This is a genomic window from Coleofasciculus sp. E1-EBD-02 (genome assembly GCF_040218245.1).
Lineage (GTDB): Bacteria > Cyanobacteriota > Cyanobacteriia > Cyanobacteriales > Coleofasciculaceae > Coleofasciculus.
This window is the reverse complement of sequence record NZ_JAVJQN010000235.1, coordinates 1-56,261: the sequence shown is the minus strand read 5'-3', so window position 1 is coordinate 56,261 and position 56,261 is coordinate 1. Positions and strand designations below refer to the sequence as shown.

The window sequence follows — 56,261 nt, the reverse complement described above, 5'->3', positions numbered from 1 at the left end:
ACTCTTCTTTTTCAGTTACAGCACTATACCCAACTGTTTGATAACCCGAATCAATGCCTAAAGTTACAGGTTGAGTATAACCTCGACATCCATAAAGAAGTTGAATTGTAAAAGGTCTACGAGCATAAATTTTGGCTCTGCCACTTTCTAACAACTTTCTCGCTTTACGAGGTGTTGTCGGCATCAAAGGTCTACCATGTTTGTTGACTACGAGTACTTTTTGCATTGGTTTGAACTAGATCAAGTTCGTCTCTTGCGAGTGGTTCACTTCGCCAAAGTTATCTCAGGTTTTGTACGTTCTACACACTTCTGTTACCCATCACAGATGTTTAATGTAAAACCGCAGTGTCACAGAACTGGTGAAGCATTCTGAAGTGCCTATATATTCTGAGATAACGTAGCTATTTCTAGCTGAGGCTAATCAACAAGGGCGCTTTTCACACGCCCCGCTTCTATCCGTTAAGGATGAAGCGTGGGTTGTTGACCGTCTTATTCAAGGCATCAGAAGCCCACGCTTCGGCTTCGCTCAGCGTTGGGTACGTCACAACGACGCGCCATGGCGCGTCTATAGACTCTTGTAGGTTACTGTTTTCTTGAGCTAAGCTGCGACAAAAGGGCAAGTGAAGAGGTTACAGTCAATGGCAAATGAAGAACATGCGGCTTTGCTCAAACAAGGCGTAGAAACCTGGAATCAGTGGCGGGAAGAGAATCCACAACTCGTACCCGATTTGAGTCAGTCACAGCTAAGTAGAGCGAATCTCAATGAAGCAAACTTGAGTGGGGTGAACCTTCAGAATGCTGACTTGAGGATGGCAAATCTCAGTGATGCAAATCTCCAGGGTGCAGATCTCAGGAGCGCCGATCTCCGGGGGGCTAACCTGAGAGGGGTTAACCTAAATCTAGCTAACCTGACGGGCACGGATTTAAACGGAGCTTATTTAACCTTAGTCAACTTTATTGATGCTAATCTTACGGCGGTTAACCTGAGTGAAGCGAATCTGAGAATTGCTAACCTCAGTGGGGCAAATTTAAGTGAAGCGAATCTGCGGATGGCTAACCTCAGTGGTGCTAATTTGAGTGAAGCGAATCTGCAAGTGGCAAATTTAAGTGAAGCGAATCTGCGGATGGCAAATCTCAGTGAAGCCAATTTAGAAAAAACCCAAGTCTTATCGGCAAACTTTAACAAAGCTATCTTAACGGGAACCTGTTTGCAGGACTGGCAAATCAACAGCGCCACCAACTTGGACGAAGTAATTTGTGATTATATTTACTTGCAAACGGGTCAACGACAACGCCATCCCAATCAGGGAAGTTTTGCTCCGGGAGAGTTTACTCAGTTATGGCGTCAGCATCTTAACACTGTTCAAGCCAAAGTTAGTCCAGAGGTTGCTCCAGTTCAAGCTTCTCCAATCCTAAACCCGAATGTATCCGCTAGTACACCCGAGGTAAAAGTTGAAATCCAACAGCCCCACCAACCGCCTGTCAATTACACCGCAACGACTGGCGCACCGCCGATTAAAGTAGACATTCAACCGCCCGTTTATGATACCGTAACGCCTAGCGTTTCCCAGGGAACAGATCCAAGTCCCCCGTCTCCTTCCCAAAGTGACAGCCCGACTATCCCACCGAATCTACAACAGGCGGTATCCGAAGTTCACCGAATTCTAGAACAACTGGATCAGAATCTTTCCCAACCTAAATGGTCAGAAGTCGCCGCAGAAATTCAGCAACTTTTGCAGGAATTGAGCCAAACTTGTCCGACAAGTACACCATTAGAAAAAGTAATTGCTGTCGCCGCCGCGATTAAACAGATTGAGAGTAATCGTTCTCTAAAATCCAGGATGATAGAAGCGGTACAAAGCGCCGGAATTACCAGACTGCAAGAGTACATTGAGCATCCTCTGAGCAAGATTTTACTGCCTGCGATTGAAGACTGGAATTGAAGAACTAAAACTAAGCTAAGTAGGTGGGGACAATTAAAGTTAACGGCGGAGATCGTCATTCGTCATTCGTCATTCGTCATTCGTAAGGGTTTGAGTAACATTCACATAAATTAACATAGTTTGGTTTATTTCCACCGACCTACTTAACTAAGCCATTCCCGCCGCCTCCTTTGCTGATTCCTTCGCCATCTCCATGAAAATCTTTTGAGCGCATTGCTCTTTCGCATCCTCCGGTTGACGTTGGATATAACGTCCATCCGGTTGTAATTCCCAAGCTTGGCGATTATCTGCCATCATAATGGCTAGGATTTCTTGCAAATCTTTGATAATCTCTGGATCTTCTATCGGTGTAATCGCCTCAACTCGTCGATCTAAGTTGCGACGCATCCAATCAGCGCTGCCAATATAAACTTCTTCATCACCCTGATTATAGAAGTAATAAATCCGCGAATGTTCTAAAAAGCGACCGACAATACTAACTACGCGAATATTATCGCTAACGCCTACGACACCAGGACGCAAACAGCAAATTCCCCTGACAATTAAATCAATTTGTACGCCAGCTTGGGAGGCTTCATAGAGGGTAGCGATAATCTTAGGATCGACTAAAGAATTCATTTTGGCAACAATGCGCCCTGTGTTTCCCTGGCGACAATGCTCGATTTCCCGCTGAATCATCGTCGTCATGCGATCGCGTAAATTCACGGGAGCGACTAATAACTTGCGATAGGAGCGCTGGCGAGAGTATCCCGTCAGGAAGTTAAATAAATCGGTTAAATCTGCCCCTAAATCCTCACGACAGCTTAGGAGTCCTAAATCCGTGTAAATTCGGGCTGTTTTCGGGTTATAGTTTCCCGTGCCAATATGAACATAGCGGCGAATCCTCTTCTCGTCTTGACGCACCACCAGTACGATTTTGGTATGGGTTTTTAACTTAATAATCCCATACACCACATGAACCCCAGCTTGTTCTAGCTTACGCGCCCAGAGGATATTATTCTCTTCATCAAAACGGGCTTTTAATTCCACCAAAACTGCCACCTGCTTGCCATTTTCAGCCGCTTTAATCAAAGCATTGACAATTGGGGAATCGCCAGAGGTGCGATAGAGTGTCATTTTAATCGCCAGTACGTTTGGGTCATCCGCCGCCTGGGTAATAAATCGCTGTACTGTACCGCTAAAGGAATGGTAGGGATGGTGGACAAATAAATCCCGTTGGCGAATAATACTAAAGAAGTCCTCTCCATCGTCTTCCCCAGAGAGCGATCGCAACTCGACGGGCATGACGGGTGTCCAGTGTGTGTCTTTGAGTTCCGGTAGGGGTAATCCCATAAACGACATCAGATCCCCTAGTCCCAATAAGCCGTCTATTTCGTAGACATCACTGTCCTGGAGTCCCATCTCCCGCATCAGCGTTTCCCGTAAGGTTTCGGGTACAGTCGCATGAATTTCCATGCGGACGGCGGAACCCCCTAGGCGTCGCTTCCGCAATCCCTCTTCAATGGCTAAAAGTAGGTCATCTGCTTCATCTTCCTCGACGGCTAAGTCGGCATTGCGAGTAATCCGAAACGGATGATATTCTTGGATATTCATCCCTGGAAACAGAAACTCTAAATTATGGGCAATTACCTGTTCTAGGGGAACGCCCATCCAGAGGGCAGGTTTTCCCTTTTGCCGTTCTCGCAACGGTTCGGGAAGGGCGACAAATCGAGGCAAGACTTTAGGAACTTTCACCCGGGCAAAAAATTCCTCGCCCTGATCAGGATCTTTGACCACCACCGCTAGATTCAGACTCAGGTTGGAAATATAGGGGAACGGGTGGCTAGGATCAACCGCTAGCGGCGTCAGAACCGGAAAAATTTGCTCCTCAAAGTAGTTTTGCAAATAAGTCCGCTGTTCGGAGTTCAAATCCATGTACTCCAGCAGGTAAATCCCCTGTTTTGCCAATAATGGTCGCAGGATTTGTTCAAAATGTTCATGTTGTTCCTTGACCATGGGGAGTAACCGCTGGTTAATCCCATCCAATTGAGCGCTAGGTGTGCGACCATCGGCAGTTAGGGATGTCACCCCCGCCTCCACCTGCTGCTTCAAACCCGCCACCCGAACCATAAAAAATTCATCCAGGTTTGAACTAAAGATTGCCAGAAACTTCAAGCGTTCCAGCAGTGGGGTTCGGGAATCGAGGGCTTCATGCAAGACGCGATCGTTAAATTCCAACCAACTGAGTTCCCGGTTGAAGTAGTATTTAGGGTCTCTCAGACTAACCTCGGTCGTTGTCTTCGATTTCTTAGCCATGATTATTAGGGAAACGGCGCACCATCCGTTCGCCTTTTCTGGCGCGGGTAGGATGTCAGTATAAATACTATCAGCTTATCGGCTCTAAGCCTCACGGACGTTCGGCGAACTCAGACTTCGGCGAGCCGTCGAGCCGTCGAACCGTCGAATCTCTGATTGACCGACCAGATGAATCGCCAGGACGTAGTGTGAGCATCTTGCTCGCTACATTGAGCATCTTGCTCGCTACTAATACCCAATTTAAAGGCATGACAGCTTATCAATCTCACAAATTACCATAATATTCGATGAATAGTTGTCAGTTCTGTAGTGGATAAGTTGGAGTCCAGCCTGTTCTATTTCTCGCACCAGTTCAGGGATTTCAAACTTATGCTGTCTCCAAATCCTAATCTCTTCACCTTCAGTAATTTCAATACATTTATCCTCTCCCATTAACCTAAAATTTATCCGATAGTTCTGACGAAATTTAATCGCCGCCACAATACTATCAGTTTTAGGGTTATACTTTCGCACCAGTTCACAATCTTCAGCTTGAATCCCCAGCGCATTTTTCACCCAAGCATAAACTTGATCCACATGATACTTTAATCCCCCTCTCACCGTTCCATCCCATTGGCAGTTAGAACCAATTTCGTTAGTGAAGACGAGGATATCATGTTTGCCCATGCTATCTCTAAAATTTTGCAGGACGGCGGTTCTATTGTGATGATTACCCATGGTTACACCTAAATGTAAAATGATTTGGGCGGTGTCATCAGTTTTTAGGTTAACCTGATGGTTTAATAAGGTTTGGGATAATGAATTATTTTCTATATCAATCCTATCGCTGATAAATTCGATATGAGGAAACCATTTTTTGATATTTTGCTGGGATAGTTTGAGTAAGTCATCGCTAATGTCTAAGGCAATATATCGAGTGTTTTTGCTGAAGCGATGCAGCCGACGGATAAATTGTTTGACGGGATAGGAATTGCCCGCGCCGACATCGATGAGATTAATGGTGTTGACGGCTGTGATTTTGCGGGTGATGATTTCAAAATTATCGTTTAACAGGGCAATTTCCCGATTAACGGGGCGATACCAGCGCGGACGTAGATAGTTGAGATAAAATTTATCCCAGATGGTTGCACCTTGACCTTTGTAGGAATATTTGAGGCTAATTTCGCGTCGGGTGGTTAAGGTTTGGATGATGTCTAAAATTTCGGCATCTGAGAAAATCGAGTAAAATTCGGCACCAGGCTGGGTGGTGTAAAGGATAGGATTTTGCTGAGATTTAGACATTGATGTTTACCTGGTTCATAGTAAGCACTTTAGTGCATCAACGTTACATCTTGCACCATTCATCGTAGGGGCGCACTGACGTGCATTGGTGTCAACTTAAGCTAAAAAAGAAAGCAATACCTTGATTTGACCCCACCCTAAGCCTCCCCTTATCAAGGGGAGGGAACCGGGAGGAAACCGGGAGGAAATATTTCCCCCCTCTTGTAGGCAGGGGGGCTGGGCTCACAAGGGTAGGTTTTTTGGGAGCATCCCATTTTGGAAAAGAGAGAAACATTATTCGCGATTGTTACTCGCGAATAATAACTTGATTTAAATATTTTCTTGCTCAGAGTCAAAAGAAATATCTAGATTGATTTTCAACTCTCATCAGCAGCACACAACCGTTGACAAGATTTAATCTATCGCCACAAAACAGGGGAACTGACGCCAGAAGAAAAGCAAGAATTAGACCATTTTTTCACCCTAGAGCATATAATAACCTTAGCTAAAGCACGCGCCGTATGTTTTGACTATAAGCGATCGCCATAGCTAGTAAACCTGATGAGAAGTTGTACATTTTTATTCTAACTTGTAACTAGACCAGCGCGAAGCGCTATAATAGCGAAGACCGCATTTTAGAACGGCAAAATTTGATTGGAGTTAGTCGATATCCTTCGACAGAAGCGCAACAACGGATGACGAAGTCCTAACATCCGCCTGAAGCCCGGAGTTCAAACTCCGGGCTAAGAACTCAAGTCCACTAAAGTGGACTAAAAGCTATATTCAGTCAGCTTTAGCTGACTTGAGCTTTAGGTTCCTTGGGTTTAAACCCAAGGAACCTAGAAATCAAGCCTTTTAAGGCACTAAAGTGCCTACTACAAACAATTACTGCACTACATCCCGCATATAACGCCCCCACAACTGTGCAGCTTGGGCGCTGCTTCCCCGCGTGGGTGAGTTGTCATCATTGCCTAACCAAATCCCAGTAACTAACTGACGACTGGGTATAAAGCCAATAAACCATAAATCCACATACCGATCCGTAGTTCCGGTTTTCCCGGCTTCTCCAAATCCGATCGCGGCTGAACCACCTGTGCCATTGCTCACAACCCCCCGCAACATTGTGGTCATCGTCTGGCCAACCGCCGGGGCTACAGCTTGAACCCCCCCTTCCCCATTTTCCTCAAACTCGTAGATCACCCGACAGGTTTTCGGATCATTCTCATCAACACAATCTCCACTATCGAGAATCCGTTGAATTCCATGGGGACGATTCCACACCCCATTATTCGCGATCGCACTATACGACCCCGTTATCTCTAACACATTCACTTCATTTTGTCCAATTGCCAAGCGGGGAACCGGATCAAGCTTCGAGCGAATCCCTAATCGTCGCGCTGTTTCAATCACATTCCCTAATCCGACATCCATTGCCACCCGCACCGCAATCACGTTTTCTGATTGCGCTAAACCCGTGTACATATTCACCGAACCCCCGGAACGTTCACACCCACGTAAACCATAAGCTGGGGCGCAGGAATAGGTTTTTCCCGGTGGAATTCCTTGGTCTAAGGCGGCGGCGTATTCAAACAGTTTAAACGTTGAACCGGGTTGTCGTTGGGCTTGAGTTGCCCGATTAAACTGACTTTCTTGGTAATCGACACCTCCCACCATCGCCCGAATCGAGCTATCTGTGGTATTTAGGGTGACTATCGCCCCTTGAGAAAAGCGTAATTGGCTTCCCGTGGTATTGACAAAATTACGCAGTTCTGATTTCGCTTTCGCCTGAGTCTGCAAATCGAGACTGGTTTCGACAATAAAGTTTCCTTCTTGCGCCAACTCCGCACCCAGCAGATCCCGCAGTTCCTCAAACACGTAATTATAGAAATAGGGAGCTTTGGTGCTATTCAGGAATTCCCGGGCTTTCGGACTCACCTCAATTCGCGATCGCCTTGCTCGTTTAGCTTCCTCATCACTAATCATCCCCATTGCCCGCATCCGGTTAATCACCCGATTTCGCAACGCCAAGGCGGTATCATAATCCTGCACTGGATTGTAACTATTCGGTGCAGGCAAAATTGCCACCAGCGTGGCGGCTTCGGAAAGGGTTAACTCTTGTGCCGATTTATCAAAATAAAATTGGGCAGCATCTTCAAACCCATAAGCTTCTACCCCTAGATAGATGCGGTTTAAATATGTCCTTAAAATCTCATCTTTACTGTAAAATGTCTCCAGTTTCAGTGCCACAATTGCTTCCCGGAGTTTCCGAGCAGCACTATTATCTCGCCCGACATATTCGGTAAACAAACTGCGAGCCACCTGTTGACTAATCGTACTTGCCCCTTCTTTAATTCCACCCCCACGAATATTCCGGACTAATGCCCGCAAAATTCCATAGGGATCGACACCAAAATGCCAATAATAACGGCTATCTTCCGAAGCAACTAAGGCTTTGGGTAGATAAGGGGAAAAGTCCGATAACCGTTTCAGTTCTCGGTGAACCTCAGTACGCGGTTGACGCAAAGGAACCTGGTCACGAGAATAGACGACAACGGGTCCCTGAACCCCAACGGGTAGGGGGCGCACCGGGACTTTCAACCATTCAATGCCAATAATTAAAGCAATTAACGCCGTTAATCCACCCACCCCATAGAGACTGTAACGAATAGCGAGAATATACCAAGGCGGCGGATCAACATATTGCAGCTTCACCGAGGCGGCTAATTCTGGTGGACCGATGGTGAGAATATCCCCATGACGCAAAGCTAAGGATGGCAGGCGGCGTTTACCTCGATAAATACCATTGGTGGAATTTTCATCTTTAATAATAAAGGTTCTGCCCGATCGCCCATAGCGTTCCAAGGACAAATGAACCTGACTCACCACTGGGTTTCGCACCACAATATCGCAGGATTTAGAACTGCGTCCCAGCAAATAGCGATCGCCTAATAGGGGGTAGACTTCCGCCTTATCCGCACCCGCATCTTGCACCCACAGTTCTGGAACTTTGGCATTCGGCTTCAGCGCCAGCGCTTCAAAGTTAACTCTAGCTTGAATCGTCTGAACTGCCTGAGTCAACTGACCCAGAATAGTTTTCGGCGGTTGGGGAGGTTTGGGAGAATTCATATCCTAGTGGATGGTATTAAATCAGGTATCTTTTTCCTGGTGCGAGCGTTCATGGTTCATTGTTCATGGTTCATCGCGTTGTTCGGGAGAGTTAAACCTATCCGTTGCCTGAGAACTTCTACATTACAATTTAGCGTGTCTGAGGAAGGATGGAGTGGGGGAGCAGGGGGAGCAGGGGAAGCAGGGGAAGCTGGGGAAGCAGGGGAAGCTGGGGAAGCTGGGGAAGCTGGGGAAGCAGGGGAAGCAGGGGAAGCTGGGGGAGCAGGGGAAGCTGGGGGAGCAGGGGAAGCTGGGGGAGCAGGGGGAGCAGGGGAAGCAGGGGGAGCAGGGGAAGCTGGGGAAGCTGGGGAAGCTGGGGTTGTAGGGGCGGGTTTTACCACTAACGTTTCGTGTTCACCCGGATATAACTAAACCCGCCCTGACCTAACCGTTCAATTATCACAAATGACGAATGACGAATGACGAATGACGAATGACGAATGACCAATCCTAACGCGGTCGCTGGATGAGCTTTTCCAGAATTCGCCGCTTGGCTTTGGGGTCAATGCCAATTAACCGCACATATTCGTTATTATGCTCCGCAAGGCGTTCGGCTAACGTCAAAATCACCTCTGATGCTTCGTTTCCTTGAAATGTGCCGCCGCTTTTCCAGGCATTGGTGCGAAAACGCCGCTCATTGGCATACTCTAAACTGAGACGATAGCCTTGGGCTAAGAGTTCGCGGATCTGCTGCTGGATATCTAAATCTATGGACGCGATCAGTTCTAACGGCTGATGTGTCTTAAGGTTAACTCTATTCTCAGTAGTGGCTTGATTGGCTGATCCTTGATTAAGGGTATGGGGTTCTTTGGCTAAACCGTTTCCCTGTCTCCGTGTCTGGGGAGTATATTGACCTGTGATTTGTTGTGCTGGCGGTAACTCAATCGCAGGACTTTCGCGCAGTGCCTTATTATATTCTCGAACTAATCCTGTCTGTTCAACTTGTCTTTGTTCGCCAATCATCACCTGACCGAATTCGATTAAGTGAGATAGTTCAAAATTCGGCTTTTCAAATTCCGGCGGTGCTTCGGTACTGCGAACGACGCGAAAGGAAACTTGATCAAGTCCGACATCATGGATAAAGTGGAGAATCTGTTGATCATAAATCCGCGATCGCAAGGCGCTGAAAAAGTCAATGGCTTGATTGGGGAACTGATCCACCAGTTGTTCTATCTCTCGTCGTGGTAGTCCATCAGCCGCGAAAATCCCGCCAACAATGCCAATGCGTTCCTCTCGACTGGGTTCCCAGTAATATTTTTCCATACGACCTTCTCGAATTAACGGCGCATAGAGGGTGGAGAAGTCGTTTCCGGTGACAATAATCGGGACGCGATGCAGGGGATTGGCGTCATAACTCCCAGGGAGTTGCACATCGGTGGGATGATCGGCAATATTCATTAATGTGGCGCTGACGAGTTGAGTATTGACCGTGTATTGAGTCGTGCTGTCAAAACGTCCAACCCCTGCATCCAAGTCATTAATCATTAAAGCGCACATTTTCCCCTGCACCTTAATCATTTCGGCGGCTTCTCGATAACGCAGACGAATCAGACGCGCCGGATCACCTGCATCCGGACTTTCCAGTTCACCCCCAGAGATATGGATGATACCAATCCCCATTTGTTCAAAGACTAACTCGCATTGGAAGGATTTGCCTTCTCCTTTGCGTCCATGAATGCCCAGAATCAGAGGAACCCGTACCCCTTCTAACTCTAGATAGTTTTTGGTAATGTGAACCGCCAGTTTATCCCGGAAGCTGGGCGCGATGTAGTAGGTCATAAATTGAGAGGTCATTGTGCTCGGTAGTCTTTGATATTACCGAATTTTGAGGGTGAGGGGTGATCAAAGGCGGGTAAGTAGGAGGCTTCCCCCTCCCCCACACCATCAGCCAGATGCCCAGAATTATGAAGTAATATTAAGAAGAGATGTTAATCCTATCGATATTGTGAAGTCTAATCTCGCATTCCCCTTCAGCAAAACTCTCAAAGGCAGTCAATGGCAAACCATCCTAGCCGATAGCCTCACCGTATTCTGGGGCGAGTGGCTAAAGCTGCGGGTGAGAATCCTGCAAGTCGCGGCGGCTGGACTCATCTCCCCAGTGATTTACATTATCGCATTTGGGTTGGGATTAGGTAGCGCCCTCAATTCAGCCATGGAAACGGCGGCGGGTGACAGCTATTTGGAATTTATCCTACCGGGGATGATTGCCCTATCCTCGATGACGATTAGCTTCAGTGGAACCACCTTTTCGATATGCGGTGAACGGCTTTACACCAAGACATTTGCTGAAACACTACTGATGCCCGTACACCCGTTAGCGCTGTATTTGGGTAAAATTCTAGCCGGAATCGTGCGTGGGTTGATGACATCCGGTTCGGTGATTGTGGTAGCGGTTCTGTTTACAGGTAAAGTTTTCAGCTTTATCAATCCCTTATTTTTGCTAGTGTTACTGCTGAATTGCGCCGTATTTTCTGGTTTAGGGGTAATTGTGGGATTGAATGTCAAGTCCTTAGAATCCGTGGGACTGTACAACAATTTTTTGATTGTACCAATGTCGTTTTTGGGCGCAACGTTCTTTGATCCGAGAACATTACCCTTGGCATTAAAAGTTATCGTCTACTTGTTACCCCTCAGCTATGCCAGTACCGGATTGCGGGCGGCTGCTTATTTACCCCTATCCCAGTTTCCCTGGTATTCTATCCCAGTTTTATTAGCCTTCGCGATCGCACTATCCTTTATTGGGGCTTATAAATTCGCCCACCAGCAGGATTAGATCTGAATTGTAATTCCCTGTTCCCTGTTCCCTGTTGCCTGTTCCCTAAAAAATGACAAATGACTTCATCACGTTAGAACTGCGCTGGTTCAATCGCGGGATCTTACCTAAACAGGTGAATGATTGGTTCACCACAGATTGTCCAGGCGAGATATTAGGATCACCAGAAACCCGGGAGGATACTTATCTTTATATCCCCGATTGTCCCTATCTGAATATCAAATTTCGGCAAGGCAGTTTAGAGATTAAGTGGCGTAAAGCAGAATGGGGTATTCGCCACTTTAGTCACCACTGGGAAGGCAGAATTGAACAATGGATCAAGTGGAGTTGTCAAGACTCAACGTCTGAGAGTCTCATGCCCAAAGGCGGCTTGACACAAGGATCATGGGTGTCGGTGAACAAAGCGCGATCGCAACGTTTTTACCAAGAGATTACCTATGAATTAACCCAGCTTACCGTTAATAAAGAGAATTGGTGGACAATTGCGTTTGAGGCACTTGTTGAAGTTGACACTATGAATTTGCAGGAATTTGAGCAGGGTGTTAGCGAAATAGGTTCGACGTATCAGGGATTACCATTGCAAAATCACCAGTCTTGTGCATATCCTAGTTGGCTTAATCTGATCGTTTAGAGGTTTAGTATAAATATGCATTTGTACGGTAGCACCGACGTGCATTAGTATCAACTTAAGCGATAACCCTCACTCATTGCTAATTGACCCAAACGCTTCAGTACACTCAAAACACTATACAGTTCATTTCCTGGATTGAAAATATCAAACAGTTTAGATACAGCGTATCGAGTTGTTTCTCCTTTGACTAATTTTATAAATCTGAAGCTACTCCCATTCGTAATTAGTCCGTAGGCAGGTTTTTCCCGATCGGGATTTGATAGCATATAAGCGAGAAGTTGTGGTTTGCCAACGTCTAACGAAAATGCGGCTTTTTTTGATTCAATGACGACTAGCCAAACTTGTTCTAATAAAGCCAATACATCAATCTCTCCTCTGACAATAACTCCCTCATCTTCTGCGGCTATTGCCACAGACTTCTCGGATTTGATGTGGAAGGGGTGGAGGTAGAAGTCCGCTAAGTCTAGCAAGGGAGAAAGAACAACCATTTTTACGGTGTTTTCCAACAGAGGTGGGTATTTCGTTAAATTCTGATAACTGAGTTTTACTCTGTCCAACCTTTCTTTCTCGGCGTCAGTAATTTCCGGTAAGTTGTCCTGCCATTCTCGGAAGAATTGGTCATCTTCAACCAACTGGATGCAAAATTTTGTTTCTAATTCATGGAGAGTAATCTCTCTAGCTGCAAGAGTTTGAGTCATAATAATAGATAAGAATTATTTCCTATGAATGAGTGATAGCACAAAGGACAAAGGACAAATGACAAATGACAAATGACAAATGACAAATGACAAATAACTCACTTATTAACATCATTGATCCGCGATGTGACAAATCGATCCATCCAATATTCCAAATACGCCCGATTTTCCGCCTGTTGTTCCGGTTCCGTCGTATCCAAGGGATGAGGCGCTAATCCCAAAATTGCCGCCGTGGTTACACAAAACATCGACTTCTGAAACGTTTGGCAAATCTGCACTCGCAAATCATCCTCTCCCCGACGCGATCGCTGATAGACTTGATGCAGATAGTCAGGTAAATAATGACGCATATCCTGCATCAATAATGTTGGCGGAATTCCCGATCCTCCAATTGGTAACGGATCAGCATATAATGCCCCATAAGTAAACTTACCTTGTTCTGGCGGAATCTGATTGGCTTGGGCGTTATAGGAAACCGTCCCCAAAAACGGCGTTCCCCGAAAGAAAATCGCTTCCACATAGGGTACTGCTGTATCCATGAGAAAGGTTAACTCAGCAGATTTGGGAAGTATCTCATACTCGCGATCGCGAATTTTCACGCTATAGGTAATTGGCTTATTCGCCGCCGCCACTAATCCATTTAAAATATGTTCCACCACTTGCGGAATCGTCTTAATTTCCCCCTTGTCATAGCGACTAAATAACTCCATAAAAATATCACTCATCACCCGCCAAAATTGACCCAAGCCACTGTAATATGCCATCTGACGCGCTTGTTCGGTGAGAAAATTGGGAAATAACCCATTTAATCCTTGAACAAAAGGATTCCCCTTAAACTTTGCCTGAATCGCGGCTACACAGTGTTGTTTAAATTCTGGCGTATCTAGATAAGCATCTAATTTTCCACCCCCATGCCAAAACATGGATTTCATACAGTATTCGGCATATTCAAAATTAATCCGATTATGCCACCAATGCTGCAATAGTTTCTGGAGAGACACATCCCCGTTGAAGTATTTAAAGAAGGGAAAAAAGACTAAAAACTGATTCTCAGCAATATAAATTAGATTGCGGGAATAGGCATCTAGGACAATGCCATAACTATGTAAAATCCCCACAACCTCTAGCACATTCTCCGGTGAATCCACCAGCAACGCTTCACCTGAGTGAAGGCGTTTAATGTAAGGTTCTAGGGGATGATTTTTAGAGGTTTTTTGACTAATGACCATAGCAATTAGTTTTGAGTGTGTAGGGGCTGGTTTAGGAACTTTCTTTTCGCTATTGATAGTAACGTTTATGCAAAATCCGCCCTGACTTAGTATTAACGTCCCTTCTACCATCTACCATCTGCCATCTGCCTTATTTCCCTAAAGCCATTGTCGGTGAATTCGTCACCATCGTCGCCGTAGTGGTTTCACTCAACCGCACTAACCATCCCGGTTGAATGCCAAAAATCACAATCAACACCGCTAACACAATCGCCGGTATCCGTTCCCGCCAATAAACACGAGGTAAATGAATCACCTGCGCCGAGAGACGACCAAAAAAGGTGCGATCCAACAGAATTAAGAAATAAACCGCCGTTAAAACTGTCCCAATCATACACAGAAGTGTTTGCAAAGGAAACGCCGGAAAACTCCCCCGAAATACCAGAAATTCTGAGATAAATCCCACCATTCCCGGAATTCCCGCACTCGCCATTACCGCCAATACCATAAAGCTACCAATCAACGGTAATCCGCGTTCCCGATTCAATAATCCATTAAGAACCTCTAAATCCCGCGAACCCGTCTTCTTATACACCACCCCCACCAGGAAAAACAGTAACGCCGAGATTAATCCATGACTCACCATTTGCATCACCGCCGCCACCAGGGAAATTGATGTCGCCGCCGCCGCCGCCAGTAAAATATACCCCATGTGCGCCACTGAACTAAACGCCACCATCTTCTTCATATCCCGTTGCGCGATCGCATTAAACGCCCCATAAAGCACACTGACAACCGCCCATATCGCTAACCAAGGCGCGACTACTGTCCAAGCTTCTGGGAATAATCCTAAACCAAAGCGCAATAATCCATAGGTTCCTAATTTCAGCAACACCCCCGCCAACAGCATGGAAATCGGTGTGGATGCTTCAACGTGGGCATCAGGTAACCAGGTATGAAAGGGGACTAAAGGAATTTTAATCCCAAAGGCGATCAGAATTCCGCCTAATAACAGCAATTGACGACCCACGGGCAATAATGAGGCTAAGTTCTGCACATTGCTATAGGCAAAGGTATTTGCCCCACTCAAAAAGACCAAGCCTAAAAAGACAGCTAAAACCAGCGCCCCAGACACCGCTGTATATAAGAGAAACTTGGTTGCCGCATAGCCACGCCGTTTTCCGCCCCAGATGGCAATTAACAAATATAAAGGAATTAATTCCAGTTCATAAAACAGGAAAAACAGCAATAAGTCTTGCGCCAAAAATGCCCCTGCCACCCCAGCGTTTAATAACAGAATCAGCGTGTAATAAAATCGAGGGCGTTCTAACTCCTCATCAGTCGCGTAAACCGCCATCACGGTGAGTAAGCCATTTAATACCACTAAGGGGATTGACAACCCATCGATACCTAAACTGTAGGTTAACCCAATTGACTCAATCCAAGACAGTTTTTCTTGAAATTGAAGACTCATCTGACCGGGATTAAACTGCGCTAATAGTACCAATGACCAAATAAACAGACCACTGGTAACAATTAGGGTGACTTGACGCGCCCCTTTTCCCATCAGCGTCGTGGGCAAAAATCCGACGATTAGGGCTGTTAATAGCGGGACTAAAATTAAAGCACTTAGCATAATTTGTCATTTGTCATTTGTCATTTGTCATTTGTCATTTGTCATTTGTCATTTGTCATTTGTCATTTGTCATTTGTCATTTGTCATTTGTCATTTGTCATTTGTCATACTCGCTTCCCTTGAGAAGCAAACTAAGTCATTTCTCATGGGTTATGATCCTCTGCGTCCCTCTGCGTTAACCTCTGCGTTCCTCTGCGTTAAAAAAATATAATTTCGATACCAATCAACCCGTGCAGATTGAGCCACATTAGGGTTAACTCATAAACAATAATAGTTCAACCCACGCCGACAACCGACAACCACTTTTTATTGCCCATTCAGAAACAACCACCGTTCCCAGTCCCACTGACTGAGGGGCCAACTCATCAAGAGGGCTAATAAGCTGACGCCGATGAGAATCGTTAACAGATAAAACTGGGATTTCCCCGAAACACTATATTTCAACGATTGACCCCCAACCACAGTCGCCAAACCGACTAAATTAACCGCCCCATCGACAATATGACGGTCAATCCAGTCGGTCAGTTTAGAAAACAGGTCAATGGCAAAGACCACAGTCAGATTGTAGAGTCGATCGACGTAAAAATCATAAGCTAAAAGGTCTTGCAAAAATCTCACAGGTAAGAGAATCGATCGCAATCCAGTTCTGTGTAAGTCCATTAAACCCCCAATCGCACAACCCACTACGCTGGAACCCAATAATAACAGTTGGGGGACTTCAATCAGGTACTCATACTTGGCAACAGGTAACAGGTTTAATTGTTGCAGCAACAAAGGCATCCCCAGATTAATCAGAGTTAACCCAACCATGGGTAACGCCATGGGCCACGCTACTTCCGGGGCGCGGCGGGTTTTTGGCTGGGGATTGCCTAAAAATACTAGGCGAAAGACGCGGGTTAATCCGAGGGCTGTAATCCCATTCACCACGATAAAGGTGGCGACTAATCCGGGCGAATCCGCCCACAGTGAATTAATGCCTTTACTTATCGCCCAATACCCTCCTAGGGGCAATAGTCCAATCATCCCTGCTGTTCCGACGACAAAGGCACTGGTTGTGGCGGGCATCCGTGACCATAAGCCGCCCATCTCGGTGAGATTTTGGTTACTGGTAGTGAGAATAATCGAACCCGTACTCATAAATAATAGGGCTTTGGCAAAGGCGTGGGCGAGGAGTAATGCCACGGCAATATCGGCGCGTCCAGTTCCCACGGCGATAAACACCAACCCTAAATACGCACTGGTGGTATGGGAGAGCGATCGCTTAATATCAATTTGGGCAATGGCGACTAAGGATGCACCAATCGCTGTGATCGTGCCAATTACCACTAACACGGATAAGGTGACTGGGGATAGGGCTAAAATCGGCAGCAGTTTAATCAACACATACGCCCCACAGCAGACGACCAGCGAATTCCGCAAGACGGAGGCGGGGTTGGGTCCTTCCATCGCTTCATCTAACCATAAATGCAGGGGAAATTGAGCACATTTCCCTAGGGGTCCGGCAATTAGGGCTAATCCCAGTAAGGTGGCGAGGATGGGGGGAAGGTTTGCGGTTCCTGCCCAATCGTATAAGTTATTAAAGTTTAAGCTACCCGCGAGGCTTCCCAGGGTGACAACCCCCATTAACAGCAACATATCACCCACCCGCTTGGTTAAAAAGGCATCTCGTGCAGCAGTAACCACTAAGGGTTGAGCATACCAAAAGCCAACGAGTAAATAGGTGGAGAGGGTGAGCATTTCTAACAGGGCATAGCTCAAGAGTAAGGAATTACTCAAGGCAATTCCACTCATCGCCCCTTCAAAGAATCCCATTAAGGCAAAAAAGCGGGCTAATGCCCAGTCTTTTTCCATGTATCCTAGGGCATACAGTTGCGCCAACAGGCAGAGGCTGGTCACCACCTCTGCCGCACCTGTACTCACAGGCGAAACTTCTAGGGCGAAGGAGAAATTGACGCCGCCAACTTGCAGCCAGTCAAATACAAACTCGTTCACCATCGGCTGATTCACGGCAGATCGGAAGATTACCCAACCGTGAATACAGGCAAAAAGCGTCATTAATATGTTGAAATAGGCAGCCGGACGCGGACCGGTACGGCGAATTATACCCGTTGCCCAAGGTAAGCTTAAGATGGCGCCAATTAGCCCATAAAACGGCACTAACCAAATTGTCTGATTCAGAAACTCTGTCATCCCGCTTGCCTACCTCGTTGGTTTTTTATCACTGGATCATATTGATACAGATTGATACAGAATTTTGCGTATTGAAAAAGGGATTCGCCGCGATCGCGGTTTGAGTCCCTCTATTTAAAGGTCAGCTTAATCATAGTGATAACCTTAGCTTATACTTAACACTAGAGCCTTGACCTTCTCTCCATGCTTGAGTTGTTCGATCCGGCGTTTCTCCTACTCGTTGCCCCTGCTTGATTATGAGGTGATTGTCCTGGCATCTTGAGACGAGTCATTTCAACGTATAAAAACGTTACCCAAAAATTATAAAACAAAGCCAACATTTCGCCAAAGCTGAGAATTTTGCCCAACCTCTCGATTATTATCGCTCTAAAGTTAAGTTTTGTTAAACAGTTTGATTAAGAATTATCATAATAATTTATATTGTCAATTGTGCCAAGCTTCTCTATGCTTGGTTTTGGCTAGTAATTTATTAGTCTAAACTTCGGCATTCCCGTCCAAATTTTCGCCCAACCGGGATGGGCTGACTCATGGTCAACGTATTCACAAGGAGAAAATAAACGTGCCAATTGCTGTAGGAATGATTGAAACCAAAGGCTTTCCGGCTGTCGTCGAAGCCGCCGATGCCATGGTGAAAGCTGCCCGTGTCACCTTGGTCGGGTATGAAAAAATTGGTAGTGCGCGGGTTACGGTTATTGTTCGGGGCGATGTCTCAGAAGTTCAAGCCTCCGTCGCTGCTGGCGTAGAATCTGCTAATCGGGTGAATGGGGGTGAAGTCGTATCCACCCACATCATTGCTCGTCCCCACGAAAACTTGGAATACGTTCTACCGATTCGATATAGCGAAGCCGTGGAGCAATTCCGATCCTATTAGCGAGATCTCTACGCTTAGATTGGGCTAAATCATGGCGCTCCTAAGGTGTCAAAACAGACAAACCCCTAGATTTTGGAGAAACATTCATGTCAATCGCCGTTGGAATGGTAGAAACTCTCGGCTTTCCTGCTGTCGTCGAAGCCGCTGACGCCATGGTGAAAGCCGCCCGCGTCACCTTAGTCGGGTATGAAAAAATCGGTAGTGGTCGGGTTACGGTTATCGTCCGGGGCGATGTGTCGGAAGTCCAAGCCTCTGTAGCCGCTGGTGTGGATAACGTCAAGCGCGTCAATGGGGGTCAGGTTCTATCCACTCACATTATTGCTCGCCCTCATGAAAACCTAGAGTACGTGCTGCCGATTCGGTACACTGAAGACGTAGAACAGTTCCGAGAAAGCACGAATGCCATCCGTCCGCTTAACCGTCCCTAAGACCAATACCCTTATCCTTAAATGATTATAGGAAAGGTTAATTGGGGATTGAGACAAAGGCAAGACTCGCGCGTTAAAAAAAACGGCAACTCAGTCCGCCCAGAACCGACGATCCAAAATCCCAACCGTGGAGGATAAATGCAAATTGCCAGAGTGCGGGGGACAGTCGTTAGTACTTGTAAAGAACCCAGCCTGAGAGGTGTAAAATTTCTCTTAGTACAGTTTATGGATGAAGAGGGTAAACCTCTACCTAACTACGAAGTGGCAGCAGATGTCGTCGGTGCGGGTGTGGATGAGTGGGTTTTGGTGAGTTGTGGCAGCGCAGCCCGTCAGGTGGGTGAAAGTGATAAGCGCCCTATTGATGCTATGGTAGTGGGGATTATCGACACCGTTAGTGTAGATAATCACATTCTCTACAGTAAAAAAGATCAATATCGATAGTCTGGGGTGGAAAAAGTCATCCGAAATCGTTAACACCAATCATGAGCAAGCCCTGAGTCTGACTCCCTTATCGGTCTAAGATGACTGACCGCCAGACCAAGAATTCATACCCTAATTTGGTGTATTAAAGCCAATACTTATTCTGCTGGCGGGAGGGGAGTTAACCCAATAGCCCTCGGCTCAGTATTCGGGTTTTAACCAAAAACTTCTCCCTCAAAACCAGACAATCTAGAATTGCTGCTGCTTGAAGATCCAGCTTAAACACAGATCTTTATATCCCTATTGGGATAAACATCCAAGGCTTATGGATGAAATGCTCTTGGTTTAATCAAAAAAAAACAACACGTTGATATACGTTGTGCAAGGCAGGAAAATATTATCATGGTAGTTCGTAGCTACGCGGCACCCCCGACCCCTTGGTCAAAAAGTTTGGCAGAACCCAAAATTCACGAAAGTGCCTACGTCCACTCCTTTTCTAATATTATCGGAGATGTCAGAATCGCTGAAAATGTCCTGATTTCTCCGGGGACTTCCATTCGAGCAGACGAAGGTGGACCGTTTTACATTGCCGCTGGCTCGAATATTCAAGATGGAGTGGTGATTCATGGCTTAGAAGATGGGCGAGTGATGGGGGATGACAAAAAAGCTTACTCCGTCTGGATTGGTCAGAATACCTCGATTACTCATCTATGCCTGATTCACGGTCCAGCCTACATTGGAGATGATTGCTTTATTGGCTTTCGCTCCACCGTTTTTAATGCTCGCATCGGTCATGGCTGTATCATCATGATGCACGCCTTGGTGCAAGATGTGGAAATTCCGCCGGGTAAATATATACCCTCTGGAGCAGTCATTAATAACCAGCAGCAAGCGGATAGATTGCCCGATGTCCAAGAGGAGGATCTCACGTTTGCTCATAATCTGATCGCATGCAACGATGCATTGCGATCAGGGTATCAGTGTGCAGAGGATGAAGCTTGTATTGCGCCAATCCGCAAGGAAAGGGTTCAAGCCTCTGACTCTGATCAGGAAAATGGAAATCAACCTTCTCGTCGTTCTTCTTATTCTTATAGTTCCATGCCTTCATTTACAGCCATAAATTCAGACCTGCAGAAACAAATTCGTCAACTATTAGCTCAAGGATATCGGATTGGTGCCGAATATGCAGATGAGCGGCGCTTCCGGACGAGTTCTTGGAAGAGTGCGATCGCGATTCACTCAGATCGCGAATCAGAGGTACTTGATGCTCTGAGCGATTTTTTGCAGGATCATCAAGGTGAATATGTCCGCCTGATTGGGATTGACCCGAAAGTCAAACGGCGGGTGATGGAAGAAATTATCCAAAGACCCGGTGATCAGCCGTCCAAGTCTACCCCCGCGAAAGCGTCTTCGAGTTATCGTTACAGTGAGCCTGCGCCGAGCAACAAGCGTCAGGTTTCCCGTTCACAACCCCAACTCGAATCTGATCTTCAGCAAACGGTGGCGGGACTGGTCGCTCAAGGTTATGGGGTTGGTTTAGAATATGCAGATGAGCGGCGCTTCCGCACCAGTTCCTGGAAGAGTGCGATGTCGATTCAATCCAATCGCGAATCGGAGGTGATGGACGCGATTACCGACTGTTTAACCGACCATGAGGGCGAGTACGTGCGCTTGATTGGGATTGACCCCAATGCGAAACGGCGGGTGATGCAAGAAATTATTCAACGACCGGATAGTAAAGCCTTGACAACAGGGACATCGGTCTCCTCAAATGGTCGGCGCACCAGCAACAGCTACAGCACGGTATCCGCCCCCTCAAAAGCGGATTCTGTATCACCTGCGGATACGTCTTTGAGCCAAGAGGCGATTGATCAAGTCCGGGGTTTGTTAGCTCAAGGCTACAAAATTGGAACCGAACACGCCGACAAGCGTCGCTTCCGCACCAGTTCCTGGCAAAGCTGCGCTCCCATCGAATCGAATCAAGTCTCTGAGGTGGTTGAGGGGTTAGAAGGCTGTATGGCTGAACATAGCGGGGAATATGTGCGTCTGATTGGCATTGATCCAAAAGCCAAGCGGCGTGTCTTGGAAACCCTGATTCAAAAGCCAAGTTGAGCAACCCTTAACTCAGGAACCGTTAGAAGTCAGCGGCAAAGGAAAGGGTGATCTGTGATTGGGGATTGGCGATGGAGTTAGGGTTGAATTCAATGCTTTCTCCGAAATTGTTCAACAAAGAAAGAATTGACAATTTTTAATCTTCAATCCCTTTCCTTTCCCACAAAGGTAATCCAAAATTACTGACTTGGAAATCACAGGACTTCTGATTCAATTGACCTAATTATCTTCACGTTTATAACGTCTATAACTATAAAATGCATTTGCCCCTGCCACTACCATTGAGCAGTCACTCTCATGTCTACGTGCAAGGTGATGTAACCATTGATCCGAGTGCTGTGATTTCATCGGGAGTAATTTTGCGGGCTAATCCTGAGAGTCAAATGATTATCGCGGCAGGTGTTTGTATTGGTGCAGGTTCAATTCTGCACGCTGACCAAGGGACGTTAGAGATAGAAACCGGTGTCAATATGGGTACAGGTGTATTGGTCGTGGGTCACGGGACAATTGGGGCAAATGCTTGTATCGGTTCACTGACCACGATTTGGAATGCTTCGATTGAGCGATTAACCGTTGTGCCTGCGGGGTCTGTTGTTGGTGATGTGGGGCGTCAAGTTGCCGAGGTTTCCCCAGCCGCGACTCCTCCGGTTGATAGCTCTAATCCCCCAGAAGCGGTGAATCATTCACCTAAGATCGCCTCTAGCCCATCTCCCTCTCCTGAACAGTCTGAACAGCAGCAGGATGTCAACCCACCGGTTGATTCCCAGAGACATTCCAGCGAGTCCACGACGGAAGAGGAACCTAAATCTGCTGACTCCCCGGCGGGAAACTCAATCTATGGACAAGGGAGTGTAGACCGGATTCTCAAAACTCTATTTCCCTATAATCATTGACGGTATAGCAGCTACTTTGGCAGGTTAGGATATTCTCGACTGTTCCCTGTTCCCTTTTGGGATTAATGGATGGTCTAACGTATCCTCGCCGTGCTATAACCATCCAATCTGTAGTGTTAAGATCAGCGCCAAGATAGGTTATACCGATAAGTTGTTAGCGTTGAGGTGTTGGGTTTCTTAGACTGGATTAGAGGCAACACTTAACAGCCAACAACGACATGGAGAGCCGAGCTATGGAGTCATACAACCCTGGAATTATCCCCCACACCCCTTCTACTCAACGAAATCGCTTTCGTCATTCCTCTTTGGGCTTGGTGTCTACGCTCAGTTTTCCCGTGATTGTGAGTACGGCTGATGCGATGCTCAAGGCGTCTGGCGTGACGTTAATCGGATTTGAAAAAATTGGTAGTGGTCATTGTACGGCAATTGTGCGCGGCGCTACAGCAGAAGTACGGATTGCGGTGCAAGCTGGGGTTGAACATGCTAAACGAGAAGGTCAGTTATTGTCCTCCTTGGTAATTCCTCGACCGTTCCCGAACTTGGAGGTGGTTTTACCTCTGGGTTCTCATTTGCTAGAAGAGGTGCAACAGCAGACGCGATCGCGCCATAGTTCCCAAGCCCTGGGACTTCTAGAAACTCGCGGTTTTCCCGCGATCGTCGGTGCAGCGGATGCGATGCTCAAAGCAGCAAATGTGGAACTGACGGGTTACGAAACCATTGGCGCGGGCTTATGTACCGTTATTATCCGGGGTCGGGTAGCAGAAGTCGCCATGGCGCTGCAAGTAGGTATGGCAGAAGCCAAACGGATTGGGGAACTGGTTGCTGTTACCGTGATTACTCGACCGTTAGAAGATCTCGAACAAGCCCTACCCCTGGCAAGTTACTTCATTGAAGAGGAAGAAACACCCGAACCCCTACGATTGCCTGTTGAGGTCAAGGAAACAGAGAAGGAATTAGTCGAACTCCCTGATTTAGATAAATTGCCCGCGCCGACTAAGGAAATTGACTTCTGATATTACATTGCTGATTAGCAGAGCTGGGGAAGCTGGGGAAGCAAACCCCTACAAAGGACAAATGACAAAGGACGAATGACGATCTCTTTTATTGTGTCTACCTATTAAAAAAGGCGTTGCACCCAATTCCAGCGATGACCGGATTAAGCTTTCCTGTAGGTACAGGCTTAAACCAAACTGCTTATTCCGGAACATACAAATTGGTTAGGGGGCAACGCAGGATGGAAGGAAGACTGTCACTTGTTTGGTGTTATCTGAAATCTTAACTCAGAGTTACCATAGAAAAAATACATTGTTCTGATATAAATCATAGACTATAATCTATAAATTATTCCTATCAAGGAGGAGTATCGTTGAAGCAAGCCACGCTGCATCAGCTCAAAGTCTTTGAAGCCGTTGCTCGACATAATAGTTTTACTCGTGCAGCCGAAGAACTATTTCTCACCCAACCCACGGTGTCAATGCAGGTGAAACAGCTTACCCGAGCGGTTGGTGTTCCCTTATTTGATCAAGTAGGCAAACGTCTTTATCTTACCCAAGCCGGAGAGGAACTCGTCAAGACCTGTCGTGCCATATTTGAGAATTTAGACCAGTTTGAGATGACTGTCGCTGATTTGCAAGGTCTGAAACAGGGACGCCTGCGGGTTTCGGTGATCACAACCGCCAAATATTTTATTCCCCGGTTACTCGGTCCATTTTGTCGGCGTTATCCAGGAATCGATGTGTCGCTTCAGGTGACCAATCATGAATTTATCTTGAATCGTCTGAATGACAATGCCGATGACTTGTATGTCATGAGTCAACTTCCGGATCTGGATATTACCTACGAAGCCATTCTTGACAATCCCCTGGTTGTCATCGCCCCATCGGATCATCCGTTGGTGAATGAAACCAATATTCCTCTAGAGCGCTTGGCAGAGGAACCCTTTATTATGAGAGAACCTGGATCAGGAACGCGCAAGGCGGTGCAAGAACTCTTTGATTCCCGTGATATTGAGTTAAAAGTGCAGCTTGACTTAGGCAGCAATGAAGCCATTAAACAAGCGATCGCGGGAGGGTTAGGCATTTCGGTTTTATCCCGTCATACCTTAGCCTTAGAGGGCATCTGCAACCAACTGACCATTTTAGATGTGGAAGAATTCCCGATTGAACGATACTGGTATGCGGTTTACCCAAATGGCAAACAACTCTCCATTGTCGCTCGCACCTTTCTCGATTATCTGCTCACCGAAGGCAAAGACTTTGCCCAAAAGACTGCCCTACGCCGAACCTTGCCACAAGCGCAATCCAATGGAACTCTTCCCCCTAGCGCTGCAAACTCCGAGGATCAAGGGCATCCCGTAGACCATCCCCCAGCAAGTTAAAGGCTAACACGGTCAAGATAATCAGCGCGGCGGGGGGCCAAATTAACCAGGGTTGTAGCACCAAAATCGAAGCATTCGTTGCCAAGGACAACAAATTTCCCCAGGAGGGGTCAGGTTGCTGAATGCCCAGACCGATTAAACTCAGCACCGATTCCGCCACAATAAAACTGGGGACGGCGAGAGTGGCTGAGATAATCACATAGGTTGCCGTTTGGGGCAGCACATGGCGGACAATAATGTACAGCGGTTTCGCCCCCATCGCCTGGGATGCTTGGACAAATTCTCGTTCTTTAATTGACAACACCTGTCCGCGAATCACCCGGGCTAATCCAGACCAGCCAATAAACGAGGTAATTAAAACAATTAACAAAAATCGTTGGGCGCTGGTTAGTCCTGGTGGTAACACTGACGCTAATGCCACGAGTAGGTATAGAGTGGGAATCGTCATCATCACTTCCACGAGGCGCATCAACATGGCATCAATCCACCCCCCGAAATAGCCAGAAATTCCGCCGATAATTAAACCCAGCGGAAAAGAGATGGCAATTCCCACTAACCCGATACTGAGACTAATTCGCCCTCCATACACCAAACGACTGAATTGATCACGACCTTGCTCATCCGTCCCTAATAGATTCAGTTTGCCTTCACCAATCGTGCCGAACAAGTGCAAGTTCATCGGAATTCCGCCAAATATCTCCACCTCTTCAAAATTGGGTGGTAAGGGGAAACGCAGTTGCAGAAACTGATACGCCGAACCTTGAACAAATAAACGGATGGGGGACGGACTTTGCCAATCCACCATCAGTTCTCGTTCCCCCGTCTCTAAATCCGTTGGTCCTTGGGTGGTTGGGTAGACATGGGGACCAATAAACCTGCCCTCAGGAGTGCGCCAGTAGACTTGGGTGGGTGGCAACAGGGAACCATTGGGTTGGGAGACATACGGGTCATAAGGCGCGACAAAATCAGCCGCAATTACGGCAAGGTAAAAAATCAATAGCACGATCGCGCCAAACCGAGCCAGGGGGTTCTTTTTCAGTTTTTGCCACCAGTTCATGGGTTACAGGTTAAGAATTAAGCTGCTGGGCGAGTTGTCGGTGTTGTTCTTCGTTCTTTTCGTGTTCGACAACAAACACATTGGAGTAGAGGTTGGCGGTGATTTGCTTACCCTCTTGGGTGAGGGACAGGTAACGCAGGGCTTCCTGGATAAAGGGAAATACTCCATTCCAGTAAAACCTGGAATAACCCGCGCGAAGGTCACCAGGATGCTCATAGCCTAAGGCTTGGTTGACACCCGTTTCTTCAAATTCGTAGAATAGAGAGCTAATTTTCTTGAGATAGCGGGGATCAGAAAGCTGACCAATTAAGTCAGAGGCACGAATCAAACCGGGATAATTCAGGGTATCTCGATGATCCCCTTCTTTGGGAACTGGGAAACGAGTCAGTTCAATATTGAGCTTAATCAGTTCCGCGTCAATCAGTTTGTGACCGCCAAATCGCTCATCCGTAAACAGTTTCGCCCGATCAACATGATGAGGCGTTAGGGAGGCATCGGTAGCGCCAGGAGGCAGATGCACCATCTCACCATTTTTGCCCGTCGCATAAAGTCGTTCAGTTTCGCGATCCTGACGGCAGACTCCTTTCACATAGCCAATGTCGTGGCAAACCAGAGAAATGATAAAGTGCAACCAATCTTCTGGTGTGACGCCCCCTTCACGGATATGCTTGCCTCGGAGAATCTCCTGACCGACTAAGGTGACGAGAATAGAATGCTCGACATTATGATAGAGGGCATCGCTGTTGGCAATATTTTCCATTGCCATACTGCCTGCCCAAGCAATAATGTCCTCATAGTCGGTTTTCAGCCCCCCGTAAGTCCGGTGGTAGCCATCCCGGAGTTTTTGGACAAATGAGTTTATGAGAATTTCTGTTGCGTTAAACATCCTGGGTAATCCCTGCGGAGTGCAATGGTTTGAGGATCAATCGAACAGTTATAACTCTATACTTTACAGGATGCGATAAATTTAAGTTGATTGGAATCTAAAGATTCACAACCTCGACGTGTTTTTGGTCATAGCTAACTGTTACCGAACTCGCAACCCCTTTATTTGTAGGACTTTCCGGGTTTTTGTATAAACGAAAACATACCTAGCTCAATCAAGGTTAAGTTTTCACCTCCAGAGCCAGGTAGAAATATGAGGCAAATTTATTGATATAATAGCTTAAAGATTCTCGTTTAGAGTAACTTGCGGGTGTAGTTCAGTGGTAGAACGTCAGCTTCCCAAGCTGGATGTCGTGGGTTCGAGTCCCATCACCCGCTCTACTGGTGTGGCACAGCTAAAATGGTGGAATAGATTTGACCATTGAATCGGGCGCACGTCTATGCGCCCCTACGGTTTCCGGGCTAATGGTTAATGTATTAAATAAGGTGTGCCACGCCACTACAGTGACTAAATTATATCAATGGCGATCGCACGGCGACTCTAGCGACTAGCCTCTTGCATACTACACTAGATTTATCGCACTTTTGTTGTGGAACTGCCATGTCTTTCGCCCAAGAGCTGGAAACGTCCGAAGAGCTATGGGATGATATAGTCTTTCCCCCTAGTGACTTACTGAGTGACGAGCCTCCTTTGGAAACAGACTTGCATCGCCTACAAATGACATTGCTCATCGCCTGTCTGGAATGGCTGTGGCGAGAGCGCAATGATTTCTATGCGTCTGGTAATCTGACGATCTACTACTCTCCCCGTCAGCGCAAGTCAGAGAAGTTCCGGGGACCGGATTTTTTTGTGGTTTTGGGAGTAGAACGCTTCCCGCGCCAAAGTTGGGTGGTTTGGGAGGAAGATGGGAAGTATCCCAATGTGATTGTGGAAATTCTTTCTCCCAAGACGGCGGCGACTGATCGAGGCTTAAAAAAACAGCTGTACCAAGATGTTTTCCGGACGCCGGACTATTTCTGGTTTGATCCAAATAGCTTAGAGTTTAAAGGATTTCACTTAGTCGATGGGGAGTATGAGGAATTACCGCCGAATCAGCAAGGGTGGTTATGGAGCAAGCAGTTGGGGTTATATTTAGGGATTTATGAGTCGAAGTTGCGCTTTTTTAATGCCCAAGGAGATCTAATTCTGATACCCCAAGAAGTCGCTGAACAAGAGCAACAACAGCGAGTGCAAGCAGAGCAACAGTTAACGGAGATGGAGTCACTTTTGGGTCGATATCGGGAACGCTTTGGAGAGTTGCCCGACTAAAGTGGCTTAACTCCCCATTTCCCTTATCTAACCTATCTCTTGCTTGGAAAATTCAGTTCAACAAAGATTTCCATTCTTTTTTCAAACAGTGCAGCACCTCAGGCTCAAAGAGGACGACTTTTTGGTCGTCGGGAAACTTTCCTTGGCACAAGCGCACGGCAATTTGTCCTAAGCTTTCACTGAAGAGAATCTGCTTAAATAACAGATTATCGGTTTTCTCAATCAGATGAACCGCTGTCGCAAATTCCCCGTCTAAATCAAAACCAACATTCAGTTTGATGTGATGGATTTCGTGAATGCAGCGGAAAATCAGGTTAATGTCTGAACCCAAAAGATCAGAGTTGTTGAACTGAGTGGTAATCATTAGTTTTCCTTGGTTGTAATCCCTATAGATATGCTCTAAGCTCAGTTCTGTTCCTTTCATGTAAGGGAAAAAATCAACATACTGAAACTCTATACCCTGGAGTTCTACCTGTGCTATATCCACGATCAACTGACGGAAGCCTTTCACGACGGAAGGCGAGAGATCATACGCTGGGGTATCAATGTAATACCGAGCAATGTCTTCAAGATTCATGTTTTTTTGTTAGATGCAACCAACTGACAATCGAAATCGCCAGACAATCTAATCATTGACCTGGCTTGCTGAGGGTAGTCCCTCATAGAATTCACCCATTTCAATTTTGGAATATCTTAGCCAAAAACACATCCATGGAACTACGGAAATTTTTGGGTGAAATTCCCGAAAAGTCCGCGTGGATTCACTGATGGAAGTGTATTTATAAAGTAAATACAGATGGAGCTAGACAAAGGAAATAGATTGTGGTATATTCTTTGTTTTATCGAGGTATCGGTTCAGCCTAAGCCAATATCGAGAAGCATCATAATCACGAATCCTACCATAACCCCAATTGTGGCTTCGTGTTCGCGACCTTGACGATGGGATTCGGGGATAATTTCATCGCTAATCACAAACAGCATCGCACCCGCTGCAAATGCCATTCCCCAGGGTAAAAGTGGTTGTGCGATCGCAACCAAACCTGCACCCAGTAAACCCCCCACGGGTTCGACTAACCCTGTCAACAACGAAACCCCCACAGCATAAAAGCTTGAGTAGCCTTCAGCTAACAACGAAACCGCTACAACCAAACCCTCTGGAATATTCTGCAATCCAATCCCGATCGCCAAGGGAATTCCCTGCGCCGGATTTCCTGCACCAAAGTTAACCCCAACCGCCAAGCCTTCGGGAAAGTTATGAATTGTAATCGCGATAATAAATAACCAAATGCGTCTGAGATGTTGAGAATTGACCCCTTCTGAACCCTTATGAAAATGTTCGTGTGGCAGATACTTATTACTTAACCCTAAAAACACCGTTCCCAGAAGCACACCCACACTCATAATTAACGCCGCATTAATTTGGGAAGCGCCTTGAGAAATCGCTGCATCTTTACCCGGTACAATTAACGAAAACGATGTCGCAGCTAGCATTACCCCACCCCCGAATCCTAACGCGATCGCTTGTAATCGGTGGGTCAAGCGAATCGGTAAAAATACGGGTAACGCACCGACAAAGGTTGCGAGTCCCGCCAGTAAACTGGCAATAAAACCCGCAAGAATTGGATTCATAAGGGAATAGGGAACAGGGAACAGGGAACAGGGAACAGTAAGAATGTTCTAACTTACCTTAATGCTGCTATATTGCTGACTTAGCCAATCGAGAATTAGAGAATTAACCATCTCTGGCTTCTCATCGTGAGGACAATGACCCGCTTGGGGGATGGCAAAAAACTCGACATCCTTCTCCATCTGGCGCTGCTGTTGGTAAATCGCCGCCCCATTAATTGGTGTCCAAGGGTCATTTTCGCCCCAAAGAACTAATAGAGGACGGTTTAATTTGGGTAATAATTCCCCAGGCGCAGGACCGGCTGGACCCGTTAAGACAGATGCAAATACCTGTTGGGCACCCGGATCACAGGAGGGTTGGTAGAGTAAATCGACTAATTCTTCCGTAATCGCGGCGGGATCACAGTAAACCTGACGCAGGGTGTTGCGAATTCGGTTTTTTTGGCGAATTCGGTTAAATACAAACGGACCGACGGTTTTAGAACTGACCAATTTGTTAAAGGTTCCCATCACCAGCCGTAAGGGTAAATTTAACTCATCGGGACGGTGGTTTAAGCCCCCTGCACAATTAATTAAAACACCACCCATGGCGATATCTGGGTCTTGGGTAACTACCATTAAACTCAACAGCGCCCCAATTGAGTTGCCAATAAATACGGTTGGTTCTTGGATATGGGCGTCCCAGAAGTCTTTGATCTGTTCCTGCCATACCTCTAAGCTGTAGTCTAAGGCAGGTTTATCTGATCCGCCGAACCCTAACAGATCAATCGCAAACACCCGATATCCCGCATCCGCCAGAACCGGGATATTCTTGCGCCAATGTCCAATGGATGCACCAAAGCCGTGAATCAATAACAAGGGTTGACCTGTTCCCTGGACGGTGTATTGAATTGAGTGACCTTGCCAAGTCCAAACGTGCTTTTCTAAGGGGTTGTTCTGGATTCGCGGTTGGGTAATCACGGTGCTTTATGAAGTTTGTTTAAGTGTTTTGTTCTATGATACCGGGATTGAGACAGATTCTGGAAAATTTTTGCCCAGATTCCTGTTTATTGAGAATCGCCACGTTTGAATAAATGGGAACAGTTTCCCCATCAGTTCTGTCTTTGGATTCCTTTTGTTTGTGTTTGGTATGCGTGTTATGAGTCAACTATTATTTGCGTCAAGCGGTAGGATAATCATCGCGGTTACTGGATTCGCGATCGCCACCGCTACTCCTTCTCTGGCTAATTCTATCCCCACATCTCCCCTAGAGGTGATTCAGGGGATGGAACTTGCCCAAACTCCCTCAGTAGAAGCGGATACCGTTGAATCGTTGCCTGACGCGATCGCAGAGGCTGTCCTTGATGATATCAGCCGTCGCCATAATTTAGATACATCTGAGCTAAAAATCCTCAAAGTCGCCCGCCAAACGTGGTCCGATGGATGTTTGGGATTAGGTGGTGATCAGATTTGCACTCAGGCGCTAGTTCCAGGGTGGTTGGTGATTGTCGGGAGTGAGGATAAACTGTGGGCGTATCGGACGGATGAGATGGGTTCAGTTGTCGCCCTGGATGAAACCTTAAGCCAGAAAATGACCGCCCGGTATACCGCGACGCTGATTGAAGAACAACGTATCCGCACCCGCAACCGTGAAACTACGGAAATCACCTCCGGGAGTACCACCCGTCAAACCACGCAGGGAACTGTTGATAGTCGCGCTAGTCAACGTCAAACCAACCAAACCACTCAGATGAGTGGGGGGACGACTCAACAGCAACAAGTCGCCGCTAGTGGTTCCCAAATCCGCCAAACTGTACAAACAAGTTTCACGGATATCGCCAGTAATTATTGGGCGCAGGACTTTATTGCTGAATTAGTACGCTTAGATATTATCAGCGGATTTCCCGATGGCACATTTCGTCCCAATGAACCTGTGACTCGCGCCCAGTTTGCGGCGATGATTCGTAAGGCGTTTGAGAAGACGAAAATTCGTAATGTTAGTATTCGGGATGTTTCTAGCCGTCACTGGGCATATAATGCCATTGAAGAAGCTTGTGAAACGGGATTTTTAACGGTTAATTCTGCTAATAACTTTAACCCCAAGCAAAAGTTATCGCGGTTGGAAGTATTATTGGCATTAACTCAGGGGTTAAATTATTCTGTGAATGGATCAGCAACGAACATTTTGCAATTTTATAATGATGCATCAGCGATTCCGACTAATGTTCGTTCGTTAGTTGCTGCGGCGACGCAGCGAGGCATTGTGGTCAATTATCCTAATGTCGAATTACTGAATCCCAATCAGATCGCTACCCGGGCAGAAGTAGCGGCATTTTTGTATCAAGCTTTGGTGAGTACCGGGGAAACCGTCGCAATTTCTTCGCCTTATGTGGCGGCGATTGAATTTGAAGAACTGGAAAATGAGGTGCAAGAATCGGGTGAAGAACAGGAAGTAGAAATGGAGGATGAGAATGATTGGGATGATGACGATGATGATGATGATGACGATGATGACGATGATGATGACGATTAATTGGCTGTAGAATTGCTGCTAAAATCTACTTTTTTTGCCCTCTTCCCTTTTTGATCCCCCTTCCGTCCCCCTTAAAAAGGGGGAGACCAGAGGATGCTTCGCTTTTTGTTCCATGGGGGAGACCAGAGGATGCTTCGCTTTTTGTTCCATGGGGGAGACCAGAGGATGCTTCGCTTTTTGTTCCATGGGGGAGACCAGAGGATGCTTCGCTTTTTTTTATGGGAGATTTAGGGGGATCTCCAACTGCTGCTATCCGGGCAGATTTTCTTTAAGCTGGGCAATATTTTCGGGGCTTAGGGTAAGTTTGACTTCGATTTGTTGCTGTTTATCGCGCAATGTGATACTATGATTTTCCTCTTGATAGTTACTTTCCCATTGAGGATTGGTAATTTCTATTTTCTGATAGACAACTTCCGGAATTCCCACGCGGATGACTAAATTTTTCTGAGATTGAGGATAAATATAAAGCTGAAGCCGTTGCGGATCAAGTTCCAGTTTCCAGGGGGTTGTGCTGCGTTCTTGATCTGTGTCCACTTTTTGCCAGTAGAGGGTAATTCCGCGAATTTGGGGATTTTGCAGTTTAAACTCGTCGTCAAACCGCTGCCATTCCCAGTCGATTTCCTGGGCATTTCCACTGGCAGGAATTAGTCGCTGTCGCCATGCAATTTTACGGTTGTTTAACGCTGTCCAAAATTTACTGATTTTGGTGAGATTTGCGCCATTTTCGGGATTGTCACTATTTTGTTGCCAAGTAATCATTTTTTAGGGAAGGGGGAACGGGGAATGGGGAACACCTCGGACTTCGGCGTGAGCGCGGACCCCTGAGCCTGTCGAAGTTCAGTCGAACGCTTACCTCGACTTACTTCGGCTTCGCTCAGTAACACGCTCGGTAACACGTTCGGTGTGTCATGGGGAATTTAGGATTTATTGTTAGTCAGGTTCATCTAGATGTTCGGCGACGGATTGATACAAGTCGAGAACGTGCTGATCTTGAAGATGATAATAGACCTTGCGACCGCGTTTATGATACCGTACTAATCGCATGGCTCGTAGGGTGCGTAATTGATGGGAGACGGCGGATTCGCTCATATCCAGCGCGGTGGCGATGTCACATACACAGAGTTCTGCGATCGCGAGTAGGGAGATGATCCTCAATCGATTTGTATCACCCAGGGAACTGAACAATTCTGCCATGCGTTGAGCTTTTTCTGTGTTCAGCATTTTTGGCTGCAATGAATCAATCCGCTGGCGTTCAACCTGATGGGGCGGATGGCAATGAGGTGTGTCTGTGTCTGGATTAGCAGAAATGTTTGCCTCTGGCGTGGATAATCGGATTGGCATTGAGGTACTATCTCTTGGCTGTGGAATGGTCTGATTTTATGGTAGCTGACTCAGGGGGTGTTGGGTGTGGGGTGTTGGGTGTGGGGTGTTGGGTGTCGGGTGTCGGGTGTTGGGTGATGGGTGTGGGGTGTTGGGTGTCGGGTGATGGGTGTCGGGTGTTGGGTGTTGGGTGATGGGTGTCGGGTGTGGGGTGTCGGGTGTGGGGTGTCGGGTGTGGGGTGTTGGGTGTCGGGTGTCGGGTGTCGGGAAGATGGGGGAGGTTAACTCAAAACTCTACCTTACCTATTGCCCATTGCCCATTGCCCATTCCCGATTGCCCATTGCCTATTCCCTGTTCCCTGTTCCCTGTTCCCTGTTCCCTGTTCCCTGTTCCCTAAATAAATAACGAATCCCCAATCGCTGGTTCAAGCTAAAATGCAGCAAATGTTCATCTGTTTTTGATGTTAACTCTGTTAGGGAAGGAATATTATGGGTGATTTAGGACAATTGCCTGTCGGAATTATTGGTGCTTCTGGCTATGGAGGCGTACAATTGATACGCCTATTGATGGATCACCCAGGCGTTGAGGTGGTTTATTTAGGAGGAAGTAGTAGTGCGGGGAAACCGTTTTCTGAACTCTATCCTCATTTGGGTCATTGTGTGAATTTGACCATTGAGGAGATTGATTTAGATAAAATTGCCAGCCGTTGTCAGGTGGTGTTTCTCTCGTTACCCAATGGTTTGGCGTGTCAGATGGCGCCGCCGTTGTTGGCGAAAGGGTGTAAGGTGATTGACCTTTCGGCTGATTATCGGTTTAAGAATTTGGAGACCTATAAAACTTGGTATGGGGGAGAACGTAATGACCAGGAAACTGTAGCTTCAGCGGTTTATGGGTTACCGGAATTATATCGCGATCGCATCGCTGAGGCGAAACTGGTAGGGTGTCCGGGTTGTTATGTTACCACCAGTCTTTTGGCACTTGCACCGTTGCTTAAACAAGGGTTAATTCAGCCCGATACGGCGATTATTGATGCCAAATCAGGCACATCGGGGGCGGGGCGTAAGGCGAAAACTAATCTTTTACTCGCAGAAGCGGATAGTTCTGTGGCGGCTTATGGGGTGGCGCGTCATCGCCATACGCCGGAAATTGAACAGATTTGCAGTGATTTGGCGGGTCATGAGGTGATGGTTCAGTTTACCCCTCATTTAATGCCAATGGTACGCGGACTGCTGGCGACGGTTTATGCAACATTACGTGATCCGGGATTAGTGCGAGAAGATTTGGCGACGATTTATAATGCATTTTATCGTGCGTCTCCTTGTGTGCGCGTCTTACCCAGTGGGACGTATCCGCAAACGAAGTGGGCGTGTGGGACGAATTTGTGTTATATCAGCGTTGAAGTTGATCCGCGTACTGACCGGGTGATTGTTATGTCAGTTACCGATAACTTGATTAAAGGTCAAGCTGGTCAAGCGATTCAATGTTTGAATCTGGTTATGGGCTGGGATGAAAAGTTGGGATTACCGTTGTTGAGTTTTTATCCGTAGATCAGGTGATGGGGTGCGGGGGTGCAGGGGTGATGGGGTGTAAGGGTGTAGGGGTGTAGGGGTGATGGGGTGTTGGGGTGCGGCGGTGCGGGGGAGATAGTGCGGGGGAGATAGGGCGGGTTTTGTACGAATGTTATTATCTCATGGCGAGACGAAAGTCCCTAAACCCGCCCCGACAAACCTGGTTCCCTCGATCGCAGCTAAGGGTCAACACTCCCCTAATCTCTAGATAGAGATTCAAGAGAATTTTTTTTGCTACAGTAGCGGACACGGGTATTTAGTAGAATCGATCGCCCGCTGCTTAAAATCGCTTAAATTAGGGTGTGAAATCGGTTTCATGAGGGTGCTAAAAAGCTATATCTCATTTTTTTTGCTTGTTTACGGGGACGTCAAGATAGAACTAACTCTGTCTTGGCTGAAACAATTTCCCCTTTTCTCGTTGGATTGAACCAGGCTTAGGTGCTTACCATGAAAAACCCATTCCGTCAAGATTCACCCTCGTCTTCGCCCACTCCCTCTGAACCGGAGAAGGGTTTGGGTACGTTTGGGGGGGTTTATACGCCGTCCCTGCTGACGATTCTGGGTGTAATCATGTACCTGCGATTTGGTTGGGTCGTGGGGAATGTGGGGTTGTTTGGCACGCTGATTATTGTCACCCTGTCTACGGCGATTACGTTTCTGACTTCGCTGTCGATTTGCGCGATCGCAACGGATCGGGTAGTGAAGGCGGGGGGCGCGTACTATATGATTAGCCGTTCTCTGGGAATTGAAACTGGCGGCGCGGTGGGGATTCCGCTTTACTTTGCCCAAGCGATATCGGTGGCGCTATATACGATTGGTTTTGCTGAGAGTCTGACGCTGGCGTTTGAGGGATTAGTTCAGCATCAGCGGCTGATAGCGATTGTTACCACGATTCTGGTGGCAATTTTGGCGATCGCTTCTGCCCAAATTGCGATTAAGGCACAATATTTTATTATGGCAGCGATCGTGCTGTCTTTGATTTGTTTGGTCTTTGGTTCCCCCGTTGATCCGAATACTCACATTGAACTGTGGGGGAGGAACCCGGACAACTCCGCACCTTTTTGGCAAGTCTTCGCTGTCTTCTTTCCTGCCGTTACCGGGATTATGGCGGGGGTGAATATGTCCGGGGATTTACGCAATCCGACTCGTTCGATTCCCATTGGTACCTTGGCGGCGGTGGGGACAGGTTATGTGGTTTATATGGCATTACCCGTAATTTTAGCAATGCGGGCAGATGCTTCCACGTTAACCAACAAACCCTTAATTATGGAGGAAATCTCTCTTTGGGGACCTTCGGTGTTACTAGGGGTTTGGGGGGCGACATTATCCAGTGCGATTGGTAGTATTCTCGGTGCGCCTCGGGTCATGCAGGCGCTGGCGCGGGATGGGATTTTACCTCGGTGGCTGAAGTTTCTGGGAACAGGTTCTGGATCTGAAGATGAACCGCGTATTGCGACGGTGGTTACATTGGGCTTGGTGTTAGTCGCCGTGGCGTTGGGGGATCTCAACGTAATCGCCCCAATTTTGAGTATGTTTTTCCTCACCACCTATTTAGTCTTGAACGTGGCGGCGGGAATTGAAAGCTTTTTACGCAGTCCGTCGTTTCGCCCCTCCTTCCGGGTGCATTGGTCTTTATCCCTGTTGGGGGCGGTAGGCTGTTTGGGGGTGATGTTTTTACTCAACGCCGTAGCGACAATTATGGCGGCGCTGATTGTATCGAGTGTTTATATTTGGTTAGAACGGCGGGAATTACAAAGTGCTTGGGGGGATGTGCGTCAGGGTGTCTGGATGGCGTTGGTACGCACCGGAATTAATCGCCTCGACTATACGGCTGATACGAAAAACTGGCGTCCTCATATTTTGGTCTTTTCTGGCGCACCCACTCGTCGCTGGCATTTGGTGGAGTTTGCGGCAAATTTAACCCACAAACGCAGTTTATTTACCGTCGCCAGTGTGATTCCCAGTGGATCTCGTGATCCAGCCAAGCAGTTGGAAATGGAAGCCACGATTCGCGAGTATTTAGAGAAGCGGGGGGTGCAAGGGTTAGCCCGGTTAATTACTGCCCCTGATCCGTTTATTGGGGCGGAACGGTTAGTTGAGGCGTATGGGATTGGTCCATTGGTTCCCAATACGATTCTGTTGGGGGATAGTGAACAAGCCTCTCATCGTGGTAGTTACTGTCAGATGATCGCCAACTTGCATCAAGCCCGTCGTAATGTGGTGATTTTACGGGATGTAGAGGAACGGGGATTTGGTCGCCGCAAACGGATTGATGTCTGGTGGGGCGGGTTACAGGCAAATGGGGGCTTGATGTTAATTTTGGCGTATCTGTTGCGAACCAGTTTGGAATGGCGCAGTGCCGAAATTAACCTTAAATTAGTTGTCGCCAATAACGCCGCCGCCCAAGCTACGCGGAGGAATGTGGAAAACCTGACCAAACAACTACGGATTGGGGCGCGATCGCAAGTGATTGAAGCAAAGGGACGCCCCTTCCCCGAAATCCTGCGTCGGTCTTCCCAAAGTGCAGATTTAGTCTTCTTGGGGATGGCGAAACCGATGGATGATTACACCAGTTATTACGAACGTTTGCAAGGTTTAGCCACAGGATTGCCGACAACAATATTTGTGTTAGCCGAACCCGATTTTGCCTTCTCGGAAGTGTTACAGGAGGGGGGCGTGTAGGGGTTTGGTCACCAAACCCTTACTAACGTGCATTCGTGCAACTTAAGCTGAAAACCAAGACGAGTAACCGTTTCACCCTCATCCCCAGCTCCCCCTGCTTCCCCAGCTCCCCCTGCTCCCTTCCCTTACCCACTAGACCCTACTTATCCTCCCCCTAACGGCACAGGGGGTTCCTCTAGGGGACGAATAATCGTGGGGGCGGGTTCTTGTTCAGGTTGCTGAAAGATTCCCTCCAGCGCCTTTTCTAAACTTTCCGCCATGACGATGCGATTTTCATAAACAACAATCACCCGCGCTAAAATAGGCAAGCTATTGCGTTCGGCTTCCAGGTAAAGCGGTTCGACATACAGTAAGGATTGCTCAATCGGAATCACTAACAGATTCCCCTGAATCGCCCGTGAACCTTGACGATTCCACAGTGAGATTTGTTGAGAAATGACCGGATCTTGATTAATTAAGGCTTCAATTTGTTCGGGTCCGTAAATCAGTTCTTGTTTGGGAAACTGATATAAAAATAATTTGCCATAATTCTCACCATCTGAACGCCCTGCCAACCAAGCAATTAAATTATTACGTGCCTGAGGTGTAAAGGGATGGAGGAGAATGAACTCCTCATTCGTAGCCGTTGGCAATTTCATAATCAGGTAGTACGGTTCCAGAGGTTGCAACTCCCTGCCGTAAATCTCCTGGGGAATCCGCCACTGGTCTTCCCGATTGTAAAATACTTGGGGGTCAGTCATGTGATAGGTGAGCAACCGTTCCGACTGAACACTGAAGATATCAACCGGATAGCGAATATGACGTCGCAGCGCCGGAGGCATAGCATCTAGTGGTTGGAATAGCGTGGGAAAAATCTTTGTCCAGGTTTGAATAATTGGATCGTCGGGGTCGGCAACATAGAATGTAATAGTACCGTCATAGGCATCAATGACGACTTTAACCGAATTGCGGATATAGTTAAATTCATTATCACCAGGGTCAGAATAGGGATAATGTTCGCTGGTGGTGTAGGCGTCAACAATCCAGTAAAGATAGGTTTGATCCGTTTCTACTTCCCCACCCTGAGGATTAACACTGACAATATACGGATCGCGATCATAACGTAAGAACGGCGCGATCGCCCGAATCCGTTGGTTGATGTTGCGACGGAATAATACCTTGGTTTCCGGCGTAAAGTTGTCCGTAAACAGCATCTTCCAATCTTTGAGATACTCGGCAAACAACAACCTGCGCCATAGTGAACTAATCTGAACACCCCCATTGCCATCGTAGGTGTTGTAAACATTATCCTCACCACTGGGATAATCGAATTCCCGCACTTTAGTGGGAGTCATCACATAATTTTCCGTGAGTTGTCCGTAGTAAATTCGTGGCGCACCAATCGGAATACTTTCGCGAATCAGTTGGCTAGACGTGGATAAATCTCCACCAACACCGAGATCAGCACCGGTGCCAATATCTTTAACAAAATAGTTGGGCAATCCGCCACTCCCCACCCGATTCACGGGACTCATCGTAAAGCCATAGCCGTGGGTATAAACTAAGTGTTGGTTCACCCAGGTTTGGGCTTGTTCGGGAACCGATTCGTAGGATAATTCCCTGGGTGCAATAATCACCTGTTGCTTTTCAATCGTGAAACCGGGTGTGGGTACGGTTAGGGAAATCTCTGTGTCTTCTGCTTCTAGTTCATCGACTTCTTCTCCCGCAAAGGAAGGCGGAACACCCGTCACTTCTAACGGTAGTCTGTAGCGGTCAATATCAGCATCCGGAAATTCGTAGTAGAGACGGATACGTTGTAGCTGACGATTAGTTTGCAGGATGGGACGAGCATCCCAGAGGCGGATATTGCGAATCGTTAAAATATTTTCATCTAAATCAGCACTGGTGAGTTCGCCTTCGGGGTTAAAGATTTCCACATTAATACTATCCAGATCAAACGCCGCTCGACTCAGAGCGATACTGCGTTCAATATAGGGGCGTTCCCGTTCCAATTCATTCGGCTGCACGCCAAACCGTTGCACCGTCGCCGGGATTAGCCAGCCTGCGATCGCGACCATGATCACATACAATCCCAGTAGGGAGAGTGTTCCCTTGCCACTCCTGTGCAGCGACTTAAACCCGATTATCGGTCTTAGGAGTAAAAATAAAGCAATCCCCAGGGCGAAAACACTTAACCCTGTATTAATCGGTAACTGCGCCTTAACATCGGTATAACTCGCACCATAGGTAACGCCACGAGTGGAATACAGCAGTTCATAGCGCGATAGCCAATAGTGGAACGCCACTGTCGCCATCGCCAAGGAACCTAATCCATGTAAATGATAAAGTTGATGAGCAGAAAATCCGGGAAACCGCCCATGAGACAGGCTATTTCCAGATACCAAATAGGTTAAGGTTACGGCGACTAAACCAAACAGACACAGCCCCCCCAGCCAAAAGTTTAATAGTTGCCACACCGGAAGTTTAAAGACATAGAAACTAATATCCGTGCCAAATAAAGGGTCATTCGCGTTAAAGGCGGTTGGCTGGAAATACTGCAAAATCCTGCCCCATTGTCCGGATACCACTAAGGCAAAAACCACTGGAAAAGCAACAGCCATCGCCGTTAACCAGAATTGGGAATTAACCACCAATGCGATGACAATGATGACTAAAACAATGAGTTGTATAATTTGTGCCAGCAACTGTAGCACTACGTTTTGTATGGAACTCCAATCAAAAGGAGTTGGTAGGGGTGGGGTGACACTGGGCAAATTAAAATCAGGTTGCCAAACGGAGATAGCCACTTCACCGTAATGGAGTAGCATTATCCCCACGAGTACGTCGAGGCAGAGTACGATTGGCAAGAGTAATCCTAACCTCAGCGCTAACGCTCCCTTTTTAAGGTTGACGGGTGTAGAGTCTTGTGTAGGAGTCTTTGGTAGGGTTGGATTGAGTTGAGTAGTTCCCGGAGGTATCCTAGTGGCGTTGGCAACCTCCTTGGCGATGGCGGCGGGATACTTTAGCCGATTGGCGAGAAACAAATTACTGAGTAAAAATCCGGCGGATAAGCAGCCAACAAACGCCCACAAACCTAGCTGAGTCCGTAAGCGTAACCAGAACGCTGACAAATAGTCAAGCTCAATGAACCATAAAATTTCCGCAACCAGGTGAGCCAGCAAATCCCAGGCTAGCCACAACCCCAGAAGCACGATGATGACTTGAAAAAGGCGGTTCCAGATGCGTTTAAACATATTGCTACAGAGCAGCGATAATATAAGTTATAGTAGTCGCCATCAAGCTGAGGACGAATGGCACTGACTTAAGCTGGGTCTGTAGTCGGCACGAAGCGTGCCAGCAGCGAAGACAGCACTGAATACAAACTCTACAGTTAGTATTATTCAGCTTAGGACAGGTTGAATGGCTCTCGCAACCACGTACCAGTAATCAACCTTCTGCCCTGGAACTGTCGCTTGCCAAATTAAATGACATAACTACGGAAGACCCGTCACCCAGATGATTATCATTCTCATTCACGTATTCCTTCTCAATAAACCTGTCAATAAGCTCTCATCTTTTCAAGGCTTGAAGGGGGAAATGCTTGGCCTGCCAAGCTTTTGAGCTGCTTGTCACCCCTTCAGGTTCCAGCTACAAATGGTTAGCAAACAAAATGATGATAATACGAAAAGCTACAGAAGCTGACATTCCTAACATCATAGCAATTGATCATATTGCAGTTGAAGAGGATGATCGAAAACAGCATATAAAAAAATGGGTGCTAGAGGGGAATACGGTAATTGCATTAGATGATGCCGATTTAATTGGTTACGCTGTGCTTGAATACACTTTCTTCTTCCAGGGATTTATCGCAATGTTGATTGTGAAACCGTCAAATCGAAGAAAAGGTGTTGGTACATCTCTAATCTCGCATTTAGAAAGAAATTGTAAAACAAGCAAGTTATTTACTTCAACGAATGAGTCCAATAAACCAATGCAAGAACTAATGGTGAAAATGGAATATCAACCGAGTGGGACTGTATATAATCTTGATGAAGGTGACCCAGAATTATTTTATTTCAAACTCCTTAAAAATGACTGCTAACAAATTTCTGAAGCCGAGGGCATTTAGGCCGCCGGTATCACCTAAAAATTTGTTTAACACGTAGTCCGTGGTAGCGTCAATACCTTGCTAGCCCCCTTACAAGGGTATGTATCATTCCAATAGGATATCCGAGATCGGATAGCGATGGAGCATGATTTTGACATCATGATACAGCAGAATCTTGTGGCAAACGGTACAACTACCATAAGTTTTGCTCAACTGTCAAGAAAAAGCCACTATTAATTCTATTGAGTCAAAAATAGCTAAAACCCTACCTGTCACAGGGATTCAATCTGGAGAAGAAAAATATTTTCAGTAACTTGTAATATCTAGCGTCATACAGGGAACACTTGCTAGAGTAAAGTCTAGACAGCAAAACAGAAAGGAAAACACCTCTGTATTCCGAGCAAATGGGCAAGCCAGAAATTAGGGATTGGTTTACAAGTCCCCTGTAAAAAGTCCTCCCACAAAAGCCGTGGGTGGCGTAACCAAGCGAAATGGTATCTACTGAGTTGCCTAAATACCCGTAAGTCTTATGTCTGAATACACCGCCGCCAGCTTTGCCCCTGTACAAGGATTTATCGAAAAATCCCGCAAACTTCGAGATTTGTATGGATCTTCGCTAATCTTATCCTTTTTGAGTTTTAAACTGGTGCAAAAGGCAGAATGCTTAGGACTCACGGTAATTTCCCCAGGATTGCCCAATGTGGCGAAGGGAATGCCGAATCGGATTCTAGTTCGAGGGAAATTTGACCGCAATCTTGTCCAAAATACTCTCCTAAAAGAATGGCAGACTATTCTAAAGATTTGCCGAGTGTGGATAGAAGATAACTTGGGTATCCCCAAAAACCAGTATTGTTGGTCACAAACTCAAGGAAAAACAGGACAAAGCAAAGGGGAATGGGAACGCTGGGAAAGTTACACTTGGGAAGTCTTTTGGGGATATGGGGACTCGGTTCAAGCCGCCATGGATGACTTGGAAACTCGCAAACTGAGGCGGGATTGGATTGCCATAAACTGGGTGGGCGAGAGTTCCAGTTTAACCGGAACCGATGCGATCGCGTGGCATCAGTTGGGTAAGCTAGACTCTAATCCTGGTCGTTTACTCAGCCAATCGGAACAAGAGGAGATGGAACTATTTTATCGTCGCTTGTCGTGGCTGTTGGATAACCCCGATGAACGAGTCGGACAACCAAGTTTGTCTCTGGAAGAGTTGAGAAAAAAGCAATCTCCACCTGATCAGAATCGCCAATATTTTGAGCAAATTGGCAGGTATGTTGCGCCGAATGAACGCCTGAGTATTCCGGAACTGGTTAAGCGTTTAGTTACCTACGACGTGATTGCTGATCACATTGGTATCGATAGACTCAAAGCCAAAGATGATGACCCAGAATTTAAAGATATTATCCGGGAACCGGGATATTGGACTGCTTGGTTTATGGGGGATGGTGATAAAGTTGGGGATAAGTTGAAAGTCCTGGCGAGTCGCCATGATCATGATCCCCAGCAGCGAGACAAGGAACTCAAACATTTTACCGATTTAATTCGGAAATGGGGACAGGAGTTTCAGAGAAAGCCAGACTTATTTTCCCAGGGAAAAGGACGGGTCATCTATGCGGGTGGGGATGACTTCCTCGGCGTATTGTACAGTAACGAAACCCAATCCACAGAAACACCGGAGAAGCTAAAACCGATAGAGGCGTTGCAGTGGTTATTAGCCTTAGAATCCCACTGGGAAAACCAGCAACAGCAGATTAAACAAGACCTAAATCTGGATTTTACCTATAGTGTTGGCTTTGTTTGGGCAGGACATCAAGTTCCCCAACGGGATATTTTACAGCATTGTCGAGACGCTGAAAAACGGGCAAAGAATCAAGGACGCGATCGCGTAACGATTCGGGTGGTTTTTAATAGTGGTCAATCTGTCCAATGGACTTGTCCCTGGGATTATCTGCATGTCTTAACCAACTATCGTGATCGCGATGGCAAGACCTGGAGTCAGGAACCGAATTGGGGTCATATTTACAGCGATTGGGCGCAGCTAAAAGCCCGTCATGCTATTCCCTTAAATGATAAATTCGGTAACGCTGATGACTCTATTGCCCTGGCTATCTTTGATTTATATTTTCGCGATCGCTCTCCCCGAACTGACCCAAAAAAACCGATTAACAAAGACTACCTCATCGATAGCGATAACTCTAAACATATTATTGGGCAGGATGCTTTAGAAGCAGATTTTATTCAATGGATTGATGGCTTAATTAATATTGGTTGGCAGTTATGTTCAAATTCTTAATTACAATTCAGCCTTTGGGCTTGATGTACGGCAGTTCTGGGGCATTCCTTTCACCGGAAAACTTAGTCGGGCGATCCGGAAGAAAGTTTCCGCCAGATGCAGCCACATTATCCGGTCTTTTCTTCAGTACCAATAAATCGATAGGCTTGGTGGAGCATAAAGAACTTCGAGAGAACTTAGTTATCGCCGGACCATTTTGGGCAAATATAGATCAAGTCGATGATTTTTATGTTCCCCTCCCCCATCATAAGCTAATTGGTAAAACTACGTCTGATGAATGGCAAATTGTTGACCATCAATGGCGTCTCAAGTCCCAAGCCAGAAGCGATGAGATTGAGCCAGACGCGATAGAGTCGAGTGAATCCGATTATCACTGGCTCAGATTAGACTATTGGGATGATGAACCCGAACTTATTCAACAGGATGCTAAAGGAGATTCGCCTGCCGTTGCTGAGAATTCCTGGAACTATGTTTCTATCTTACACCCTCGTCTGAAAAAAGATGAGCGACATGTTTTAGGCGAAGATGGATTATTTCTGGAAACAGCAGTTCAGATGAAGGAAGATACCTGCTTAGTTTACCTTTCGACCTATGAATTACCCAAGGGTTGGTATCAATTTGGCGGCGAAAGTCATATTGTCGAAGTCAATAGTATAGAATTAACCCCAGAAACTCCAATCCAACAACGATTGCAACAGCCAATCAAAAAAGCATTTGCTTTAATTACCCCTGGGGTTTGGGGTTCAAAAGACCTATCCTATCGATATCCTAAGTATAAAGACTTTGCCCGTGACTACAACAAAATAAAGCTACTGACTGAAAAAGCCGTTCCCTACCGCTATCGAATTGGTTATGGAGAGCAGAAAAAAGAATCCTTTAAAACCCGCGCTCCCGGTCGTTTATCTCGTGGGCGTTATGCCGTACCAGCGGGTAGCGTTTATGTGCTTCCGGAACCCTTAAATAAGACATGGTGGGATTTTCCTACAGCCTGGTTTCCGGAAAAAGGGTTGTTGAAAAAGTTTGGTGTTAGTTTGTGTTTGCCGATTAATATTGAAGGAGTAAATGGTTAATGTACAAGAAAGCTTATGGTGTGATCGAAACCCTTGCCCCATTGCATGTGGGCGCAACAGCGGGTGAAGAAAGTGGGAATTTAAACCTAATTTTTAAGGATCAGTTTACGCAAACGGGGATTATTCCCGGTAGTTCGATTCGGGGACGATTTCGCTCCCAAATGCGACAGTCTCATGATGAAGCGGAAGCTAGCTATTGGTATGGACATGAAGCCGAATCAGAGTTATCAGAAAAGACAACCGAATCAGTCGTAAAATTTGAATATGCCTCAATTTTATGGTTACCTGTGTTTTGTCCAGGACAGCCGATAGTCTGGGTAAGTTGTCCGAAGTTGTTGAAGCGATATAAACGGATAGCTGGAAATCTTTCAAACTTACCTGACCCAGAACGTCTGAAATATAAAGGCTCACAGACCTTGACGCCCCTGAATATCAATGGGGAGAATAAATTATTTTTCAATTTTGGGTTTCTCACCGTTGAAGGAACGGAAAATTTATCAGCTTGGTTTCCTCTGGGTAACGAACTCCCATCCGTTGTCGTCGGTGATGATGAAATTGGCATGATTCACGATATGGCGTTGTATCGACAAAGTAGAGTGGCGTTGGAAAAAAATCAAAAACGGGTAAAAGGTAAGGCGTTTTTTAATACGGAAGCTTTACCAGAAGGGACGTTTATGGTATTTCCGATTGCGATTAAACAGTTAAATCCCCGTGAACCCAATGGTGAACCCAAATCCTGGCAACCCTTTGGCAAAAGCCACCAAGGGGACGTCTATCTTGGTGGATTAGAATCCATTGGCTTTGGTCACTGCGAAATCACCGTAAAGGGGGTATAAATATGGCTTTTGAAGCTTATAAATTAGATAAAATTGCCCACGATTTAGTGTTTGAGCATTGCGATAAAGGCGCTCATAACCAAGTCTATAAGATGCGAACAACCGCCTCCTATGGACTGGAGCGATTTTGGGGAGAACAATTGCGACTGTATGATAAGCAAAAAGATATTTACTACCCTACAGCCGCCAGTAACTATTGGGCAGAGACTTGGCAACGGTTTTGTGAAATTCTCTCCCCTGCGGGGATTGAACTGCCTTCAGAGAAACTTGAACCCACGGATAAAGACGCCATCAAACGCATTACCGATTATCTCTGGGCTTTTGATCAAAAGCAGCGAAAAGTAGCCTTAGCGGTACTCATTCAACTGTGTGATTGCATGGTTTGGTGGTCACAACGGTATAAGCCCTTAAAACCAGACAATGATTCTCAGGAGAAGAAGGATGACTGATTCCGATGCTAATCATGTTCCGCTAATGTTCCAGGCACAAATTCCTGATCGCGGTAAAATTCAATATGCGGGTAATGTTAAACCTGCATCAAAATGGGTAGATCAATGGTTGCGAGGGTGTCCCCCATCACCTGCACAAGTTGACAAAACGATTCCAATTTGGAAACGTCGCCCCGTTCAACCCACCGTTAAATTACCCGAATTTGGTGACTCGGTAGAAACCCAAGACTATAAAATTCGCTGGCGGTTGATTACCAATAGTGGTCAAGATGAAGACGTAATTCGTCCGATAATTGGGGCGAAGGGATTACCCTTTTTCTCCGGTTCTAGCATGAAAGGGGCATTCCGTCGTGCTTGCTTAACCGATGCTGAACGCGATCGCTATTGTGGTGGTGAGGAGATTACTCCCCAAGGGGAAACCAAAACCGTTCCCGGTATCCTGCGTTTTCACGGCGGCTATCCGGTGGATATGACATCCTGGGCAAAGCGCGATCGCTTGGTTGATGTGGTTCACGGTCAACAACCCTATCAAGTGATAGATAGTGGTGCGAATCATAGCGCCAATGTGCAAATTTCCCTGTACCAATCCCAATTAAGGTTTGGGATTTCTAGTGTAGAACCCCTGAGTCAACAGGATTGGCAGCAGATTTGGCAGATTTGGGAACGGGCGCTATCCTATGGGATTGGGTCACGGGTGAGTGCTGGTTATGGCTATGTGGATAAAGTGAACCCAAATGGTTCAATTGTCCCCCTTAGCACTTCAGATCGCCGGATTCTCGCGGCTGAGTTGAAAGGAGAGGGACTCGCCTCTCAACTGCTGAATAAAGTCGGCGAGTTTCGCCCCAATATGTTTAAAGCCGTGTTGCGCGGACACACTCTGCGCCTCTTAGCCGGGATCACGAATGAAACTGTGGCGCAAGCCTTAACCCAAAGGATTTGGGGAGGGATTGATGGGGATGCAACGGTGGGGAAGGTGGGGATTTTGTTTACCGTAGATGAAGGGAATCTACAGCCAGGAGAACATGTCTATAGACCTAATTGTAAGCCCATCTCCATGCCCACCTATACCCTCAAACAAGGCAGGTTAGAACTTTTGGCATACGGCGACATTTCCCCACAACTGCGGAAATTCCTGCGCTATCTGCTGCGCTTCTCCATGCTACTGGGCGGTTTTGGCAAATCTTGGCGACGGATTCACCACGGACTATTTTATCCCAGTTATTTCCAAACAGGGGATAAGCCGATGATTGGGTGTCATTGGGAATTTTTACCCGGATCAAAAAAGCTATGGGTACTTAACAATGTGCCTAATCTGGCTTTAGTGACTCGCTTTTTAGAGGAAACCCAACAGAGTGCGATCGCGTGGCTGGAGTCAGCAGGCTATGAACCCCAAGGTTATGTGCAAGACTGGCGGGAAACTTGGCATCCGCATCGGGTTCAGGTTTGGGGACGTATTGCTAAAAATCAGCAGGATAGTCAAGCGGTTGAGTGGTTTCATCGGGCTTATTTTGCTCAACAGTCGATTAAAGATACCGAACTCACTGGATGGGCGGCTAAAAAAGGATTTGACAGTCAAGTGGGGCGAATTTGGCATCGCATGTATCCTCGGTATGTGAAGACGAGGGCGGGGGAATTGATTCGTCTTAAGGATGAATATATTGAGTTGCTGACGGTGTTTCCAGATGACTCAGAAGAAACAGAACAATTTTTGGAATTTTTGGATGAAACCAATGAATTCACCCCCCTTTGGGGAAGAAATCACGTAGGGACATAAGGCTTGCGTCCTTCCCCAAGCTTGCACTATAAATGAGGATCAATAACCATCATGAACATTTGGATTATTACAATAGGCAATAGTGATGTTCAACTCTGGACAAAAGACCATTGGACAAATCTGTACAGAACAGTTAGGAGTCAGTTAGGTGGTCGTGGATTTACACCCACAGAGGGAACAGATGACCGCTTTTTAGTTCCTGGGAGAGTGATGGGTACAGTGTATGGTCAATCTCAGGCACAGGACTATTGGGATGACTTAGCCTTTCCCTTACTCGATAATTTTGTTGGGCTTGTTCAGCACGAAAACATAAAAATCGACCAAATTATTTTAATTTTGACCGACCAAGAAGTCGTATTTAGTCCATCACAACGGCGCTCAACCCAGTCGGCTTACTGGCAAGACACCTGTACCTTGGAGCCAATTGTAGCAACCTATCTTAAAGACAAACTTCCTCAAGCCCAACTTAAATCCCTCTTACTGCAACCCCAATCCCCAACCGAAGGGTTAGATGATTGGGATAGTGTTCTGAAACTAATTCAGTCAGAATTAGCTCAACTTGACTTTCCTGATTCTGCAACAATTTATGTCAGTCATCAAGCCAGTACCCCGGCAATTTCTTCAGCCGTTCAGTTTGAAACATTATTACGATTTGGACATCGGGTGCAATTTTTAGTCACCAGTGAGCGGGATAAAGAGTTAACCAAAATACTGAATCGTTCAACCTATCTGCGGGGGATTCGCCAACAAGAGGCAAAAACCTTGCTGGAACGCTATGATTATTCCGGCGTGAAAGCGTTATTGGCTCCCTACTTAAAACCAGATGTAGAAATTTTATTAGATGCTGCGATTCAATGGAATTCAGCGAAGTTTGATGATTTTGCTAAGAGGCTGTTAGACTATCCTGATAACCAATTGCGTCAAGCCGTTCAGGAACGCACAAAAGAAGATAACTGGTGGTGGACAGCTTATGAAGCGGCTTATCTGGGAGTAGTACGACTTGAGCAAGGGAATACCGTTGAAGCACTATTCCATAGTTTTCGTGCTGTGGAGGGCTTAATTGCAGCATGGGCTAAATTCAAGTATCCCCAGTATGTTAAAGAGGAAAAAGATAAATATGGCAAAAAAGCTCTTTTTGTCAAAAGAGAAATTCAAGAAAAAATGCCTGAATATCGAAAAAAAGACTTTCTCAAACAACCAAAAATTAAGCTTTATAGCCAATCTCTTTATGATTTATTACAAGAGGACAAGAAAACCTGGAAACAAAACGGTGATATTAAGGTATTTTTCAAGGATGCCAGAGATGAAAGAAATAAACTTTTTCATAAGGTATTAGGATTAAAAAGAGATGAAGTTTACCAAGCCTGGGGAATTAGAACTCCAGAAACCAATCCAACAGAATTAGATTTGCAAAAGGCAGACAAAAGTTGGCAAGATAGAGTATTAGGTTGTCTTAATTTCGTATCTGGGAAAACTTTTAAATTTCTAGATAAACCAGAGTCAGATGGAACAGTCGCAAGCTTGATGGCAAAAGTGTATCAGAAATTAAGAGATGAGATAAGCGGTTCGGCATTTAAACCTTAATGTCAATAACGGTGAAATCCTTGTAGTGCGAGCATCTTGCTCGCTACTAATACCCAATCTTGCTCTTATAGCGAGCGAGACGATCGCACTCCTGTTCTCTTTTGCCTATTGCCTATTGCCTATTGCCTATTGCCTATTGCCTATTGCCTATTGCCTATTGCCTATTGCCTATTGCCTATTGCCTATTGCCTATTGCCTATTGCCTATTGCCTAATTAACGATACCGTGCCGCAACTGCTTGTGCGGCTTGGCGATGCTTTTCCACTAAATCGGGTGGGGAGAGGACTTGAGCGCATCCCATATAACGGTAGACCCAGCGACTGAACTCGTGGAAGGAACGCGGGGGAAGCTTGATCATGTAATCGACGTGAATATATTCACCGTTGCTATCTTTCTTGGCACGAAGTTTTTGATGGGGGTGGCGACATTCACCTTCTAAAATAAAAGTGGTTACTGGGGGTGAAAATCTAACTTTCACCTCTTCTAATAATAACTTTCCCTGCCGTTCTAGTTGTTGGTCACAGGGAGTTCCCAGATAAATACCCCAGCCAGTGGTCATCAGCTTTTGCGCTTCCTTGAGACTTTCTCGCTGTTTTTGCTGTCCTCGTCCTGTTGGGTCAATATGATGGCAGTAGTCTTTAAACCGATCTAATCGTCCTACCTCTAGATGTTGGTTTTCTGAGTATTCGTAAAGCAGATACCAGGCAATGTCATGGTAAAACAGTTGTAAGGGATAAACCTGGATATAGCCCGTTCGCTGTCCATAGGGTTCCCGATGGCGGTAAAGTTCGACTAACTGACCTTTGGCGATCGCGACTTCTAATGCATCTAAGCAGTGAAATAAGGTGTGGCGGTTCTTGCCTTTGGCTTGCATTTGCTGGGGGTCAGTGTAGATTATCGGGCGATTCAGATAGGCACGCACCGGGTAAGAGAAGTCGCCGTTACTGTCTAAATCTAATCCCCGCAATCGCTTCTCTAGAATCTGATAAATTTCGCGGATTGTGGGGTCACCTTGGTAAGTTGCTTGGGAATGTAGGGCGTTGAATGCTACTTTTAGTTCCTCCCAACTCATGACGCCGGTTCCCAGGTAATATCCCCAACGATACATTCGGCGATCGAGAATGCCAAACTCTCGTAGGGTTTCTAAGTCTTTGCGGAGAGTGCCAATAGAGGGATAGTTGTCAGGGAAGGTGATACCGAGGGATTGGGCAAATTCCTGTTCCTTCTTTTGCAGAGGTTCTAAGGCATTGTGATGTTGACCCTTTTTGGGTCGGTCTAAAGGGTTGCAACAGCCGATGCCGGGGTGATTGATCAAGGTAGCGATTAGTAGCAAAATTCGCTCGAACGAGAGGCGATCGGCGTAGGGGTGGAGTTGAGGTTTCTTAGGCATAGCTATCTAAGATAATCCAACTCGATGTTAACAGGCAAGAGAAAAGAAACTACTATTGAACCTAAAAAAATAGACGGACAAGGATTTTATAAGCGTTAATGTACGGGGATTTTGCTTGACATTGTAATCAAAGTTTGAATAGTGTCTTTTTGTGGTTTTTTCTGGGATTTGAAGTTAGGCTAATTTTTATCAATCGTAGAAATCAACAGGGAAACGCGATCCCGTACAGGTTTTTCATCTCTTAAACTAACCTTAAACCAATCTTCACATTAAGCTAATGACACCTTCAGTTATAACCACAGGATTAATTTTGGCACTGATCACCGTGCAGTGTCATTCACCAGGAAATCCACCAGTTTCTCCCACCGAAGAGGCAGTGAATCCTATGTCCCTATCTGAATCTCCAGTAACAAGTCAACAGGATAACGCTGTCGAATCACCATCACCAAAACCAACAGAAACAGTCAGCCCAAATGGAGAAGAAAATCTGCCGGGATGCGTGAATTGGAACTGCAATTGCAGTGACTTCACTACACAAAAGGAAGCCCAAAGGGTGCTGGATGAGTTCCCGGACGATCCTCATGGGTTGGATAAGAACAATGATGGAGTAGCTTGTGAGAGTTTGCCGTAATTGTTCATTGGTCATTTTTTAGTTTATCACTCAAACATCCTCCAGTAAAATTTGTTACTGCATTAATCATGTATATTTCACCTCGCGCAGCCAGAGTGCGTAATAGTCTGGTGTCTCTATTCAATGGTGGTATTACCTTGATTCTTTTGTTGATTGCGCCATTAGGGTTGGCAGCAGTAATTGTAAATACACTGCTGGTTATGAGTTTATCTTACATAATCGCATATTTGGCAGACCGCGTGATTGTATGGCTGCTGCCTGTATCCCAAACTGAGTTATTTTCTGAAATTTCTTCCCAGTCGGGGAGTTTGCGTCGCCAACGGCAACAATCAAATGTTGAGTATTCGTCACATTGGTATCAATGAAAACTTTATACGTCTCCCAACAGGGTTGTTATATTTCCCTTAACGGTGAAATGCTTTTGGTTAAACAAGGCGACACTATTCATGCCCAAGTGCAATTACCTTTAACAGAACAGATTCTTTTATTCGGAAAGTCACAGGTGACAACTCAGGCAGTTCGAGCCTGTTTGTGGCGGGATATTCCCATCGCTTATTTGTCTCGCATGGGCTATTGTTATGGGCGACTGATGTCTATTGAACGGGGCTATCGCCAACTGGCTCATTATCAGCAGCAGTTGGTGATAGGTGAAAGGTTGACGGCAGCACGGGCAATTGTCATCGCTAAGCTTAGGAATTGTCGCATATTAATGCGGCGACAACGGCAGCGCAATCGCTCGAAAAAACTAGAAAAGGTGTTGCAAAGTTTAGATTATTTGGCAAATCAAGCTAGTCAAGCGGATTCGATTGAACAGCTAATGGGGTTTGAAGGGGCAGGAGCAGCACAATATTTTGAGGTGTTTGGGGAGTGTTTGGCTAATTCAGAGTTTGTATTTACCCAGAGAACTCGCCGCCCTCCAGGGAATCCAGTTAATGCAATGCTAAGTTTTGGTTATCAAATTTTGTGGAATCATTTACTGGCACTAATTGAGCTTCAGGGGCTTGATCCCTATCAGGCATCTCTACATCAGGGGCATGAACGTCATGCGGCGTTGGCGTCGGATTTAATTGAAGAATTTCGCGCCCCTTTGGTTGATGCTTTAGTAATGTGGCTAGTTAATCGACATATCATCAATGAATTGCAAGATTTTTTCTATAAAGATGGGGGGTGTTATCTCAATGAATCTGGGCGTAAGAAGTTTCTCCATGCATTTGTACAGCGAATGGAGGAGGAAATTCAAGATGAGGCAGGGGGTAAGCACCCAAAATGGGACTTGCTTAATCAGCAAGTCAAAGCTTATAAGCAGTTTGTTTATAATCCTAGCCAGGGATATCACCCCTATCAAAATCGATAGAGAATGCTTTTGTATGTAGTAGCCTATGACATTCCTGATGACAAACGCCGGAAAAAGGTATCCGATTTATTGGAAGGGTATGGTCGGCGAGTGCAGTATTCGGTGTTTGAGTGCCAACTTTGTAGGTCGAAATTTGATGAATTGCGGTCTAGACTGCAAAAACGGGTCAAGTTATCGGAAGATAGCATTAGATTTTATCCTTTGTCGCGGCACACTCTGGAGCAGGTAGAAACGTGGGGTATTGGTTCACCTGTCCCAAAGCCAACTGGAAGTACAATTATTTAATTTGGCGAAGGTCAGGTAAAATGCCGGAAAATCCTATTGTTTCGTTCTGAACCTCGCTGCCTTGTCCTGTAAGGGTTTGAGCAATTTTCGCGGCAAGATTTTTGGGATTTTGGCAAGTGTTGGCGCTGAACCTCGCTAACCGCCTCTGGAATTCAGGCAGGGCAAGGGGTTAAAATCAAGGGGTCCCCACTCGCTGGGGAAATCAGTTGAATGGAAACGTTTTCAAAGGAAGAGTATGAGCTAACGCACTGCGTCCCCACTCGCTGGGGAAATCAGTTGAATGGAAACTAGTTATTGCGAAAGGGAGTAGCCGTTAGCCCTAAGTCCCCACTCGCTGGGGAAATCAGTTGAATGGAAACGCTGCTGCACTGTACGAACACTACAGCAGCTTGGAGTCCCCACTCGCTGGGGAAATCAGTTGAATGGAAACGCAATTTTCGTCGCACAGGTTCGCACCCTGCAATCCCCGTCCCCACTCGCTGGGGAAATCAGTTGAATGGAAACTTTACTTAATTTAGCCCCGCTTAGGTCAGCCCCAATTAAGGTCCCCACTCGCTGGGGAAATCAGTTGAATGGAAACAAGTCAGCCGCATTTAAGTGTAAGTCAGCCCAGTTTAAGTCCCCACTCGCTGGGGAAATCAGTTGAATGGAAACTTCGTAACGAGGGGTAGATCGAGGCTGATGGTATTGTCCCCACTCGCTGGGGAAATCAGTTGAATGGAAACTTCGTAACGAGGGGTAGATCGAGGCTGATGGTATTGTCCCCACTCGCTGGGGAAATCAGTTGAATGGAAACAAGTTAGCTCCAATTAAGTGGGCTTTACTTAAGTTGTCCCCACTCGCTGGGGAAATCAGTTGAATGGAAACGACTGAATAGCCGCAATGGTCGTTCCATCAGAAACAAGTCCCCACTCGCTGGGGAAATCAGTTGAATGGAAACATCCATTGCCTGCGCTGAACATGATCTAATTTTTGAGTCCCCACTCGCTGGGGAAATCAGTTGAATGGAAACTTTCTCCATCGCAGCTAATTGCTCTGGGTGCGTCAAGTCCCCACTCGCTGGGGAAATCAGTTGAATGGAAACGATCGCGCCTATCTTTTCTTCCAACGTCTCAGGATAGTCCCCACTCGCTGGGGAAATCAGTTGAATGGAAACCTCAAGGAATTTATAAAAACCATTGGGGTGATCGAAGAACGTCCCCACTCGCTGGGGAAATCAGTTGAATGGAAACTAAGATCAAGCGATCGCGTTCTTGTCCATCCATCAGGGTCCCCACTCGCTGGGGAAATCAGTTGAATGGAAACATCTTCTATCCATTCTGGAACAATAGGATTAATCCCAAGTCCCCACTCGCTGGGGAAATCAGTTGAATGGAAACTTGTTGGTGATTTTGTGATCCATCCCGTCATGGTGTAAGTGTCCCCACTCGCTGGGGAAATCAGTTGAATGGAAACTTCGTAATCCGCGCCATTGACCTTTCCCAAAACCGGTCCCCACTCGCTGGGGAAATCAGTTGAATGGAAACTTGATAATATGTGTCAGCGTTGTACAATGTCGCTTTGGTGTCCCCACTCGCTGGGGAAATCAGTTGAATGGAAACCAGATACAGATTGATTGGTCGCTGAGTGCCGTTACATAGTCCCCACTCGCTGGGGAAATCAGTTGAATGGAAACCAGCCGATGACTTCTGATCCTTGCCAGACAGGACAAGCGTCCCCACTCGCTGGGGAAATCAGTTGAATGGAAACTTGATAAATAGGCTGGTGATGATTGTACTTTAAATGTAGTCCCCACTCGCTGGGGAAATCAGTTGAATGGAAACGTTGATTGAGTCGAAGCTGGCAGAATCAGAAACAGTGTCCCCACTCGCTGGGGAAATCAGTTGAATGGAAACTCTTTACAGACAGATAATAACTCTTCAAGTTTTTTAAGTCCCCACTCGCTGGGGAAATCAGTTGAATGGAAACGTTTAATCGCTTCACTCATTTGTCTAAAAATCTCAGTCCCCACTCGCTGGGGAAATCAGTTGAATGGAAACGCGGTTAGCAAGGTTTTAGAAAAGTAGTCTTTGTCTAGTCCCCACTCGCTGGGGAAATCAGTTGAATGGAAACTTTAGAAGCCCTTCTTCCCGCAGGTCTTTTCCTTTCGTCCCCACTCGCTGGGGAAATCAGTTGAATGGAAACTCACAAGATCACAGTAACTTTGAGCGAGTAAAATTGAGTCCCCACTCGCTGGGGAAATCAGTTCAAACTGGAAGCATAAGTTGTCCGTTTTCTTTGGCTGTAACCCTCATTCCCTCGTAGGAGGGAGGGAGAGCGACAATCGGACTTGGGTAGAACCATAAAGTGTCCCGCCAGTTGTAAAAATCTGATGTAGCCATAAGTGTATTGACTACAAGGTTTTTGGAGTTCAACCCTTTCAATCAGAGTGCGATCGCGTTGAGGAGCCATCAGGTGAACAAACCCAAAAGATAGTAACTCGAATCGATCCAGGCAAACTATTCACAACGTTGACATCCTCCCAGCGCTAAAAGCGCGGGATTCCTAAACCTCACGATTTAGGTTTCTGCTTCATTGCAACCGCCCTTAAACCCGAAGATTCTTAGGTCTTATGTTCGCTCCACAGACTAGCCCCGCAAGCCCTGCGGTTA

Annotated in this window: 48 protein-coding genes, 1 tRNA gene, 1 pseudogene and 1 CRISPR repeat array; of the genes and pseudogenes, 32 read left to right on the top strand and 18 right to left on the bottom strand. The window is 46.4% G+C overall.

Going from position 1 to position 56,261, the window contains the following annotated elements:
* Nucleotides 1-226: RRXRR domain-containing protein (locus RIC07_RS34955; protein ID WP_446398529.1), on the bottom strand; the 226-nt coding region annotated here is incomplete at its 3' end.
* A gap of 412 nt (nucleotides 227-638) precedes the next feature.
* On the opposite strand from RIC07_RS34955, the gene RIC07_RS34950 reads away from it, so the two are divergent.
* On the top strand, nucleotides 639-1,943 hold the full coding sequence (locus tag RIC07_RS34950) for a pentapeptide repeat-containing protein (RefSeq protein WP_446398528.1): 1,305 nt from the start codon (nucleotides 639-641) through the stop codon (nucleotides 1,941-1,943).
* 147 nt (nucleotides 1,944-2,090) lie between these two features.
* Here the strand turns inward: RIC07_RS34950 and ppk1 are convergent, their stop codons facing one another.
* Together ppk1 and RIC07_RS34940 are read right to left on the bottom strand one after the other, a co-directional pair.
* A complete protein-coding gene (gene ppk1 / locus RIC07_RS34945; RefSeq protein WP_446398527.1) occupies nucleotides 2,091-4,238 on the bottom strand; it encodes a polyphosphate kinase 1 in 2,148 nt (715 codons plus the stop codon).
* A gap of 240 nt (nucleotides 4,239-4,478) precedes the next feature.
* The gene (locus RIC07_RS34940; protein WP_446398526.1) at nucleotides 4,479-5,519 is read right to left on the bottom strand and encodes an L-histidine N(alpha)-methyltransferase; all 1,041 of its coding nucleotides are present in this window, start codon (nucleotides 5,517-5,519) and stop codon (nucleotides 4,479-4,481) included.
* Between the two features lie 348 nt (nucleotides 5,520-5,867).
* Here RIC07_RS34940 and RIC07_RS34935 point away from each other — a divergent pair.
* A pseudogene (locus RIC07_RS34935) lies at nucleotides 5,868-6,047 on the top strand (hypothetical protein); the annotation flags it as partial.
* A gap of 336 nt (nucleotides 6,048-6,383) precedes the next feature.
* On the opposite strand, the gene RIC07_RS34930 reads toward RIC07_RS34935, so the two are convergent.
* A complete protein-coding gene (locus tag RIC07_RS34930; protein ID WP_446398525.1) occupies nucleotides 6,384-8,624 on the bottom strand; it encodes a transglycosylase domain-containing protein in 2,241 nt (746 codons plus the stop codon).
* A gap of 51 nt (nucleotides 8,625-8,675) precedes the next feature.
* Here RIC07_RS34930 and RIC07_RS34925 point away from each other — a divergent pair, with 51 nt between their 5' ends.
* Entirely contained in the window at nucleotides 8,676-9,035 is a 360-nt protein-coding gene (locus tag RIC07_RS34925; RefSeq protein ID WP_446398524.1) for a hypothetical protein, read from the top strand.
* 78 nt (nucleotides 9,036-9,113) lie between these two features.
* Here the strand turns inward: RIC07_RS34925 and RIC07_RS34920 are convergent, their stop codons facing one another.
* Nucleotides 9,114-10,442, bottom strand: coding sequence for a ribulose bisphosphate carboxylase small subunit (locus RIC07_RS34920; protein WP_446398530.1), 1,329 nt, complete (start codon nucleotides 10,440-10,442; stop codon nucleotides 9,114-9,116).
* Nucleotides 10,443-10,608: 166 nt separating this feature from the next.
* Between RIC07_RS34920 and RIC07_RS34915 the strand changes: the two genes are divergently transcribed.
* Complete coding sequence (locus tag RIC07_RS34915; protein WP_446398523.1) at nucleotides 10,609-11,436, top strand: ABC transporter permease; 828 nt, start codon at nucleotides 10,609-10,611, stop codon at nucleotides 11,434-11,436.
* 52 nt (nucleotides 11,437-11,488) lie between these two features.
* On the top strand, nucleotides 11,489-12,067 hold the full coding sequence (locus RIC07_RS34910) for a hypothetical protein (protein WP_446398522.1): 579 nt from the start codon (nucleotides 11,489-11,491) through the stop codon (nucleotides 12,065-12,067).
* A gap of 50 nt (nucleotides 12,068-12,117) precedes the next feature.
* On the opposite strand, the gene RIC07_RS34905 is transcribed toward RIC07_RS34910, so the two are convergent.
* The 4 genes from RIC07_RS34905 to RIC07_RS34890 all read right to left on the bottom strand — a co-directional run bounded on the left by RIC07_RS34905 (nucleotide 12,118) and on the right by RIC07_RS34890 (nucleotide 17,799).
* Nucleotides 12,118-12,765, bottom strand: a complete 648-nt coding sequence (locus RIC07_RS34905; protein WP_446398521.1) for a type I restriction endonuclease — start codon at nucleotides 12,763-12,765, stop codon at nucleotides 12,118-12,120.
* A gap of 98 nt (nucleotides 12,766-12,863) precedes the next feature.
* Complete coding sequence (locus RIC07_RS34900; protein WP_446398520.1) at nucleotides 12,864-13,994, bottom strand: CO2 hydration protein; 1,131 nt, start codon at nucleotides 13,992-13,994, stop codon at nucleotides 12,864-12,866.
* 130 nt (nucleotides 13,995-14,124) lie between these two features.
* Nucleotides 14,125-15,609 carry an NADH-quinone oxidoreductase subunit M gene (locus tag RIC07_RS34895; protein ID WP_446398519.1) on the bottom strand — a complete coding sequence of 495 codons (1,485 nt, stop codon included), beginning with the start codon at nucleotides 15,607-15,609 and terminating at the stop codon, nucleotides 14,125-14,127.
* A 306-nt stretch (nucleotides 15,610-15,915) separates the two neighbouring features.
* Nucleotides 15,916-17,799, bottom strand: coding sequence for an NAD(P)H-quinone oxidoreductase subunit F (locus tag RIC07_RS34890; protein ID WP_446398518.1), 1,884 nt, complete (start codon nucleotides 17,797-17,799; stop codon nucleotides 15,916-15,918).
* Between the two features lie 559 nt (nucleotides 17,800-18,358).
* Between RIC07_RS34890 and RIC07_RS34885 the strand changes: the two genes are divergently transcribed.
* The 7 genes from RIC07_RS34885 to RIC07_RS34855 all read left to right on the top strand — a co-directional run bounded on the left by RIC07_RS34885 (nucleotide 18,359) and on the right by RIC07_RS34855 (nucleotide 24,900).
* Entirely contained in the window at nucleotides 18,359-18,670 is a 312-nt protein-coding gene (locus RIC07_RS34885; RefSeq protein WP_006105229.1) for a carbon dioxide-concentrating mechanism protein CcmK, read from the top strand.
* An 86-nt stretch (nucleotides 18,671-18,756) separates the two neighbouring features.
* Nucleotides 18,757-19,098 carry a carbon dioxide-concentrating mechanism protein CcmK gene (locus RIC07_RS34880; RefSeq protein ID WP_006105258.1) on the top strand — a complete coding sequence of 114 codons (342 nt, stop codon included), beginning with the start codon at nucleotides 18,757-18,759 and terminating at the stop codon, nucleotides 19,096-19,098.
* Between the two features lie 138 nt (nucleotides 19,099-19,236).
* Nucleotides 19,237-19,539: a EutN/CcmL family microcompartment protein gene (locus RIC07_RS34875; protein WP_006105202.1), complete on the top strand. Its 303-nt coding sequence runs from the start codon at nucleotides 19,237-19,239 to the stop codon at nucleotides 19,537-19,539.
* A 381-nt stretch (nucleotides 19,540-19,920) separates the two neighbouring features.
* Nucleotides 19,921-21,630 carry a ribulose bisphosphate carboxylase small subunit gene (locus tag RIC07_RS34870; RefSeq protein ID WP_446398517.1) on the top strand — a complete coding sequence of 570 codons (1,710 nt, stop codon included), beginning with the start codon at nucleotides 19,921-19,923 and terminating at the stop codon, nucleotides 21,628-21,630.
* 281 nt (nucleotides 21,631-21,911) lie between these two features.
* Nucleotides 21,912-22,523 carry a hypothetical protein gene (locus RIC07_RS34865; RefSeq protein ID WP_446398516.1) on the top strand — a complete coding sequence of 204 codons (612 nt, stop codon included), beginning with the start codon at nucleotides 21,912-21,914 and terminating at the stop codon, nucleotides 22,521-22,523.
* A gap of 233 nt (nucleotides 22,524-22,756) precedes the next feature.
* Complete coding sequence (locus tag RIC07_RS34860) at nucleotides 22,757-23,536, top strand: BMC domain-containing protein (RefSeq protein ID WP_446398515.1); 780 nt, start codon at nucleotides 22,757-22,759, stop codon at nucleotides 23,534-23,536.
* A 353-nt stretch (nucleotides 23,537-23,889) separates the two neighbouring features.
* The gene (locus RIC07_RS34855; protein ID WP_446378631.1) at nucleotides 23,890-24,900 is read left to right on the top strand and encodes a LysR substrate-binding domain-containing protein; all 1,011 of its coding nucleotides are present in this window, start codon (nucleotides 23,890-23,892) and stop codon (nucleotides 24,898-24,900) included.
* On the opposite strand, the gene RIC07_RS34850 is transcribed toward RIC07_RS34855, so the two are convergent.
* The gene (locus RIC07_RS34850) at nucleotides 24,842-25,957 is read right to left on the bottom strand and encodes an ABC transporter permease (protein WP_446369963.1); all 1,116 of its coding nucleotides are present in this window, start codon (nucleotides 25,955-25,957) and stop codon (nucleotides 24,842-24,844) included. The genes RIC07_RS34855 and RIC07_RS34850 overlap by 59 nt on opposite strands.
* Before the next feature lie 10 nt (nucleotides 25,958-25,967).
* Nucleotides 25,968-26,843, bottom strand: a complete 876-nt coding sequence (locus tag RIC07_RS34845; protein WP_446369965.1) for an Npun_R2479 family HD domain-containing metalloprotein — start codon at nucleotides 26,841-26,843, stop codon at nucleotides 25,968-25,970.
* 305 nt (nucleotides 26,844-27,148) lie between these two features.
* On the opposite strand from RIC07_RS34845, the gene RIC07_RS34840 reads away from it, so the two are divergent.
* The 3 genes from RIC07_RS34840 (at nucleotide 27,149) to RIC07_RS34830 (ending at nucleotide 28,151) form a co-directional block, all read left to right on the top strand.
* A tRNA-Gly gene (locus tag RIC07_RS34840) sits at nucleotides 27,149-27,220 on the top strand.
* A 36-nt stretch (nucleotides 27,221-27,256) separates the two neighbouring features.
* Entirely contained in the window at nucleotides 27,257-27,394 is a 138-nt protein-coding gene (locus tag RIC07_RS34835; RefSeq protein WP_446398514.1) for a hypothetical protein, read from the top strand.
* A 49-nt stretch (nucleotides 27,395-27,443) separates the two neighbouring features.
* Complete coding sequence (locus RIC07_RS34830) at nucleotides 27,444-28,151, top strand: Uma2 family endonuclease (RefSeq protein WP_446398513.1); 708 nt, start codon at nucleotides 27,444-27,446, stop codon at nucleotides 28,149-28,151.
* Nucleotides 28,152-28,203: 52 nt separating this feature from the next.
* On the opposite strand, the gene RIC07_RS34825 is transcribed toward RIC07_RS34830, so the two are convergent.
* From RIC07_RS34825 to RIC07_RS34815, 3 genes are all read right to left on the bottom strand, one after another.
* Nucleotides 28,204-28,728 (bottom strand): hypothetical protein, encoded by a 525-nt coding sequence (locus tag RIC07_RS34825; RefSeq protein ID WP_446398512.1) that lies wholly within the window; start codon nucleotides 28,726-28,728, stop codon nucleotides 28,204-28,206.
* Nucleotides 28,729-29,006: 278 nt separating this feature from the next.
* Entirely contained in the window at nucleotides 29,007-29,780 is a 774-nt protein-coding gene (locus RIC07_RS34820) for a ZIP family metal transporter (RefSeq protein ID WP_446398511.1), read from the bottom strand.
* A gap of 48 nt (nucleotides 29,781-29,828) precedes the next feature.
* Nucleotides 29,829-30,737 (bottom strand): alpha/beta fold hydrolase, encoded by a 909-nt coding sequence (locus RIC07_RS34815; protein WP_446398510.1) that lies wholly within the window; start codon nucleotides 30,735-30,737, stop codon nucleotides 29,829-29,831.
* Nucleotides 30,738-30,915: 178 nt separating this feature from the next.
* On the opposite strand from RIC07_RS34815, the gene RIC07_RS34810 reads away from it, so the two are divergent.
* Entirely contained in the window at nucleotides 30,916-32,289 is a 1,374-nt protein-coding gene (locus RIC07_RS34810; protein ID WP_446398509.1) for an S-layer homology domain-containing protein, read from the top strand.
* Nucleotides 32,290-32,538: 249 nt separating this feature from the next.
* On the opposite strand, the gene RIC07_RS34805 is transcribed toward RIC07_RS34810, so the two are convergent.
* Together RIC07_RS34805 and RIC07_RS34800 are read right to left on the bottom strand one after the other, a co-directional pair.
* The gene (locus RIC07_RS34805) at nucleotides 32,539-33,048 is read right to left on the bottom strand and encodes a hypothetical protein (RefSeq protein WP_446398508.1); all 510 of its coding nucleotides are present in this window, start codon (nucleotides 33,046-33,048) and stop codon (nucleotides 32,539-32,541) included.
* 171 nt (nucleotides 33,049-33,219) lie between these two features.
* Nucleotides 33,220-33,630 carry an ArsR/SmtB family transcription factor gene (locus RIC07_RS34800; RefSeq protein WP_006105339.1) on the bottom strand — a complete coding sequence of 137 codons (411 nt, stop codon included), beginning with the start codon at nucleotides 33,628-33,630 and terminating at the stop codon, nucleotides 33,220-33,222.
* Here RIC07_RS34800 and RIC07_RS34795 point away from each other — a divergent pair.
* The 4 genes from RIC07_RS34795 to RIC07_RS34780 all read left to right on the top strand — a co-directional run bounded on the left by RIC07_RS34795 (nucleotide 33,624) and on the right by RIC07_RS34780 (nucleotide 37,860).
* Nucleotides 33,624-33,803, top strand: a complete 180-nt coding sequence (locus tag RIC07_RS34795; RefSeq protein WP_446398507.1) for a hypothetical protein — start codon at nucleotides 33,624-33,626, stop codon at nucleotides 33,801-33,803. The genes RIC07_RS34800 and RIC07_RS34795 overlap by 7 nt on opposite strands.
* A complete protein-coding gene (locus RIC07_RS34790; RefSeq protein ID WP_446398506.1) occupies nucleotides 33,779-34,015 on the top strand; it encodes a hypothetical protein in 237 nt (78 codons plus the stop codon). The genes RIC07_RS34795 and RIC07_RS34790 overlap by 25 nt, the downstream gene beginning before the upstream one ends.
* Before the next feature lie 83 nt (nucleotides 34,016-34,098).
* Nucleotides 34,099-35,157 (top strand): N-acetyl-gamma-glutamyl-phosphate reductase, encoded by a 1,059-nt coding sequence (gene argC, locus RIC07_RS34785; protein WP_446398505.1) that lies wholly within the window; start codon nucleotides 34,099-34,101, stop codon nucleotides 35,155-35,157.
* Nucleotides 35,158-35,625: 468 nt separating this feature from the next.
* Nucleotides 35,626-37,860 (top strand): amino acid permease, encoded by a 2,235-nt coding sequence (locus RIC07_RS34780; RefSeq protein ID WP_446398504.1) that lies wholly within the window; start codon nucleotides 35,626-35,628, stop codon nucleotides 37,858-37,860.
* Between the two features lie 143 nt (nucleotides 37,861-38,003).
* Here the strand turns inward: RIC07_RS34780 and RIC07_RS34775 are convergent, their stop codons facing one another.
* A complete protein-coding gene (locus RIC07_RS34775) occupies nucleotides 38,004-41,093 on the bottom strand; it encodes a UPF0182 family protein (RefSeq protein WP_446398503.1) in 3,090 nt (1,029 codons plus the stop codon).
* Nucleotides 41,094-41,440: 347 nt separating this feature from the next.
* On the opposite strand from RIC07_RS34775, the gene RIC07_RS34770 reads away from it, so the two are divergent.
* From RIC07_RS34770 to RIC07_RS34735, 8 genes are all read left to right on the top strand, one after another.
* The gene (locus RIC07_RS34770) at nucleotides 41,441-41,941 is read left to right on the top strand and encodes an N-acetyltransferase family protein (protein WP_446398502.1); all 501 of its coding nucleotides are present in this window, start codon (nucleotides 41,441-41,443) and stop codon (nucleotides 41,939-41,941) included.
* A gap of 535 nt (nucleotides 41,942-42,476) precedes the next feature.
* Nucleotides 42,477-44,237, top strand: coding sequence for a Cas10/Cmr2 second palm domain-containing protein (locus RIC07_RS34765; RefSeq protein ID WP_446398501.1), 1,761 nt, complete (start codon nucleotides 42,477-42,479; stop codon nucleotides 44,235-44,237).
* Nucleotides 44,222-45,307, top strand: coding sequence for a type III-B CRISPR module-associated Cmr3 family protein (locus RIC07_RS34760; RefSeq protein WP_446381526.1), 1,086 nt, complete (start codon nucleotides 44,222-44,224; stop codon nucleotides 45,305-45,307). The genes RIC07_RS34765 and RIC07_RS34760 overlap by 16 nt, the downstream gene beginning before the upstream one ends.
* On the top strand, nucleotides 45,307-46,143 hold the full coding sequence (locus tag RIC07_RS34755) for an RAMP superfamily CRISPR-associated protein (RefSeq protein WP_446398500.1): 837 nt from the start codon (nucleotides 45,307-45,309) through the stop codon (nucleotides 46,141-46,143). Before RIC07_RS34760 ends, RIC07_RS34755 begins: the two co-directional genes overlap by 1 nt.
* A 2-nt stretch (nucleotides 46,144-46,145) precedes the next feature.
* Complete coding sequence (locus RIC07_RS34750) at nucleotides 46,146-46,592, top strand: hypothetical protein (protein ID WP_446398499.1); 447 nt, start codon at nucleotides 46,146-46,148, stop codon at nucleotides 46,590-46,592.
* Nucleotides 46,585-48,366 carry a hypothetical protein gene (locus RIC07_RS34745; RefSeq protein ID WP_446398498.1) on the top strand — a complete coding sequence of 594 codons (1,782 nt, stop codon included), beginning with the start codon at nucleotides 46,585-46,587 and terminating at the stop codon, nucleotides 48,364-48,366. Before RIC07_RS34750 ends, RIC07_RS34745 begins: the two co-directional genes overlap by 8 nt.
* Before the next feature lie 51 nt (nucleotides 48,367-48,417).
* The gene (locus RIC07_RS34740; protein WP_446398497.1) at nucleotides 48,418-49,950 is read left to right on the top strand and encodes a hypothetical protein; all 1,533 of its coding nucleotides are present in this window, start codon (nucleotides 48,418-48,420) and stop codon (nucleotides 49,948-49,950) included.
* Nucleotides 49,951-49,975: 25 nt separating this feature from the next.
* Nucleotides 49,976-50,164, top strand: a complete 189-nt coding sequence (locus RIC07_RS34735; protein ID WP_446398496.1) for a hypothetical protein — start codon at nucleotides 49,976-49,978, stop codon at nucleotides 50,162-50,164.
* Here the strand turns inward: RIC07_RS34735 and RIC07_RS34730 are convergent, their stop codons facing one another.
* Entirely contained in the window at nucleotides 50,165-51,340 is a 1,176-nt protein-coding gene (locus RIC07_RS34730; protein WP_446398495.1) for a helix-turn-helix transcriptional regulator, read from the bottom strand.
* 277 nt (nucleotides 51,341-51,617) lie between these two features.
* Here RIC07_RS34730 and RIC07_RS34725 point away from each other — a divergent pair, with 277 nt between their 5' ends.
* From RIC07_RS34725 to cas2, 4 genes are all read left to right on the top strand, one after another.
* Nucleotides 51,618-51,971: an excalibur calcium-binding domain-containing protein gene (locus RIC07_RS34725; protein ID WP_446381537.1), complete on the top strand. Its 354-nt coding sequence runs from the start codon at nucleotides 51,618-51,620 to the stop codon at nucleotides 51,969-51,971.
* Nucleotides 51,972-52,039: 68 nt separating this feature from the next.
* On the top strand, nucleotides 52,040-52,336 hold the full coding sequence (gene csx18 / locus RIC07_RS34720; RefSeq protein WP_446398494.1) for a CRISPR-associated protein Csx18: 297 nt from the start codon (nucleotides 52,040-52,042) through the stop codon (nucleotides 52,334-52,336).
* Nucleotides 52,333-53,325, top strand: a complete 993-nt coding sequence (gene cas1 / locus RIC07_RS34715; RefSeq protein WP_446398493.1) for a CRISPR-associated endonuclease Cas1 — start codon at nucleotides 52,333-52,335, stop codon at nucleotides 53,323-53,325. The genes csx18 and cas1 overlap by 4 nt, the downstream gene beginning before the upstream one ends.
* A 3-nt stretch (nucleotides 53,326-53,328) precedes the next feature.
* Nucleotides 53,329-53,610 (top strand): CRISPR-associated endonuclease Cas2, encoded by a 282-nt coding sequence (cas2, locus tag RIC07_RS34710; RefSeq protein ID WP_446398492.1) that lies wholly within the window; start codon nucleotides 53,329-53,331, stop codon nucleotides 53,608-53,610.
* A gap of 182 nt (nucleotides 53,611-53,792) precedes the next feature.
* Nucleotides 53,793-55,867: a CRISPR direct-repeat array (repeat unit 36 nt; unit sequence GTCCCCACTCGCTGGGGAAATCAGTTGAATGGAAAC).
* Between the last annotated feature and the right edge of the window lie 394 nt (nucleotides 55,868-56,261).

Coding starts and splice junctions, on each gene's coding strand:
- RIC07_RS34825 (WP_446398512.1), bottom strand. CDS start 28,728: ATGAATCTTGAAGACATTGCTCGGTATTACATTGATACCCCAGCGTAT.
- RIC07_RS34800 (WP_006105339.1), bottom strand. CDS start 33,630: ATGCCAATCCGATTATCCACGCCAGAGGCAAACATTTCTGCTAATCCA.
- RIC07_RS34860 (WP_446398515.1), top strand. CDS start 22,757: ATGGAGTCATACAACCCTGGAATTATCCCCCACACCCCTTCTACTCAA.
- RIC07_RS34755 (WP_446398500.1), top strand. CDS start 45,307: ATGTACAAGAAAGCTTATGGTGTGATCGAAACCCTTGCCCCATTGCAT.
- RIC07_RS34925 (WP_446398524.1), top strand. CDS start 8,676: ATGGTTCATTGTTCATGGTTCATCGCGTTGTTCGGGAGAGTTAAACCT.
- RIC07_RS34875 (WP_006105202.1), top strand. CDS start 19,237: ATGCAAATTGCCAGAGTGCGGGGGACAGTCGTTAGTACTTGTAAAGAA.
- RIC07_RS34950 (WP_446398528.1), top strand. CDS start 639: ATGGCAAATGAAGAACATGCGGCTTTGCTCAAACAAGGCGTAGAAACC.
- RIC07_RS34905 (WP_446398521.1), bottom strand. CDS start 12,765: ATGACTCAAACTCTTGCAGCTAGAGAGATTACTCTCCATGAATTAGAA.
- RIC07_RS34780 (WP_446398504.1), top strand. CDS start 35,626: ATGAAAAACCCATTCCGTCAAGATTCACCCTCGTCTTCGCCCACTCCC.
- RIC07_RS34830 (WP_446398513.1), top strand. CDS start 27,444: ATGTCTTTCGCCCAAGAGCTGGAAACGTCCGAAGAGCTATGGGATGAT.
- csx18 (WP_446398494.1), top strand. CDS start 52,040: ATGTATATTTCACCTCGCGCAGCCAGAGTGCGTAATAGTCTGGTGTCT.
- RIC07_RS34920 (WP_446398530.1), bottom strand. CDS start 10,442: ATGACCTACTACATCGCGCCCAGCTTCCGGGATAAACTGGCGGTTCAC.
- cas1 (WP_446398493.1), top strand. CDS start 52,333: ATGAAAACTTTATACGTCTCCCAACAGGGTTGTTATATTTCCCTTAAC.
- RIC07_RS34850 (WP_446369963.1), bottom strand. CDS start 25,957: ATGAACTGGTGGCAAAAACTGAAAAAGAACCCCCTGGCTCGGTTTGGC.
- RIC07_RS34760 (WP_446381526.1), top strand. CDS start 44,222: ATGTTCAAATTCTTAATTACAATTCAGCCTTTGGGCTTGATGTACGGC.
- RIC07_RS34820 (WP_446398511.1), bottom strand. CDS start 29,780: ATGAATCCAATTCTTGCGGGTTTTATTGCCAGTTTACTGGCGGGACTC.
- RIC07_RS34870 (WP_446398517.1), top strand. CDS start 19,921: ATGGTAGTTCGTAGCTACGCGGCACCCCCGACCCCTTGGTCAAAAAGT.
- RIC07_RS34775 (WP_446398503.1), bottom strand. CDS start 41,093: ATGTTTAAACGCATCTGGAACCGCCTTTTTCAAGTCATCATCGTGCTT.
- RIC07_RS34745 (WP_446398498.1), top strand. CDS start 46,585: ATGACTGATTCCGATGCTAATCATGTTCCGCTAATGTTCCAGGCACAA.
- RIC07_RS34900 (WP_446398520.1), bottom strand. CDS start 13,994: ATGGTCATTAGTCAAAAAACCTCTAAAAATCATCCCCTAGAACCTTAC.
- RIC07_RS34805 (WP_446398508.1), bottom strand. CDS start 33,048: ATGATTACTTGGCAACAAAATAGTGACAATCCCGAAAATGGCGCAAAT.
- RIC07_RS34895 (WP_446398519.1), bottom strand. CDS start 15,609: ATGCTAAGTGCTTTAATTTTAGTCCCGCTATTAACAGCCCTAATCGTC.
- cas2 (WP_446398492.1), top strand. CDS start 53,329: ATGCTTTTGTATGTAGTAGCCTATGACATTCCTGATGACAAACGCCGG.
- RIC07_RS34750 (WP_446398499.1), top strand. CDS start 46,146: ATGGCTTTTGAAGCTTATAAATTAGATAAAATTGCCCACGATTTAGTG.
- RIC07_RS34890 (WP_446398518.1), bottom strand. CDS start 17,799: ATGACAGAGTTTCTGAATCAGACAATTTGGTTAGTGCCGTTTTATGGG.
- RIC07_RS34810 (WP_446398509.1), top strand. CDS start 30,916: ATGAGTCAACTATTATTTGCGTCAAGCGGTAGGATAATCATCGCGGTT.
- RIC07_RS34740 (WP_446398497.1), top strand. CDS start 48,418: ATGAACATTTGGATTATTACAATAGGCAATAGTGATGTTCAACTCTGG.
- argC (WP_446398505.1), top strand. CDS start 34,099: ATGGGTGATTTAGGACAATTGCCTGTCGGAATTATTGGTGCTTCTGGC.
- RIC07_RS34845 (WP_446369965.1), bottom strand. CDS start 26,843: ATGTTTAACGCAACAGAAATTCTCATAAACTCATTTGTCCAAAAACTC.
- RIC07_RS34880 (WP_006105258.1), top strand. CDS start 18,757: ATGTCAATCGCCGTTGGAATGGTAGAAACTCTCGGCTTTCCTGCTGTC.
- RIC07_RS34730 (WP_446398495.1), bottom strand. CDS start 51,340: ATGCCTAAGAAACCTCAACTCCACCCCTACGCCGATCGCCTCTCGTTC.
- RIC07_RS34930 (WP_446398525.1), bottom strand. CDS start 8,624: ATGAATTCTCCCAAACCTCCCCAACCGCCGAAAACTATTCTGGGTCAG.
- RIC07_RS34910 (WP_446398522.1), top strand. CDS start 11,489: ATGACAAATGACTTCATCACGTTAGAACTGCGCTGGTTCAATCGCGGG.
- RIC07_RS34725 (WP_446381537.1), top strand. CDS start 51,618: ATGACACCTTCAGTTATAACCACAGGATTAATTTTGGCACTGATCACC.
- ppk1 (WP_446398527.1), bottom strand. CDS start 4,238: ATGGCTAAGAAATCGAAGACAACGACCGAGGTTAGTCTGAGAGACCCT.
- RIC07_RS34765 (WP_446398501.1), top strand. CDS start 42,477: ATGTCTGAATACACCGCCGCCAGCTTTGCCCCTGTACAAGGATTTATC.
- RIC07_RS34940 (WP_446398526.1), bottom strand. CDS start 5,519: ATGTCTAAATCTCAGCAAAATCCTATCCTTTACACCACCCAGCCTGGT.